53 protein-coding genes, 1 pseudogene and 1 riboswitch (1 of these 55 running past the window's edge) are annotated in these 56,222 nt (G+C 72.6%); of the genes and pseudogenes, 22 read left to right on the forward strand and 32 right to left on the reverse strand.

Translation table 11 applies throughout. From position 1 onward, the window contains the following. The 3 genes in view from cobJ to cobM are tightly spaced (each overlapping or abutting the next) and all read right to left on the reverse strand, a layout consistent with a single transcriptional unit that may run on beyond the window. On the reverse strand, positions 1 to 561 hold the beginning of the coding sequence (gene cobJ / locus ACQF4J_RS34800) for a precorrin-3B C(17)-methyltransferase (RefSeq protein WP_427167605.1). The gene continues 1,122 nt to the left of window position 1, outside the view; only the first 561 of its 1,683 coding nucleotides appear in the window; it begins with the start codon at positions 559 to 561; its stop codon lies off the left edge, out of view. Beyond that, positions 558 to 1,799 carry a precorrin-6y C5,15-methyltransferase (decarboxylating) subunit CbiE gene (cbiE, locus tag ACQF4J_RS34805; RefSeq protein WP_351798425.1) on the reverse strand — a complete coding sequence of 414 codons (1,242 nt, stop codon included), beginning with the start codon at positions 1,797 to 1,799 and terminating at the stop codon, positions 558 to 560. Before cbiE ends, cobJ begins: the two co-directional genes overlap by 4 nt. Continuing rightward, positions 1,796 to 2,614 carry a precorrin-4 C(11)-methyltransferase gene (cobM, locus tag ACQF4J_RS34810; protein ID WP_351569636.1) on the reverse strand — a complete coding sequence of 273 codons (819 nt, stop codon included), beginning with the start codon at positions 2,612 to 2,614 and terminating at the stop codon, positions 1,796 to 1,798. The genes cbiE and cobM overlap by 4 nt, the downstream gene beginning before the upstream one ends. Before the next feature lie 105 nt (positions 2,615 to 2,719). Between cobM and ACQF4J_RS34815 the strand changes: the two genes are divergently transcribed. Further along, entirely contained in the window at positions 2,720 to 3,451 is a 732-nt protein-coding gene (locus ACQF4J_RS34815; protein WP_351569639.1) for a ZIP family metal transporter, read from the forward strand. Between the two features lie 20 nt (positions 3,452 to 3,471). Here ACQF4J_RS34815 and cobI read toward each other — a convergent pair whose 3' ends face one another. The 10 genes from cobI to ACQF4J_RS34865 form a co-directional block, all read right to left on the reverse strand. Beyond that, the gene (gene cobI, locus ACQF4J_RS34820) at positions 3,472 to 4,203 is read right to left on the reverse strand and encodes a precorrin-2 C(20)-methyltransferase (protein WP_427167606.1); all 732 of its coding nucleotides are present in this window, start codon (positions 4,201 to 4,203) and stop codon (positions 3,472 to 3,474) included. Then, positions 4,200 to 5,615 carry a cobyrinate a,c-diamide synthase gene (locus tag ACQF4J_RS34825; protein WP_427167607.1) on the reverse strand — a complete coding sequence of 472 codons (1,416 nt, stop codon included), beginning with the start codon at positions 5,613 to 5,615 and terminating at the stop codon, positions 4,200 to 4,202. Before ACQF4J_RS34825 ends, cobI begins: the two co-directional genes overlap by 4 nt. Continuing rightward, positions 5,612 to 6,211, reverse strand: coding sequence for a cob(I)yrinic acid a,c-diamide adenosyltransferase (cobO, locus tag ACQF4J_RS34830; protein ID WP_351569654.1), 600 nt, complete (start codon positions 6,209 to 6,211; stop codon positions 5,612 to 5,614). The genes ACQF4J_RS34825 and cobO overlap by 4 nt, the downstream gene beginning before the upstream one ends. Continuing rightward, positions 6,211 to 8,199, reverse strand: a complete 1,989-nt coding sequence (locus tag ACQF4J_RS34835; protein ID WP_427167608.1) for a putative cobaltochelatase — start codon at positions 8,197 to 8,199, stop codon at positions 6,211 to 6,213. Before ACQF4J_RS34835 ends, cobO begins: the two co-directional genes overlap by 1 nt. Beyond that, positions 8,196 to 11,849, reverse strand: coding sequence for a cobaltochelatase subunit CobN (cobN, locus tag ACQF4J_RS34840; protein ID WP_427167609.1), 3,654 nt, complete (start codon positions 11,847 to 11,849; stop codon positions 8,196 to 8,198). The genes ACQF4J_RS34835 and cobN overlap by 4 nt, the downstream gene beginning before the upstream one ends. Further along, positions 11,846 to 13,357, reverse strand: a complete 1,512-nt coding sequence (locus ACQF4J_RS34845) for a cobyric acid synthase (protein ID WP_351569661.1) — start codon at positions 13,355 to 13,357, stop codon at positions 11,846 to 11,848. Before ACQF4J_RS34845 ends, cobN begins: the two co-directional genes overlap by 4 nt. After that, entirely contained in the window at positions 13,354 to 14,295 is a 942-nt protein-coding gene (locus tag ACQF4J_RS34850) for a cobalamin biosynthesis protein (protein ID WP_427167610.1), read from the reverse strand. The genes ACQF4J_RS34845 and ACQF4J_RS34850 overlap by 4 nt, the downstream gene beginning before the upstream one ends. Before the next feature lie 101 nt (positions 14,296 to 14,396). Then, positions 14,397 to 14,536: riboswitch (cobalamin riboswitch) on the reverse strand. 127 nt (positions 14,537 to 14,663) lie between these two features. Next, positions 14,664 to 14,891: a hypothetical protein gene (locus tag ACQF4J_RS34855; RefSeq protein WP_351569666.1), complete on the reverse strand. Its 228-nt coding sequence runs from the start codon at positions 14,889 to 14,891 to the stop codon at positions 14,664 to 14,666. A 34-nt stretch (positions 14,892 to 14,925) separates the two neighbouring features. After that, positions 14,926 to 16,176 carry an inorganic phosphate transporter gene (locus tag ACQF4J_RS34860; protein WP_351569669.1) on the reverse strand — a complete coding sequence of 417 codons (1,251 nt, stop codon included), beginning with the start codon at positions 16,174 to 16,176 and terminating at the stop codon, positions 14,926 to 14,928. 80 nt (positions 16,177 to 16,256) lie between these two features. Then, positions 16,257 to 17,024, reverse strand: a complete 768-nt coding sequence (locus ACQF4J_RS34865) for a lysozyme (RefSeq protein ID WP_427167611.1) — start codon at positions 17,022 to 17,024, stop codon at positions 16,257 to 16,259. 195 nt (positions 17,025 to 17,219) lie between these two features. Here ACQF4J_RS34865 and ACQF4J_RS34870 point away from each other — a divergent pair, with 195 nt between their 5' ends. From ACQF4J_RS34870 to ACQF4J_RS34895, 6 genes are all read left to right on the forward strand, one after another. Further along, complete coding sequence (locus ACQF4J_RS34870; RefSeq protein WP_351569675.1) at positions 17,220 to 17,948, forward strand: class II aldolase/adducin family protein; 729 nt, start codon at positions 17,220 to 17,222, stop codon at positions 17,946 to 17,948. 116 nt (positions 17,949 to 18,064) lie between these two features. Beyond that, positions 18,065 to 19,183 (forward strand): alpha/beta hydrolase, encoded by a 1,119-nt coding sequence (locus ACQF4J_RS34875; protein WP_351569677.1) that lies wholly within the window; start codon positions 18,065 to 18,067, stop codon positions 19,181 to 19,183. Between the two features lie 169 nt (positions 19,184 to 19,352). Further along, entirely contained in the window at positions 19,353 to 20,750 is a 1,398-nt protein-coding gene (locus ACQF4J_RS34880) for a hypothetical protein (RefSeq protein ID WP_351569680.1), read from the forward strand. Positions 20,751 to 20,899: 149 nt separating this feature from the next. Then, on the forward strand, positions 20,900 to 22,498 hold the full coding sequence (locus tag ACQF4J_RS34885; RefSeq protein WP_351569683.1) for an ABC-F family ATP-binding cassette domain-containing protein: 1,599 nt from the start codon (positions 20,900 to 20,902) through the stop codon (positions 22,496 to 22,498). Positions 22,499 to 22,850: 352 nt separating this feature from the next. Then, positions 22,851 to 23,072 (forward strand): helix-turn-helix domain-containing protein, encoded by a 222-nt coding sequence (locus ACQF4J_RS34890; protein ID WP_004002281.1) that lies wholly within the window; start codon positions 22,851 to 22,853, stop codon positions 23,070 to 23,072. A gap of 123 nt (positions 23,073 to 23,195) precedes the next feature. Further along, on the forward strand, positions 23,196 to 23,999 hold the full coding sequence (locus ACQF4J_RS34895) for an enoyl-CoA hydratase/isomerase family protein (protein ID WP_351569686.1): 804 nt from the start codon (positions 23,196 to 23,198) through the stop codon (positions 23,997 to 23,999). A gap of 4 nt (positions 24,000 to 24,003) precedes the next feature. Here the strand turns inward: ACQF4J_RS34895 and ACQF4J_RS34900 are convergent, their stop codons facing one another. Beyond that, positions 24,004 to 24,714 carry a nucleopolyhedrovirus P10 family protein gene (locus ACQF4J_RS34900; protein ID WP_427167612.1) on the reverse strand — a complete coding sequence of 237 codons (711 nt, stop codon included), beginning with the start codon at positions 24,712 to 24,714 and terminating at the stop codon, positions 24,004 to 24,006. 88 nt (positions 24,715 to 24,802) lie between these two features. On the opposite strand from ACQF4J_RS34900, the gene ACQF4J_RS34905 reads away from it, so the two are divergent. The 5 genes from ACQF4J_RS34905 to amaP are packed head-to-tail and all read left to right on the forward strand — an operon-like array spanning position 24,803 to position 27,140. Further along, the gene (locus ACQF4J_RS34905; protein WP_351569692.1) at positions 24,803 to 25,300 is read left to right on the forward strand and encodes an Asp23/Gls24 family envelope stress response protein; all 498 of its coding nucleotides are present in this window, start codon (positions 24,803 to 24,805) and stop codon (positions 25,298 to 25,300) included. Between the two features lie 37 nt (positions 25,301 to 25,337). Next, positions 25,338 to 25,523: a hypothetical protein gene (locus ACQF4J_RS34910; RefSeq protein WP_351569695.1), complete on the forward strand. Its 186-nt coding sequence runs from the start codon at positions 25,338 to 25,340 to the stop codon at positions 25,521 to 25,523. A 2-nt stretch (positions 25,524 to 25,525) separates the two neighbouring features. After that, the gene (locus ACQF4J_RS34915) at positions 25,526 to 25,909 is read left to right on the forward strand and encodes an Asp23/Gls24 family envelope stress response protein (protein ID WP_351569851.1); all 384 of its coding nucleotides are present in this window, start codon (positions 25,526 to 25,528) and stop codon (positions 25,907 to 25,909) included. Continuing rightward, on the forward strand, positions 25,906 to 26,556 hold the full coding sequence (locus ACQF4J_RS34920; protein WP_351569698.1) for a DUF6286 domain-containing protein: 651 nt from the start codon (positions 25,906 to 25,908) through the stop codon (positions 26,554 to 26,556). Before ACQF4J_RS34915 ends, ACQF4J_RS34920 begins: the two co-directional genes overlap by 4 nt. A 5-nt stretch (positions 26,557 to 26,561) precedes the next feature. Then, positions 26,562 to 27,140, forward strand: a complete 579-nt coding sequence (gene amaP, locus ACQF4J_RS34925) for an alkaline shock response membrane anchor protein AmaP (RefSeq protein ID WP_351798408.1) — start codon at positions 26,562 to 26,564, stop codon at positions 27,138 to 27,140. Between the two features lie 15 nt (positions 27,141 to 27,155). On the opposite strand, the gene ACQF4J_RS34930 is transcribed toward amaP, so the two are convergent. From ACQF4J_RS34930 to ACQF4J_RS34950, 5 genes are read right to left on the reverse strand one after another with little or no spacing between them, the layout of a single operon-like run. After that, a complete protein-coding gene (locus ACQF4J_RS34930; protein WP_351569702.1) occupies positions 27,156 to 27,911 on the reverse strand; it encodes an SDR family oxidoreductase in 756 nt (251 codons plus the stop codon). A 5-nt stretch (positions 27,912 to 27,916) separates the two neighbouring features. Further along, entirely contained in the window at positions 27,917 to 29,704 is a 1,788-nt protein-coding gene (locus ACQF4J_RS34935; RefSeq protein ID WP_351798405.1) for a glycoside hydrolase family 15 protein, read from the reverse strand. 34 nt (positions 29,705 to 29,738) lie between these two features. Continuing rightward, a complete protein-coding gene (locus ACQF4J_RS34940; RefSeq protein WP_351569708.1) occupies positions 29,739 to 30,038 on the reverse strand; it encodes a hypothetical protein in 300 nt (99 codons plus the stop codon). Further along, entirely contained in the window at positions 30,035 to 30,601 is a 567-nt protein-coding gene (locus ACQF4J_RS34945) for a SigE family RNA polymerase sigma factor (RefSeq protein WP_351569711.1), read from the reverse strand. Before ACQF4J_RS34945 ends, ACQF4J_RS34940 begins: the two co-directional genes overlap by 4 nt. Further along, positions 30,598 to 32,139: a sodium:solute symporter family protein gene (locus ACQF4J_RS34950; RefSeq protein WP_351569716.1), complete on the reverse strand. Its 1,542-nt coding sequence runs from the start codon at positions 32,137 to 32,139 to the stop codon at positions 30,598 to 30,600. The genes ACQF4J_RS34945 and ACQF4J_RS34950 overlap by 4 nt, the downstream gene beginning before the upstream one ends. Before the next feature lie 168 nt (positions 32,140 to 32,307). On the opposite strand from ACQF4J_RS34950, the gene ACQF4J_RS34955 reads away from it, so the two are divergent. Further along, a complete protein-coding gene (locus ACQF4J_RS34955) occupies positions 32,308 to 32,430 on the forward strand; it encodes a hypothetical protein (RefSeq protein ID WP_351569719.1) in 123 nt (40 codons plus the stop codon). 72 nt (positions 32,431 to 32,502) lie between these two features. Further along, a complete protein-coding gene (locus ACQF4J_RS34960; RefSeq protein ID WP_351569721.1) occupies positions 32,503 to 34,644 on the forward strand; it encodes a carbon starvation CstA family protein in 2,142 nt (713 codons plus the stop codon). Between the two features lie 100 nt (positions 34,645 to 34,744). Here the strand turns inward: ACQF4J_RS34960 and ACQF4J_RS34965 are convergent, their stop codons facing one another. From ACQF4J_RS34965 to ACQF4J_RS34975, 3 genes are all read right to left on the reverse strand, one after another. Continuing rightward, positions 34,745 to 35,536 carry an SURF1 family cytochrome oxidase biogenesis protein gene (locus tag ACQF4J_RS34965; RefSeq protein ID WP_351798400.1) on the reverse strand — a complete coding sequence of 264 codons (792 nt, stop codon included), beginning with the start codon at positions 35,534 to 35,536 and terminating at the stop codon, positions 34,745 to 34,747. A gap of 49 nt (positions 35,537 to 35,585) precedes the next feature. Beyond that, a complete protein-coding gene (locus ACQF4J_RS34970) occupies positions 35,586 to 35,819 on the reverse strand; it encodes a hypothetical protein (RefSeq protein ID WP_063824492.1) in 234 nt (77 codons plus the stop codon). A 142-nt stretch (positions 35,820 to 35,961) separates the two neighbouring features. Beyond that, complete coding sequence (locus tag ACQF4J_RS34975; RefSeq protein ID WP_427167614.1) at positions 35,962 to 36,942, reverse strand: DEDDh family exonuclease; 981 nt, start codon at positions 36,940 to 36,942, stop codon at positions 35,962 to 35,964. A gap of 240 nt (positions 36,943 to 37,182) precedes the next feature. On the opposite strand from ACQF4J_RS34975, the gene ACQF4J_RS34980 reads away from it, so the two are divergent. The 4 genes from ACQF4J_RS34980 (at position 37,183) to ACQF4J_RS34995 (ending at position 40,750) form a co-directional block, all read left to right on the forward strand. Next, positions 37,183 to 37,896 carry a VIT1/CCC1 transporter family protein gene (locus tag ACQF4J_RS34980; protein ID WP_351569730.1) on the forward strand — a complete coding sequence of 238 codons (714 nt, stop codon included), beginning with the start codon at positions 37,183 to 37,185 and terminating at the stop codon, positions 37,894 to 37,896. Between the two features lie 123 nt (positions 37,897 to 38,019). Further along, entirely contained in the window at positions 38,020 to 38,910 is an 891-nt protein-coding gene (locus tag ACQF4J_RS34985; protein ID WP_427167616.1) for a sterol desaturase family protein, read from the forward strand. Positions 38,911 to 38,984: 74 nt separating this feature from the next. Further along, entirely contained in the window at positions 38,985 to 39,665 is a 681-nt protein-coding gene (locus tag ACQF4J_RS34990; RefSeq protein ID WP_427168658.1) for a lysoplasmalogenase, read from the forward strand. A gap of 38 nt (positions 39,666 to 39,703) precedes the next feature. Then, entirely contained in the window at positions 39,704 to 40,750 is a 1,047-nt protein-coding gene (locus ACQF4J_RS34995) for a zinc-dependent alcohol dehydrogenase family protein (protein ID WP_351569736.1), read from the forward strand. A gap of 14 nt (positions 40,751 to 40,764) precedes the next feature. Here the strand turns inward: ACQF4J_RS34995 and ACQF4J_RS35000 are convergent, their stop codons facing one another. The 4 genes from ACQF4J_RS35000 to ACQF4J_RS35015 form a co-directional block, all read right to left on the reverse strand. After that, entirely contained in the window at positions 40,765 to 41,775 is a 1,011-nt protein-coding gene (locus tag ACQF4J_RS35000; protein ID WP_351569739.1) for a CopD family protein, read from the reverse strand. Between the two features lie 100 nt (positions 41,776 to 41,875). After that, positions 41,876 to 43,240 carry a CoA transferase gene (locus ACQF4J_RS35005; protein ID WP_427167617.1) on the reverse strand — a complete coding sequence of 455 codons (1,365 nt, stop codon included), beginning with the start codon at positions 43,238 to 43,240 and terminating at the stop codon, positions 41,876 to 41,878. A 34-nt stretch (positions 43,241 to 43,274) separates the two neighbouring features. Next, a complete protein-coding gene (locus ACQF4J_RS35010; RefSeq protein WP_351569754.1) occupies positions 43,275 to 44,801 on the reverse strand; it encodes a S8 family peptidase in 1,527 nt (508 codons plus the stop codon). 101 nt (positions 44,802 to 44,902) lie between these two features. Further along, on the reverse strand, positions 44,903 to 46,432 hold the full coding sequence (locus ACQF4J_RS35015) for a S8 family serine peptidase (protein WP_427167618.1): 1,530 nt from the start codon (positions 46,430 to 46,432) through the stop codon (positions 44,903 to 44,905). 253 nt (positions 46,433 to 46,685) lie between these two features. Between ACQF4J_RS35015 and ACQF4J_RS35020 the strand changes: the two genes are divergently transcribed. From ACQF4J_RS35020 to moaA, 3 genes are all read left to right on the forward strand, one after another. Then, complete coding sequence (locus ACQF4J_RS35020; protein ID WP_351569759.1) at positions 46,686 to 47,042, forward strand: DUF485 domain-containing protein; 357 nt, start codon at positions 46,686 to 46,688, stop codon at positions 47,040 to 47,042. Then, complete coding sequence (locus ACQF4J_RS35025) at positions 47,039 to 48,664, forward strand: solute symporter family protein (protein ID WP_351569761.1); 1,626 nt, start codon at positions 47,039 to 47,041, stop codon at positions 48,662 to 48,664. The genes ACQF4J_RS35020 and ACQF4J_RS35025 overlap by 4 nt, the downstream gene beginning before the upstream one ends. A 163-nt stretch (positions 48,665 to 48,827) precedes the next feature. Continuing rightward, positions 48,828 to 49,817: a GTP 3',8-cyclase MoaA gene (gene moaA / locus ACQF4J_RS35030; RefSeq protein WP_351569764.1), complete on the forward strand. Its 990-nt coding sequence runs from the start codon at positions 48,828 to 48,830 to the stop codon at positions 49,815 to 49,817. Between the two features lie 341 nt (positions 49,818 to 50,158). Here the strand turns inward: moaA and ACQF4J_RS35035 are convergent. The 3 genes and pseudogenes from ACQF4J_RS35035 to ACQF4J_RS35045 form a co-directional block, all read right to left on the reverse strand. After that, positions 50,159 to 50,278: pseudogene (locus ACQF4J_RS35035) on the reverse strand (carbohydrate ABC transporter permease); the annotation flags it as partial. 168 nt (positions 50,279 to 50,446) lie between these two features. Then, positions 50,447 to 50,689: a hypothetical protein gene (locus tag ACQF4J_RS35040; protein WP_351798391.1), complete on the reverse strand. Its 243-nt coding sequence runs from the start codon at positions 50,687 to 50,689 to the stop codon at positions 50,447 to 50,449. 213 nt (positions 50,690 to 50,902) lie between these two features. After that, complete coding sequence (locus ACQF4J_RS35045; protein ID WP_351569770.1) at positions 50,903 to 51,304, reverse strand: DUF3099 domain-containing protein; 402 nt, start codon at positions 51,302 to 51,304, stop codon at positions 50,903 to 50,905. Between the two features lie 240 nt (positions 51,305 to 51,544). Here ACQF4J_RS35045 and ACQF4J_RS35050 point away from each other — a divergent pair, with 240 nt between their 5' ends. Next, entirely contained in the window at positions 51,545 to 51,823 is a 279-nt protein-coding gene (locus ACQF4J_RS35050) for a GlsB/YeaQ/YmgE family stress response membrane protein (protein WP_351569773.1), read from the forward strand. Positions 51,824 to 51,895: 72 nt separating this feature from the next. On the opposite strand, the gene tyrS is transcribed toward ACQF4J_RS35050, so the two are convergent. The 3 genes from tyrS to ACQF4J_RS35065 are packed head-to-tail and all read right to left on the reverse strand — an operon-like array spanning position 51,896 to position 56,136. Then, positions 51,896 to 53,164, reverse strand: a complete 1,269-nt coding sequence (gene tyrS / locus ACQF4J_RS35055; protein ID WP_351569775.1) for a tyrosine--tRNA ligase — start codon at positions 53,162 to 53,164, stop codon at positions 51,896 to 51,898. A gap of 57 nt (positions 53,165 to 53,221) precedes the next feature. After that, entirely contained in the window at positions 53,222 to 54,616 is a 1,395-nt protein-coding gene (locus ACQF4J_RS35060; RefSeq protein WP_427167619.1) for a metallopeptidase TldD-related protein, read from the reverse strand. Further along, positions 54,613 to 56,136, reverse strand: coding sequence for a TldD/PmbA family protein (locus ACQF4J_RS35065; protein ID WP_351569781.1), 1,524 nt, complete (start codon positions 56,134 to 56,136; stop codon positions 54,613 to 54,615). The genes ACQF4J_RS35060 and ACQF4J_RS35065 overlap by 4 nt, the downstream gene beginning before the upstream one ends. Positions 56,137 to 56,222 lie beyond the last annotated feature (86 nt).

Here is a 56,222-nt window from a genome sequence, read left to right on the forward strand (position 1 = left end):
CCGCAGTACGACCTCGCGCTCGCCGGGCTCGACGGCCCGGTCGGTCACCCGGATCGTGTACGCACCCTGCGCGGCGACCGGCAGCGCGGGCAGCGGCCAGTTCGACTCCGCTTCCAGGGCGACCGGTTCGCCGTCGAGCAGCGCCCGCGACACGGCCGCGACGGCCCCTTCCACCGGCAGCCCGAGCGTGTCCAGACCGGCCAGTCCGACCGCGTCCGTGGCCGTGGTCACCACGGGCTCGGCCCCCAGCAACTCCGCTACCTCGCGGGCGAGTTCATTGGCGCCGCCGCCGTGGCCGCCGACCAGCGACACGGCGAACCGCCCGCCCTCGTCGACGCACACCACACCGGGGTCGGTCGTCTTGTCGCCCAGCAGCGGTGCGATCAGCCGTACGACCGCCCCCGTGGCCAGGAAGCACACCAGCTGTTCGCACTCCGCGAACGCGGCCCGTACGGCGTCCCCGACGGGACCCTCGTACACGCGCGTGCGGTCCGGCCGGGCAGCGGCCAGCCGGTCGCGTGCCGCCGCCCCCGCCGCGGTGGCGGAAATGAGGCCGATCACTGGGCAACTCCTTCGTCAGACACGGGGGTTCTGGCCCCCCACAGCAGAAACACGGGGTTGGTCGCCGCGAGCCGGGTGACGTCCCCCGGCAGCGGCGCGAGCCGCGACGACTGCAGCAGCACGCCGTCGCAGTCGAACCCGGCACCGGTCAGCGCCTCGCGCGCGGCCGGTACGCGGTCCAGCGCGGCCACGGCGACCACGACCGTCCGCCGGGCGCGCCGGGCGCACGCGGCGACGACAGCGGGCAGAGCGGCTCCGCCGCCGCCGACGAACACGGCGTCCGGGTCGTCGAGTCCGGACAGCGCGTCCGGCGCAGTGCCGTGCACGACCTCCACGTCCACGCCATGGGCGGCGGCGTTGGCCCGGATCCGTTCGACGCCGTCCGGGCTCTTCTCGACGGCGGTGACGGCGGCACCGAACCGGGCGCACTCGACGGCCACCGAGCCGGAGCCCGCGCCGACGTCCCACACCAGGTCGCCGAGGCGCGGCCCGAGCCGGGCGAGCGCGAGGGCCCGTACCTCGAACTTGGTGATCATCGAGTCCCGGTGCGTGAACGCGCCCTCGTCCAGAGCCCACAGCTCCGGCCCGGCCGGCGCGCCGGCGACGGTCCGCACCCCACCCGTCGCGCGCGTCTCGTCGAGGCACAGCACCACGCTGACGTCCGGCCCCCAGTCCCGTCCGGCGGCCTCGGCGGGCGTCACCCGCTCCACCCGCTCGGCCCCGGAACCGAGCGCGGAGGCGACGACCAGGACCCGGGCGCTGCCGCGCAGCGCCGCCCCCAGTTCGGCCGGCCCGCTGCCCGGCCCCGTCAGCACGGCCACCTTCGGCCGCGCCCGGCACACGTTCACCGCCGTACGCAGCGCCCGGCCGTGCGCGCTGACGACGACCGCGTCGTCCCACGTCAGCCCGGCCCGGGCGAACGCGGCGGCGACGGACGACACCCCGGGGCGCACGTCCAGCCGCCCGGACCCGAACCGCTCGGCCAGCACCCGCACGATCCCGAAGAACCCGGGATCGCCGGAGGCCAGCACGACCACCCGGCCGCCCTTGTCCAGGTGCCGCTCGACGACGTCCAGGGCGGGCGCCAGCGGACCGAGGACGACCTGCTCGGCGTCCGGCGGCACCGGCGCGGCGGCCAGGTGGCGCCGCCCGCCGACGACCAGCCCCGCGCCGGCCAGCACGTCGGCGGGGACCGGTGCGCCCGTCCCCGTGCCGACGACCGTGATCGGGCCGCTCACGTACTCGCCCCGCGCTCGCGCAGGGCCCGGCGGGCCTCCGGGTCGGCCTTGCGGAAGCCGTGGAAGTGACCGGGGTGGTACAGGTGCGAGCGGGTGCCCTCGGCGTCCAGCGCCGGGCCGACCAGGAACAGGGTGTGCTTCCAGAGCTTGTGCTCCTTGACCGTCTCCTCCAGGGTGCCGATGGTGCAGCGCACCAGCAGCTCCTCCGGCCAGGTCGCCTGGTAGGCGACGACGACCGGCGTGGACGTCGGATAGCCGCCCTCCAGCAGCTCCCGCACCAGCTGCCCGCTGCGGGCGGCCGACAGGAACAGCGCCATGGTGGTGCCGTGCCGGGCGAACTCCCGCACCTCCTCGCCGGGCGGCATCGGCGTCTTGCCGCCGCCGAGCCGGGTGAGGATCACGGACTGGGCGACCTCGGGGATGGTCAGCTCGCGCTGGGCGAGCGCGGCGACGGCGGAGAACGCGGAGACACCGGGGACGACCTCGGTGGCGATGCCGATCCGGGCGCACCGGTCGAGCTGCTCCTGGGTGCCGCCCCACAGGGCCGGGTCGCCGGAGTGGATACGGGCGACGCGCAGCCCCTCGGCACGGGCCCGCTCGTAGACGGCGACGACGTCCTCCAGGGACATGGTCGCCGAGTCGAGGATCTCCGCGTCCTCGCGCGCGTGCTCGAGGACCTCCGCCTGCACCAGGCTCGCCGCCCAGATCACGACGTCGGCCTCGGCGATGGCGCGCGCGGCACGGAACGTCAGCAGGTCGGCGGCGCCGGGGCCGGCACCGACGAAGGTCACCTTGCCGGTGGAGGCATCGGCCATGAAAATCGGTCCTCTCATGAACAACTCGTACAAAACGTCTTACGCGGGGGGCCGTCGAGGCCGCAGGATGTGCGAAAACGGCCGTTGATCGGATAACAAGGCCCCATGGCGGTCTTCGTCGCGCTGTGCGCGTTCCTGATGACGCTGGTCGGTGGGTGGACGGCACAGCGGGTCACCGACCGTCGCCATCTCGTCCTGGGACTGGCCGGCGGACTGATGCTGGGCGTGGTCGGCCTGGACCTGCTGCCGGAGGCACTGCGGGCGGCGGGCGACGAGGTCTTCGGCGTACCGGCGGCCCTGCTGCTGTTCGTGGCCGGCTTCCTGCTGGCCCATCTTGTGGAGCGCACCCTCGCCGGCCGCCAGGCGTCCCACGGCGGCGACGAGGCGCACGACCACCGGGCGCCCGAGGTGGGCCTGACGGCGGCGGCCGCCATGGTCGGCCACAGCGCGATGGACGGTGTGGCCATCGGCGCGGCCTTCCAGGTGGGCGGCGGCATGGGCGCGGCGGTCGCGCTCGCCGTCATCGCCCACGACTTCGCGGACGGCTTCAACACGTACACGATCACCAGCCTGTACGGGAACGCCCGCCGCAGGGCCCTGGGCATGCTGTTCGCGGACGCGGCGGCCCCGGTGGTCGGCGCGGCCTCCACGGCCTTCGTGACCATCCCGGAGGGCCTGCTCGGCGGCTATCTGGGCCTGTTCGGCGGCGTACTGCTCTACCTCGCCGCCGCCGAGATCCTGCCCGAGGCGCACCACGAACACCCCGCCCGCTCGACCCTGCTGTGCACGGTCGCGGGCGCGCTGTTCATCTGGCTCGTGGTCGGGCTCGCCGGCTGAGCCGGGCACCTCGCGCGGTCTCACAGCTTGCCGCCCCGCCCGCCCTCGCGCCGGGCGGGCGCGATGAGTGTCGACAGGTACGGCAGCGGCGCCCCGTCGAGGTCGGCTGCCGCCCGGATCGACTCGCTCTCCAGCCCGAGCGCCGCCCCCCACACCGCGCCCTCGAGCCGCCCGGTCTCCCGCAGCGCCTCGGCGACCTCGGCCGCGTGCCGGCCGAACTTGTAGGCGACGACGGTGCCGGGCCCGTTCAGGGCGTCCTTGAGGACGGCCGCCCCCGCGGTGACGGGGACCAGTGTCAGCGGCTCGGTGCCCTCGGTCAGCACGGCCCCCGACCGCGCCGCGAGGTCCTGCATGGCGGTGATGCCGGGCACGGTCTCCACCACCGTCCCCGCGACCAGCGCGGCGACGGTCTGCGCGAGGTAGGTGAAGGTGGAGTACACGTTGGGGTCGCCGATGGTGGCGAAGGCGACGCTCCCGTGCTCCCGCAGCAGCCCGGCGACCCGCTCCCCGGCCGCGTCCCAGGCGGCCTCCCGCCGTCCCCGGTCACTGCGCTCGTTGAGCGCGAACACGACCCGTACGACCTTCTCCTCGGGCACGTAGTGCAGCACGGTCGCCTCGGCGCGTCCGCGCTCCCCGGTGTCCATGACGGGCACGACGACCACACCGGCGGCCCGCAGCGCGTTGACGCCCTTGACGGTCACCAGCTCGGGGTCGCCGGGCCCCACTCCCACTCCGGTCAGCCTGCTGCTCATGACGTCCGGCACCTCTCCACGAACCGACGGGCGACACCGGGCAGCGACGCCCAGTGCGTGTGCAGATAGCTCGCGTGCACACCTTGTTGTACGAAACCTTCGACGCGCCGCTCGGGGCCGCGCACCCCCCACGCCGGAGCCGTCCCCGCGCCCGGGTCCACGACGGTCCGGTGGAACTCGTGCCCCCGCATCCGCGTCCCGGCGACGGCCAGCGCGCTGTCGCCGACGGCGACGGCGTCGCGGTACCCGAGAGTCAGCCGCTCGCTCATCCGCGCGGTCGCGTCCAGCACCCCGCACATGGGCAGCCCGTCCAGCTCCCGGCACAGATACAGCAGCCCGGCACACTCGGCGGCGACGGGCGCCCCGCTCCCGGCGAGGTCGGCGACGGCCTTCCGCAACGGTTCGTTGGCGGACAGCTCGGCGGCGTACACCTCGGGAAACCCGCCACCGATCACCAACCCTGCCGTCCCGACCGGCAGTTGCTCGTCGCGCAGAGGATCGAAGACGACGACCTCGGCACCGGCCGCGGTGAGCAGCTCGGTGTGCTCGGCGTAGGAGAACGTGAACGCGCTGCCGCCGGCCACGGCAACCCTCAGCCCGTCCGGCGTTTGAGGACGAGGCCCTTCGGACCGAAGGGGTTCTGGGGGCCGAAGGGCTTCTGGGCGCGCAGCCCCCACAACCTCAGCCGCGTCCCACGCCGCACACGACAACGCCCCCGCACTCCGCGCCAGCGCCAACAGCGCCTCCAGGTCACAGCCTCGCTCGACCTGCGCCCGCATCGCCTCCACGGCCTCCACCGCGGCAGCGCCCCGCTCCGCGACCGGCACCAGCCCCAGGTGCCGTGACGGCGTTTCCACCGGCGCGGCCCGCCGCAGCACCCCCAGCACCGGCACCCCGGCCGCGTCCAGCGCCTCCCGCAGCAGCGCCTGGTGCCGGTCGGAGGCCACCTTGTTGAGGATCACGCCCCCGACCCGGACCTCCGGGTCCCACGACGCGAACCCGTGCACCAGCGCCGCCACCGACCGCGACTGCGACGACGCGTCGACCACCAGCACCACAGGCGCCCGCAGCAGCTTGGCGACATGCGCCGTGGACGCCAGCTCGCCCTCGCCCGCAGCCCCGTCGTACATCCCCATGACACCCTCGACGACCGCGAGGTCGCACCCGCGGGCGCCGTGCGCGAACAGCGGCCCGACCAGCTCCGGCCCGCACAGGTACGCGTCGAGGTTCCGTCCCACCCGCCCGGTCGCGAGCGCGTGGTACCCGGGGTCGATGTAGTCCGGCCCGACCTTGTGCGGGGACACGGCGAGCCCCCGCGCGGCGAACGCGGCCATCAACCCCGTGGCGACGGTGGTCTTGCCGCTGCCCGAGGAAGGCGCCGCGACGACCAGCCGTGGAACGGAACCTGTCACCACTCGATGCCCCTCTGGCCCTTCTGGCCCGCGTCCATCGGGTGCTTGACCTTCGACATGTCCGTCACCAGGTCGGCGAGGTCGACGAGCTTCTCCGGCGCGTTCCGTCCGGTGATCACGACATGCTGGGTCCCGGGCCGCTCCCGCAGCACCTCGATCACCTCGTCGGTGTCGACCCACCCCCAGTGCATGGGGTAGGCGAACTCGTCCAGCACGTACAGCCGGTACGTCTCGGCGGCCAGGTCCCGCTTGACCTGCTCCCAGCCCTCGCGGGCCTTCTCCTCGTTGTCCATCTGGGCGTCCCGCTGGACCCAGGACCAGCCCTCGCCCATCTTGTGCCAGTCGACGGACCCGCCCTCACCGCTGGCGCCGAGCACCCGCAGCGCGTTCTCCTCGCCGACCTTCCACTTGGCCGACTTCACGAACTGGAACACCCCGATCGGCCACCCCTGGTTCCAGGCGCGCAGCGCGAGCCCGAACGCGGCGGTCGACTTGCCCTTGCCGATCCCCGTGTGCACGACGACCAGCGGCCGGTTACGGCGCTGACGCGTCGTCAGCCCGTCGTCCGGCACCACACTCGGCTGTCCCTGCGGCATTACGCGGCCCTCCTCTGTACGTCCTTCACCAGCCCGGCGATGCTGTCCGCCCGCAGTTCGTCGAGCGTCACCGCCGTCCCGCCCAGCTCACCGGCGAGCTGCCCGGCCAGCCCCAGCCGCACCGGCCCGGACTCGCAGTCGACGACCACGCAGGCCACCCCGTCGGCGGCGAAGAGCCGCGCGGCGCGCCCGGCGAGGGCGACCGGCTCGGGGCCGCCCGTGGCGCGCCCGTCCGTGACCACGACCACCAGCGGCCGCCGCGCGGGATCCCGCAGCCGCTCCACCCGCAGCACGTCATGGGCCTTGAGCAGCCCGGCGGCGAGCGGGGTCCGCCCGCCCGTCGGCAGCGACTCCAGCCGGGCCGCCGCCGCGTCCACGGACGAGGTCGGCGGCAGCGCCACCTCCGCGGCCGACCCGCGGAACGTCACCAGCCCCACCTTGTCCCGCCGCTGGTAGGCGTCCAGCAGCAGCGACAGCACGGCGCCCTTCACGGCGCTCATGCGCTGCCGCGCCGCCATCGACCCGGAGGCGTCGACCACGAACAGCACCAGGTTGCCCTCGCGCCCCTCCCGCGTCGCCTGCCGCAGATCGTCCCGCCGGACCACGAGCCCGGGCCCCGACCGCCCTCGCGCCCGCTGATGAGGTGCCGCGGCCTGCACGGTCGCCGCCAGGTGCAGCTTGGTGAGCGTCCCCCGGGGCCGCCGGGCCCCGGTCGTGCGCCCGTGCTCGGTCCGCGCCCGCGACCGCCGTCCCGCGGCACCCTCACCGATCCCGGGCACGCTCAGCACCTTGGTGCGGAAGGGTTCGGCGGCCCGTACCGCGGACTGCTCGCCGCCGCCGGAGGCCTGCGGTGCGCCCTCGGCCTCTCCGGCCTCGGGGCGCGCGCCGGTCTCGCCGTCCTGCGGTCCGTCGTCCGGTGACGGCTGCCCGCCGCCCCCGCCCGGTCCGCCGCCGTCCGGGTCGGGATCGTCGTCGCCCTCGCCGAACTCCTCCAGCGTCTGGTCGAGCTTGTCCTCGTCCAGGCCGGGCGCGTCGAAGGGGTTGCGCCGCCTGCGGTGCGGCAGCGCCAGCAGCGCCGCCTGCCGGACGTCCTCGGCGAGCACGTCCGTCCGCCCGGCCCACGCGGCCAGCGCGGTCGCGGTGCGCGCCATCACGATGTCGGCCCGCATGCCGTCCACCTCGAAGGCTGCACAGGTCGCCGCGATCTGCCTGAGCGCCCCGTCGCCCAGCCGCACCGACGGCAGCAACTCCCGTGCCGCAACGATCCGTTGACGTACGGAGGTCTCCTCGTCCGCCCAACGCGCCGCGAAACCGGCCGGGTCGTCGTCGTAGGCGAGCCTGCGCCGGACGACCTCCACCCGCTGGTCCGGCTCCCGCGAGGCCGCGACCTCGACGGTCAGCCCGAAGCGGTCGAGCAACTGCGGCCGCAGTTCGCCCTCTTCGGGGTTCATGGTGCCCACGAGGAGGAAGCGGGCGGCGTGCCGCACGGACACACCCTCGCGCTCCACGTACGACGCGCCCATCGCGGCCGCGTCCAGCAGCAGGTCGACGAGGTGGTCGTGGAGCAGGTTGACCTCGTCGACGTAGAGGATCCCGCGGTGGGCTTCGGCGAGGAGGCCGGGCTCGAAGGCCTTCACGCCCTCCGCGAGCGCCCGTTCGATGTCGAGGGCGCCGACGAGACGGTCCTCGGAGGCGCCGACCGGCAGCTCCACCATGCGGGCCGGGCGCCGGGCCCCCGGTCCGGGCTCGTGCGGTCCGTCCGGGCAGGACGGGTCCGGTGCCGCCGGGTCGCAGGAGAAACGGCAGCCGGGCACGACGGCCACCTCCGGCAGCAGCGCCGAAAGGGCCCGCACGGCCGTCGACTTGGCGGTGCCCTTCTCGCCGCGCACCAGCACACCGCCGACCGCCGGGGAGACGGCGTTCAGCAGCAGCGCCAGGCGCAGGTCGTCCTGGCCGACGACCGCGGTAAAGGGGAAGGGGGTGGTCACTGGTCGCCCTCCAAGTCGCCTTCCAGCTCCAGATAGGTCGCGCGCAGCCGCTCCAGCGTCTCGGCGTCCGGCTCGGCCCACAGGCCGCGCTCGGCCGCCTCCAGCAGCCGTTCGGTGATGCCGCGCAGCGCCCACGGGTTGGACTGCTTCATGAACTCCCGGTTCTCCGGGGCGAAGACGTACTCGGCGCTGAGCTTCTCGTACATCCAGTCGTCCACGACCCCGGCCGTGGCGTCGTACCCGAACAGGTAGTCCACGGTCGCCGCCATCTCGAAGGCGCCCTTGTAGCCGTGCCGGCGCATGGCCGCCATCCAGCGCGGGTTGACCACGCGGGCACGGAAGACCCGGTGGGTCTCCTCGCCGAGCGTGCGCGTCTTGATCTGGTCGGGGGTGGCGGAGTCGCCGACGTACGCCTCGGGGCTCTCGCCGGTCAGATGCCGCACCATGGCGACCATGCCGCCGTGGTACTGGAAGTAGTCGTCGGCGTCGACGAGGTCGTGCTCGCGGGTGTCGACGTTCTTGGCGGCGACGTTGATCCGCCGGAACGCCGTCTCCATGTCCCCGCGCGCCGCCCGCCCGTCGAGCCCGCGCCCGTAGGCGTAACCGCCCCACACCGCGTACACCTCGGCGAGGTCGGCGTCGGAACGCCAGTTGCGGGCGTCGATCAGCGGCAGCAGACCGGCGCCGTACGCGCCCGGCTTGGAACCGAAGATACGGGCGGTGGCCCGGCGCCGGTCGCCGTGTCCGGCGGTGTCCTCGTCGGCGTGCGCCTTCACGAAGTTGCGCTCGGCGGGCTCGTCCAGCTCCGCGACCGTGCGCACGGCGTCGTCGATCAGCCCGACCACGTGCGGGAAGGCGTCCCGGAAGAACCCGGAGATGCGGACCGTGACGTCGACGCGCGGCCTGCCGAGTTCGGCGAGGGGCACCACCTCGAAGCCCGTCACCCGGCGCGAGGCGTCGTCCCACACCGGCCGGCAGCCCAGCAGCGCCAGGATCTCGGCGATGTCGTCGCCCTGGGTGCGCATCGCGGACGTGCCCCACACCGTCAGCCCGACGGACTTCGGGTACTCACCGGTGTCCTGCAGATAGCGCTGGACGAGCGAGTCGGCGAGCGACTGCCCGACCTCCCAACTGAGCCGCGACGGAATGGCCTTGGGGTCGACGGAGTAGAAGTTGCGGCCGGTCGGCAGCACGTTGACGAGACCGCGGGTCGGCGAGCCGGAGGGGCCCGCCGGGACGTAACCGCCGTCGAGCGCCTTGAGGATGTGACCGATCTCGTCGGTGGTGCGGGCGAGCCGCGGGACCACCTCGGTGCAGGCGAACTCCAACACGGCCACCGCCTCCGGGAGTTCCTCACCGAGGACGTCACGCACCAGGGCACCGCTCTCGGCGGCGGCCCACCCCCGCTCCTCCATCCCCTCCGCGATCCGCCGGCACAGCTGCTCCAGCAGGTCGATCGCGTCGGCGGCCGTACGGGAGGGCCCCTCCACGAGATCCGTCAGCTCCACCGGCACCTTCACCGGCGCACCGGGCTCGGCCAGCAACTCCTTCTCCACCAGCCCGAAACGAGCGGCGAGACAGGCCCTGAGCCCCGGCAGCGCGTTGGCCTGCCCGCCCCACACCTGCGAGGCGCGCAGCACGGCGAGCACGAGATTGACCCGCGGTTCACCGACCGGACCGCCGCCGAGGATGTGCAGACCGTCTCTGATCTGCACGTCCTTGATCTCGCACAGATAGCCGTCGATGTGCATGACGAACTCGTCGAACGCCTCGTCGTCCGGCTGCTCGTCCACGTGCAGGTCGTGGTGGAGCTCGGCAGCCTTGACCAGGGTCCAGATCTGCGCGCGGACCGCGGGCGCCTTGGTCGGGTCGAGGTCGGAGACGAGCGCGTACTCGTCGAGCAGCTGCTCCAGCTTCGCCAGGTCGCCGTAGGTGTCCGCGCGGGCCATCGGCGGCACGAGGTGGTCGACGACCGTGGCGTGCCCGCGCCGCTTGGCCTGGGTGCCCTCGCCGGGGTCGTTGACGATGAAGGGGTAGATCAGCGGGAGTTCACCGAGGACGGCGTCCGGAGCGCAACCGCCGCTCAGGCCGAGTCCCTTGCCCGGCAGCCACTCCATCGTGCCGTGCTTGCCCATGTGGACGACGGCGTCGGCGCCGAAGGAGTTCTCCAGCCACCGGTAGGCGGCCATGTAGTGGTGCGACGGCGGCATGTCGGGGTCGTGGTAGATCGCGATCGGGTTCTCGCCGAAGCCGCGCGGCGGCTGGATCATCACGACGACGTTCCCGAACTGCAGGGAGGCGAGGACGATGTCGTCCCCGTCGACGTACAGGTTGCCCGGCGGCTCGCCCCACGCCTCCAGCATCCCGTCCCGCAGCTCCGGGTCGAGCTTGTCGAACCACGCCCGGTAGTCGGCGAGCGGCACGCGCGCGGGCGCGGACGCCAGCTGGTCCTCGGTCAGCCACTCGACGTCGTGCCCGCCGGCCTCGATCAGCCGGTGGATCAACTCGTCGCCGCCGGAAGGGTATTCGGTGAGCGAGTACCCGGCCTCCCGCAGTGCGTCCAGCACCCGCACCGCCGACGCCGGCGTGTCCAGTCCCACCGCGTTGCCGACTCGGGAGTGCTTCGTCGGATACGCCGTGAAGACCAGCGCCAGCTTCTTGTCGGCGTTCGGCTTGTGCTTCAGCCGGGCGTGCCGCACGGCGATCCCGGCCACCCGCGCGGCCCGCTCGGGGTCGGCGACGTACACCGGGACGTCGTCGGGACCCTGCTCCTTGAAGGAGAAGGGCACCGTGATCAGCCGCCCGTCGAACTCCGGGATCGCGACCTGCATCGCCGCGTCCATGGGGGAGAGGGCGGCGTCGGACTCGTCCCAGGCCGCCCTGGACGACGTGAGGCAGAGTCCCTGCAGCACCGGCACGTCGAGGTCGGCGAGCGCCCCGATGTCCCAGGCCTCCTCGTCGCCGCCCGCCGAGGCCTGCGAGGCGTGCGTGCCGCCGGCGGCGAGGACGGTGGCCACGAGCGCGTCGGCCCCGCCGAGGATCTCGTACAGCCCGGGCTCCGCGTCGCGCAGCGAACCGCAGTACACGGGAAGGGCGTTGGCGCCGCGCGCCTCGATCGCCTGGCACAGGGTGTCCACGAAGGCGGTGTTGCCGCTGAGTTCATGGGCCCGGTAGAACAGCACGCCCACGGTCGGGCGGCCGTCAGCCCTTTCGTACGAGCCGTGGACCCCGTACCCCGGCATCTTCTGCGGCTCGACGAAGCCCTCGCCCGTCAGCAGCACGGTGTCGGACAGGAACCGCGCCAGCTCGGTCAGGTTGGCGGGGCCGCCCTCGACGAGGTACTTCAGCGCCTCGGCGACCACACCCGCAGGCACGGACGACTCGGCCATCAGCTCCGCGTCCGGCACGGCCTCTCCGCCGAGCAGCACGGTCGGAACGCCGGACGCCTTCAGCGCGGCCAGCCCGTCCTCCCACGCCCGTTTGCCGCCGAGCAGCCGTACGACGGCGAGGTCGGCGCCGTCGAGGAGTGCGGGCAGTTCCTCCGGCACGTCCACCCGCATCGGGTTGCCGATCCGGTAGTCGGCGCCGGTCGCGGCCCGCGCCGCCAACAGGTCCGTGTCGGCGGTCGACAACAACAACACAGTGCTCATGCGGGCGCTCCCGGTGGAATGAAAGGCAGTCCTTGCGGCGCGCCCGACTCGATGAGCCGCCACAGCGCGTCCGTGTCCGCGTGCTGTTCGATCAGGTCGCCGAGCCGGTCGAGCTGCTCCTCGCGCAGCGCGGCGAACGAGGTGTCGCCCGCCGGCACGAAACGGCGGCCCGCGGCGGCCGCCACCTCGCGCAGAAAGGCGCGCCGGAAACCGTCCGACTCCAGCGAACCGTGCCAGTGCGTGCCCCAGGTCTGGCCGACCCGGCAGCCGTCCAGGAAGGTCTCCCCGCCTTCGACGGAGGCGACCCCGTGATGGATCTCGTACCCCTCGACCCGCTCGCCGAGGGCCTCGCCCACCGGCCGGGTGAGGGTCTTCTCGCGGGCGAACCGCACCCGCACGGGCAGGACACCGAGGCCCTCCACGTGCCCGCGCCGGCTCTCCACCTCGTCCTCGATGTGCTCGCCGAGGATCTGGAAGCCGCCGCAGACACCGAGGATCGGGCGCTGTTCGGCGGCCCTGCGGCGCAGCGCGTCGGCGAGTCCCCGCTCGCGCAGCCACTCCAGGGCCCGTACGGTCCCGCGGGTCCCCGGGATCACGACCAGGTCCGCGTCCGCCAGCTCCTCGGGCCGGTCCACGAACCGCACGACGACCCCCGGTTCGGCGGCCAGCGCGTCGACGTCCGTGAAGTTGGACATCAGCGGGACCGCGCAGACCGCGACCCGCAGGACGTCCTCGCCCACCGGCGGGGCGGTGTTCGACTCCCGCACGGTTCCGCGCAGGGAGACCCGGAGCCCGTCCTCCTCGTCGATGCCGAGGCCGTGTCGGAAGGGCAGGACGCCGTACGTGCGCCGCCCGGTGAGCCCGTGCAGCATGTCCAGTCCCGGCTCCAGCAGGCCGACGTCCCCGCGGAACTTGTTGACCAGGAACCCGGCGACGAGCGCCTGGTCCTCGGGGGAGAGGAGCGCGACGGTCCCGAAGAAGGAGGCGAAGACGCCCCCGCGGTCGATGTCCCCGACCACGAGCACGGGCAGCCCGGCGTTGCGGGCGATGCCCATGTTCACGATGTCCGTGCGCCTGAGGTTGATCTCGGCCGGACTGCCCGCCCCCTCGCAGATCACCGCGTCATACGTGCCCCGCAGTTCGGCGAGACAGTCGAGAACGGTCCCCAGCAGCTTCTGCTGCCGGCCGCCGTGATAGCCCCGCGCGCTCAACTCGCCCACCGGCCGGCCCAACAGCACGACCTGACTGCTCTGCTCGCCTCCCGGCTTCAGCAGCACGGGGTTCATCTGCGCGGTCGGCTCGATCCGGCACGCCTGGGCCTGCATGGCCTGCGCCCGCCCGATCTCGGCGCCCTCGCGCGTCACGAACGAGTTGAGGGACATGTTCTGCGCCTTGAACGGCGCGACCTTGACGCCCTGTCGCACCAGCCAGCGGCAGATCCCCGCGGTGACGACGCTCTTGCCCGCGTCGGAGGTGGTCCCGGCGACGAGCAGTCCTCCGCCGCTCATGACGAACGCCCCTTCAGCAGGGCGCGCGCGCCGGCGCTCACGCCCAGCGCGAGCAACCCCACGCGCCGTGACAGCCGCACCGCCCGCTCGATGTCCCCGACCCGCACAGGCCGCCCCTCCCTGTTCAGCACGGGCCGGTGCTCGACCCGCCCTCCGTACGACAAGGTCCCGCCCAGGCGCACCCCGAGCGCGCCCGCGAACGAGGCCTCCACGGGCCCGGCGTTGGGGCTCGGGTGCCGGCCGGCGTCGGCGCGCCAGGCCCGTACCGCCCCCGCCGGATCGCCCCCGGCGACCGTCGCGAGCCCGGCCGTCAGCCTGGCCCCCGGCCAGCCGGCCACGTCGTCCAGCCGCGCCGAGGCCCACCCGTAGCGCCGGTACCGGGCCGACCTGTGCCCGACCATGGCGTCCAGCGTGTTGACGGCCCGGAAGCCGAGCAGCCCCGGCACCCCGCCGACGGCCCCCCACACCAGCGCCCCGACCACCGCGTCGGAGGTGTTCTCGGCGACCGACTCCACCACGGCCCGCGCGATCCCGTCGGCGTCCAGCGCCTGCGGATCCCGCCCGCACAGATGCGGCAGCCGCGCCCGGGCGGCCTCGACGTCCCCCGCCTCCAGCGCCCGCCCGACGGTGCGGGCCTCCCGTGCGAGCGAAGTACCGCCGACCACGGCCCAGGTGGCGGCGGCCGTCAGTGCGACGGAGGCGGCACGGGAGGGACGGACGAGCGACTGTGCCGCGGCACCGAGGGCCACGGCACCGCCCACGCACACGGCGGTGTGCAGCGCGCCCCACCCGCGGTGGTCGCGCCACAGAACTCTCTCGACGGCGCCGGCGGCACGCCCGAACACGGCGACCGGATGCCCGCGGCGGGGATCACCGAGGAGCTGGTCACCGAGGAGTCCGGCGGCGGCGCCGTACGCGAAGACGCGATCGGCCCGCACCGGCTCAGCCCGCCGAGGGGTCGGGCAGGGCCGGGGTGGTGAACCTCAACAGGCAGCCGCGCATGGCGATATGTCCTCACTCAGGGTGTCCGCGCCCTGGTTCGACGAGACCGGCGGTGGGAGTTCCTGGCTCCCGGGGCTACCTACCCCGGTGACAGTGGCGGGACCGCGCCGGAATCACACCGGCTTCCTCCCTTGCCGCCGTACATGGCCCCGGCAGTCCACCACGCCCCCGAACGGCAGTCAACTTGCCGTTGACCTGCGGCGCGGGAGTGTGCTGAGGCCCACACGCAGGGGGTCGCCGGGGTCACCGGAACGCGTGATGCCGGGACGGATCTCCGTCCCGGCATCACAGGTGCGTTCGAGGCTCAGGCCTTGTTCATGATCAGTGAGATTCCGTACGCGACCGCCGCCGCGCAGCCCGCGAAGGCCACGTAGGCTCCGGTCGCCGCGAGCGTCGCCGAGTTGCCCTCGGCCACGGCCCGTTCGCGGCGGGACAGGCCCATCACGCCGAGGGTGAACAGGGCGACGAGACCCACGGTGACCGCGAGGCTGACGCCGAAGACGGAGCCCAGAGCTGCCCAGTCGATCTTCATGCTGCTGATTCCTTCGTTACCGGATGCTCGGGACTCAGACGGCGGCCGGCGGGGCCGCCGGCTCCGCGGTCGTGGTGGTGGTCGTGGCCGGCGCCGAGATGGTGGCCGTCAGCTCCTCGCTCACGGTGCCCGCGGGCGGCGGGGTCACGGCGGCGATGGCGGTGGTCACCACGCCGGGCGGTTCCTCGGTCTCGTTGACGTTGGACGCGTCGACGACCTCGCGGCGCGAGAGCTTCCAGATCGCGGCGCTCGCGGCGACCAGGAAGACGGCGACGACGGCGGTGCCCCAGTCCCCGAGGTCCGTCACGGACTCGGCGCCCGCGCCGACGAGCGCGGCGGCGGGGAGGGTGAGGACCCAGGCGACCAGCATGCGGGTCGCGGTCGACCAGCGCACCACACCGCCCTTGCGGCCCAGGCCCGCGCCCATCACCGAGCCGGAGACGACGTGCGTGGTGGACAGGGAGAAGCCGAGGTGCGAGGAGGCCAGGATCGCCGTGGCCGCGCTGGTCTGGGCGGCGAAGCCCTGCTGCGGCTGCAGCTCGGTCAGGCCCTTGCCCATCGTGCGGATGATGCGCCAGCCGCCGATGTAGGTGCCGAGCGCGATGGCGAGACCGGCGGAGAGGATGACCCAGGTGGGCGGGTCGGAGTCGGGGGCGACGACGCCGCCGGCGACCAGGGCGAGGGTGATGATGCCCATCGTCTTCTGCGCGTCGTTCGTGCCGTGCGCCAGGGAGACCAGGCCGGCCGAGGCGACCTGCCCGGCGCGGTAGCCCTTGGCGGCGGCCTTGCCCTCGGCCTTCTTGTCCAGGGTGTAGGAGAAGCGCGCCGCGAGGAACGCCGCGAGACCGGCGACGATCGGGGCGGCGAGCGCCGGCAGGAGAACCTTGGTCGCGAGCACGTCGCCGTGGACGGCACCGAAGCCGGCCGAGGCGACGGTGGCGCCGATCAGACCGCCCATGAGGGCGTGCGAGGAACTGGAGGGCAGGCCCACCAGCCACGTCAGCAGGTTCCAGAGGATCGCGCCGACCAGGGCGGCGAAGATGACCTCGGGACGGATGCCGGTCTCGTCGACGAGACCCTTGGAGATCGTGTTGGCGACCTCCACCGAGAGGAAAGCGCCCACAAGGTTCAGCACGGCGGACATGGCCACCGCGACCTTGGGCTTGAGTGCACCGGTCGAGATGGTGGTGGCCATCGCGTTGGCGGTGTCGTGGAAACCGTTCGTGAAATCGAACGCGAGTGCGGTTACCACCACAATCGCGAGGATCAGCGAGAAGTTTTCCATTTACCCAGGCAATCGTTCGAAGTCATCGGACGGTTGACCGTAAATAACCTGGGTGAACGGAAGATGAACTGAGATGGGCATCAGGGTGTCGGGAACTGGCTCCCCGAGGTGAACTTCCTCAGCTGGGCCCGCGACCCGTTGAACAGGTTCTGGTCACCCGGCAGGGCACCCGCGTTGTCGTACTGCCAGAAGGTCCAGGACGACCACCCGGCGGGCAGCGCCCCCGCGTCCGCCGAGCCGTGCCGGGCGACCCACAGTGCGTGGTTCGAGGCGAAGGCGCGGCTGCGGCCGGTGCACGTGTTCCACCAGTGGGCGGTCGTGTAGATCACCGGGCGGCGGCCGGTGAGCCGCCTGACCTCGTCGCTGAACGAGCGGATCCAGCCGGTCATGCCGGCCTTGCTCAGCCCGTAGCACCGGTGCCTGGCGCTGTAGGGGTTGTATTCGATGTCGAGCGCGGGCGGCAGGGTCCAGCCGTCCGGCCGCCAGGCGCCGCCGTGGCGCACGAGGTACGCCGCCTGCGTCCTGCCCGAGGACCTGTCCGGCAGCGCGAAGTGGTACGCCCCCCGGACGATGCCGGCGGCGCGCGCGCCGTCGTACTGCCGGGCGAAGTACGGGTTGACGTAGTTCGTGGACTCGGTCGCCTTGATGTAGACGAACCGGGCGCCCTTGGCCTTCGCGCTCGGCCAGTCGACGTTCTTCTGGTGCGAGGAGACGTCGTGCCCCCTGGGCGGACTCGCGGCGGACGCCGGTGACTGGGTGAGCGCGGTTCCTGCGACGGTGAGCGCCGCCGCGAGCAGGGCGGTCGCGCGGGTGCGGCGGCGGCCGGACGGTGTGCGATCACGGGCCATGTTTCCCCCGGAATGGCGACGTGCACGACAAAACACCGGGAGATTACTGGAAGATCCGTGAATGCCCGCTGATCTCCGGCCAAGCATGGCAACCAGCTGATATGTCGCTGTATGTCCTCTTTCGGAGGGGCGGCTTCCGCCCTAAAGTGCCCGCGTCCGGGGACGGCCCGGCGGCCTCTTTGGCAGGATCGCGGCATGGCTGATCAGCGGCGGGAACAGGGTGACGGACGGGATCTCCGGGAGAGCGCACAGGAGGTGCCGCGGGGACGGGGGAGGACCGCGCTCCCGGAGGAGGCGGGCGCCTGGGAGGCGCTCGTCGCGACGGCCCGCCGCACCGTCGCCGACGGTCTGGTCGTCGGCACCTCCGGCAACGTCTCGGTGCGGGTCGGCGACACCGTCCTGGTCACCCCCTCCGGAGTCCCGTACGACCGCCTCACGCCGGACGACATCACCGGCGTCGCACTCGACGGCCGCCAGGTCCTCGGCACCCTCGTCCCGACCAGCGAACTGCCCATGCACCTCGCGATCCACCGCTCCACCGACGCCCGCGCCGTCGTCCACACCCACGCCGTGCACGCGACGGCCGTCTCGACCCTCGTTTCCGAGCTCCCGACGATCCATTACATGTCCGCCGCCCTCGGCGGACCCGTCCGAGTCGCCCCCTACGCGACCTACGGCACCGACGAGTTGGCCGAGAACATGCTCCGCGCACTCGCCGACCGCACCGCCTGCCTCCTGCGGAACCACGGCACGATGGCCCACGGCGCCACCCTCGACCAGGCCTACGACCGCACGGCCCAACTGGAGTGGATGTGCCGCCTGTGGCTGACGGCGTCCTCGGTGCCCGGCCTGTCGCCGACCCTGCTGACCCGCGAACAGCTCGACGAGGTGGGGGAGAAGCTCAAGGGGTACGGGCAGCGCTGACGCGGGCGCCACGGGGTAACCGGGAGGGCGTGAGCACACCACAGCGCCACCGCAGGACATCACCCCGCCCACGCCTTCCGCTGGCCGGTCACCGCTACCGCCGGGACACTGGACAGGTGCGTACTGTCAGAGCGACGGCCGCCGCCGTCACCGTAGCCCTCGCCGCCGGCGCGGCCTCCGTGGCCGTCGGCCGCTTCGCCAGCGGCGCCGCGCTCAAGGCGGCACCCGGCAGGCCCCTGCCCACGGAGCCCCGCCTCACGGTGCACGCCACCGCGGCCGGCCAGGTCACCCTCACCCGCCACCTGGCGGCCCTGCGCCCCGGCACCTACGGTCTCGCGGGCGACGCCACTCACGCGGTCGTCGGCCCCGTCCTCGACTCCGCCGAGCACTCCGCCGACACCGTCGTGCGCCGGCTGGAGCGCGTCACGCACGGCACCCTCGAACGCCGCGACAAGGTCTGGTTCACCCCCAACCTCCACGTCGGCAACCCCCGCGACGCCCTCGGCCTGGACCACACCGACGTCGACATCCCCGGCGAACTCGGCTCCCTGCCCGCCTGGTTCGTCCCCGGCGTGCGCGACACCTGGGTCATCGCCGTGCACGGCCTCGGCACCACCCGCGAACTCCCCATGAACGTCATGGAGTTCCTGCACCGCCAGCGCTTCCCGGTCCTCGCCCCGGCCTACCGCGGCGACCGCGGCGCCCCCCGCTCCCCGGACGGCCTGAACCACCTGGGCGAGACCGAGTGGCGCGACCTGGACGCGGCCGTCCGCTACGCCATGAGCCACGGCGCCGGACGCGTCGTCCTGCACGGCTGGTCCACCGGCGCCGCCATGGCCCTGCGCGCCGCCGCGCACTCCGGTCTGCGCGGGCGGATCTCGGGGCTGATCCTGGACTCCCCGGTGCTCGACTGGCCGACGACCCTGCGTGCCCTCGCGGCGGCCCACCGCACCCCCGGCGCCCTGCTGCCGCTCGCCGTGCGCGCCGCACAGGGCCGCACCGGACTCGATCGCGACCGCACCGCCGAGACCGCCCGGCTCACCGTTCCGACCCTGCTCTTCCACGGCCCCGACGACACCCTGGCCCCCTGGGAGCACTCCCGCCGCCTCGCCGACGCCCACCCGAACCTGGTCGCTCTCCACACCGTTCGCGGCGCCCCGCACTCGGCCATGTGGAACGCCGACCCGAAGGCCTACGAAGAGGCGCTGCGCCGCTTCCTGACGCCGCTGATGTGACTCTCCGGGGGCCGAGGGCCCGAACCGTTGGCCCCGGTTCCGTTTAACCTCGAACCGCTGGCCTGATCTCGGTCCCGGGCCCCCCTCCGGGGCCCGCCCTTGGCCAGTCCCGTCGCCGCCCGTGACCTTCCGTTTGGGTTTTCGGACCGTCAACCGGAAGACTGCACCCGTGACGTCCCGTATCCCGCGCGACTCCAGGCTTCGACTCGTCCGCCCGCGACCCCTGGCCGCCGCCCCCACAGCTGTGAACCAGCGGCGCCCGCGCCGCCCCGCGCCCCGCCCCCCGGAGGGCACACCGGCCCCCGCGGAACTGGCCAGAATGGCTCGCTCCCAACTGGCCGCCGCGGCCCGCGTCGCCCGCTGGGCCGACGTAGCGCTCGGCCCGGGCAGCGACGGCGCGGGAGACGGCAAGGCCACCCTCGCCGACGCGACCGCCGAACGCGCGGCGAAGGACCTCGGCCTGACCGCCGCTCAGGTCCGCGCCGACTGGGACACCGCCCGCCTCGCCGGTCTCGTCGAGGTGCACGGCGACAGCGCCCGTCCCGGCTGGCGGCTGCGCGCCTGGAACCGCGACGACAGCGCCGTGCTGCGCGGCTGGGTCGCCCTCTTCGACGCCTGGTCGCTCGCCTACCCGGAGCCCGCGGACCACGAGCCCGCCGCCGTCGCCGAGGTCGTCTCGGCCATGCCCCAGGTGCTCTCCTTCCTCCAGCTCTCCGCCGGGCCCGTCCCCGTCGAGCAGCTCCTGGACCTGCTGGAGCAGCGCGTCACCGAACTGCGCACCGAACGCTGCGAGATCCCCTACGGGCCGCAGCCGGAGCCCGTGGAGCCCCCGCGGTCCGAGGACACGCCCCTCGCCCCGCTCCTCGAGTGGGCCCTGCACGCCCTCGCCTCCGTCGGTGCCCTCACCTACGGCGACGGGCACGCCACGCTCACCCCGCTCGGCAGCTGGGCGGTGTGGGTCAAGCTGGAGCAGATCTGCGTGGCCGCGCAGAGCCCCGCCGGGAACATCGAGGCCGTCGCCGAGGAGATGCTGCGCGGCTGCGCCCAGCTCCGCCCGAACGCGGCCCGCGCCGAGTACCGCGCCTGGCTCGCCGCCCGCCCGGTCGGCAGCGCCGTCACCGAGCTCATCGCCGCCGCCCGCGGCGACGACGCCCTGCTGCGCGGCCTCGCCTTCGAGGCGCTGCGCGTGGTCGGCGCCCCCGCCGAGCCCGACGTCCACGCCGTCGTCGAGGAGCCCACCCTGCGGCCGTACGCCCTGCTGTGGCTCGCCGAGCACGACGGCGCCGACGCCGAGGACGCCCACGAGGTGCTCACCCGGGAGGAGGCCACCTGGCTGTGGGTGGACACCGCGGCCGCCGTCGCCGACCACGGCGAGGCCCCGATGCTCGTGCGGCACCTGGAGTCCGCCGTGCAGCCCACCGTGCCGATGCTCCTCGACGAGGTGCGCGCCGTCGGCCACCCCCGCACCGTCCAGGTCCTGGTCGCCCTCGCCGCCGCCCATCCCGACCCGGCCCTCGCCAAGGCCGTGCGCCGGGCCGCCTTCCAGGTGCACACCGGGGGGAACTGAGGAGTGCCGTAACGAACACCCGGACGCCGGAAAAGTGCTTGCACGGCCCCGTTAGACTTCTCCCATGGCCATTCTCCTCGCGCATTAGACGGCGGGAACGTCCTCAGCCGCCCACCCGTCAAATCCCATATCCGCCCTGGAGTCTGTCCGTGATCTCCGCCTCCGGTATCGAGCTGCGCGCCGGCGCCCGAGTCCTCATCGAGTCCGCCACCTTCCGGGTCGCCAAGGGCGACCGCATCGGTCTGGTCGGCCGCAACGGCGCCGGCAAGACCACCCTCACCAAGTGCCTGGCCGGCGAGGGCATCCCCGCCGCCGGCCAGATCACCCGCTCCGGCGAGGTCGGCTACCTCCCGCAGGACCCCCGCACCGGCGACCTCGACGTCCTCGCCCGCGACCGCGTCCTGTCCGCCCGCGGCCTGGACGTCCTGCTGCGCAAGATGCGCGAGAACGAACAGCGCATCGCCAACGGCCAGGGCGCCACCCGCGAGAAGGCCATGAAGCAGTACGAGCGCCAGGAGACCGAGTTCCTGACGAAGGGCGGCTACGCGGCCGAGGCCGAGGCCGCCACGATCGCCGCTGCGCTCAACCTGCCCGACCGGGTCCTCGGCCAGCCGCTGCACACGCTCTCCGGCGGTCAGCGCCGCCGTATCGAGCTGGCGCGCATCCTGTTCTCCGACGCGGACACCCTGCTGCTCGACGAGCCCACCAACCACCTCGACGCGGACTCGATCATCTGGCTGCGGGACTACCTCAAGACCTACCGCGGCGGCTTCATCGTGATCTCCCACGACGTCGACCTCGTCGAGACGGTCGTCAACAAGGTGTTCTATCTGGACGCCAACCGCGCCCAGATCGACATCTACAACATGGGCTGGAAGCTCTACCAGCAGCAGCGCGAGGCCGACGAGAAGCGCCGCAAGCGCGAGCGGCAGAACGCCGAGAAGAAGGCGGCCGCCCTCCATTCGCAGGCCGACAAGATGCGTGCCAAGGCGACCAAGACGGTCGCCGCGCAGAACATGGCCAAGCGTGCCGACAAGCTCCTCGCGGGCCTCGAGGCGGTGCGGATGCAGGACAAGGTCGCCAAGCTTCGCTTCCCCGAGCCCGCGCCCTGCGGAAAGACCCCGCTGACCGCCGAGGGCCTGTCGAAGTCGTACGGCTCCCTGGAGATCTTCACCGACGTCGACCTGGCCATCGACAAGGGTTCCCGGGTGGTCATCCTCGGCCTCAACGGCGCCGGCAAGACCACCCTGCTCAGGCTCCTCGCGGGCGTCGAGCAGCCCGACACCGGCGCGGTCGTCCCCGGCCACGGCCTCAAGCTCGGCTACTACGCCCAGGAGCACGAGACCCTCGACGCCGACCGCAGCGTCCTGGAGAACATGCGCTCGGCGGCCCCCGACATGGACCTCGTGGAGGTCCGCAAGGTGCTCGGCTCCTTCCTGTTCTCCGGCGACGACGTCGACAAGCCCGCAGGTGTCCTCTCCGGCGGCGAGAAGACCCGCCTCGCCCTGGCCACGCTCGTCGTGTCCTCCGCGAACGTCCTGCTGCTCGACGAGCCGACCAACAACCTCGACCCCGCCAGCCGCGAGGAGATCCTCGGCGCCCTGCGCACCTACAAGGGCGCGGTCGTCCTCGTCACCCACGACGAGGGCGCCGTCGAGGCGCTGCAGCCGGAGCGCATCATCCTGCTGCCGGACGGCGTCGAGGACCTGTGGGGCGCCGACTACGCGGACCTCGTGGCCCTGGCCTGAGGGTCATCACCGCTTGATCGAATGCGTGATCAACGGCGTATGGATCATTCGGCCGACCGGTGATCCACCATCTGAGTGAGATCTCCTCGTACCGTCGTGTGTCCTACATCCATTTCGCGGCCGAGTCCTTCATCGACAAGGGCTCGGCCGTCGTACGTCTCTGACCTGGCGGTTCCCGAAAGAACCCGTTCGGCGGTACGAACGCCTCGTCGTGGAATTTCGCATTCCGCTTGTGGGGATGCGCTCCTGTCGTCAAAACCCTGTCTCACGGACCTTGCCGAATGGGTGGCCATCGCGCCCCGGAGGGGTGATCATGAGGAGACCAGAGCGCACTTCCCATGAGGAGGCACGGGTGGCCGAGACTCTGAAGAAGGGCAGCCGGGTAACCGGCGCCGCGCGCGACAAGCTCGCGGCAGACCTGAAGAAGAAGTACGACTCCGGTGCGAGCATTCGGGCACTGGCCGAGGAAACCGGCCGCTCGTATGGCTTCGTGCACCGGATGCTCAGCGAGTCGGGCGTCACGCTCCGTGGGCGTGGCGGCGCGACACGGGGCAAGAAGGCCGCCTCGTCCTGACTCGGGCGGCCCACCGGCTTCGATGGTGGCCACCCGGTCGGTCGGCTGACCGGCCGGGTGGTTACTGTGCAGTCACTTAGCTTGTACGTCTGCTCTGCTGACCGCACTCATCGGAGGCGCCCCATGGCCACGCCCGCCAAGGACCTCGGTCCCGTACTCGACAAGGACGGCGTACGGCTCACCGTCGACGACGCGATCGCCACGGTGACCCTGACCAACCCGGCCAAGCGCAACGCGCAGAGCCCCGCCATGTGGCGCGCGCTCGCCGAGGCCGGGCGGGTCCTGCCGGGGTCCGTCCGCGTCGTCGTGCTGCGGGCCGAGGGGCAGTCCTTCTCCGCCGGGCTCGACCGGCAGATGTTCACGCCCGAGGGCATCGAGGGCGAGCCGACGTTCATCGACCTCGCGCGCAGCAGCGACGGTGAACTCGACGCGAGCATCGCCGGCTTCCAGGACGGTTTCACCTGGTGGCGGCGTAGCGACCTCATCTCCATCGCCGCCGTACAGGGGCATGCCATCGGAGCGGGCTTCCAGCTCGCCCTCGCCTGTGACCTGCGCGTCGTCGCCGACGACGTGCAGTTCGCCATGCGCGAGACCAGCCTCGGACTGGTGCCTGACCTCACGGGCACGCACCCGCTCGTCGGGCTCGTCGGCTACGCCCGCGCCCTGGAGATCTGCGTCACCGGCCGCTCCGTACAGGCCGAGGAGGCGGTGAACAGCGGCCTCGCCAACCTCGCCGTCCCCGCCGACCAGCTCGACGCCGCCGTACAGGACCTCGCGTCGGCGATCCTGGCCGCGCCCCGGGACGCTGTGATCGAGACCAAGGCCCTGATCCGCGGCGCGCAGGGACGTTCCTACGACGACCAGCGGGCCGCGGAGCGGGCCGCGCAGGCCAGGCGGCTGCGGGACCTCGCCGGCCTCGGCGAGTGACCCGTCAGACGATCGCCGTGACCAGCACCGCCACCGTCGGGTGATCCGCTAGCGCCTCGGCGACCACCGCCCGGACCTCCCGGGCCACCTCCACGGCCCGGTGGTCCGCCCGCACCGCGATCTCCACACGCGCGTGACGGCCCGGCAGGGTGCCCTCCCGCTGCCGTTCCTCGATGTGCACCGCGCGGCCGAGTCCGGCGGTGAGACGGGCGACGCCGGGGACCGACAGCGCGGCGGAGGCCACGCGGGTCTCCTCCCCGGCGGCGGGCTCGCCGCCGGGCGGCGGCTCGGGCGACGCCACCGGGACCGGCTGCGGTTCCTCGTCCAGCAGGGACGTCACCTGCAGGTCCACCTCCGTCACCGTCAGACCGATCAGCTCCGTCGCCGCGTCCGCCAGCGTCGTACGCAGGCGCGCGGCGGTCGCCGGCAGCGGCTCGGCCGCCGACGCCGCGAAGTCCACCGTCACCCGCAGCGGGCCGGGCGGCAGGGCGCTCGGCGGCGGGGGTACGACGGGCTCGTCCGTGTCCCGCGGGTCGGCGAGGGCGATCCGGAGCGCGTCCAGCCGTACGCCGCGCAGTTCTCCGGTCGCCCGGCGGAGCGCCGCCCCGGCGGCCTCCTCCGAGATCCACGCACCGTCGCGCCGCCCGCCCAGGGGCAGCAACCTGCCCAGCCTCAGCCGGTGCCGCACCACCCGCGTCCATTCGTCCGCTGTCATTCCTCCAGCCTGCCGCATCCCCGGCGCGTGGTGGCGCAACCGCACTTACGGTGGTCACAGGACGACGAACCGAAAGGGGCGTACGGCGATGACTGACATCACGGAACCGAACCGGACGGGGGCGCCGGGAGTCGAGAAGGACGTGCCCGACACCCTCGGCACACGCAAGGCGCAGGTGACCCGGCGCGGCGGCGGAGACCCCGGCGCTCGGGGCCGGACGACGATCGCCGACGGCGTCGTGGAGAAGATCGCCGGGCTGGCCGCCCGGGACGTGCTCGGAGTACACGCCCTGGGCAGCGGGCTCAGCCGCACCTTCGGAGCCGTCCGCGACCGGGTGCCCGGCGGCTCCAAGTCCGTGACGCGCGGGGTGAAGGTCGAGGTCGGCGAGGTGCAGACGGCGCTCGACCTGGAGCTCGTCGTCGACTACGGCGTGTCGATCTCCGACGTCGCCCGTGCCGTGCGCGAGAACGTCATCGCGGCCGTGGAGCGGATGACCGGCCTGGAAGTGGTCGAGGTCAACATCGCGGTGAGTGATGTGAAGCTGCCGGAGGAAGAGGACGAGGAGCCGGAGCCCCGGCTCCAGTGACCGGCGGGCGAGCGGACAACCGTGAGGGGAGCGCACGATGAGCAAGGCCGTGGTCGGCATGATCGCCGGAATGGCACTGGGCTTCGCCGGCTACTTCGGCGGCTTCGGAGCCTTCCTGCTGGTGGCCGCCCTGGGCGCCATCGGCTTCGTGGCGGGCCGGTTCCTGGAGGGCGACCTGGAACTGGGCGACTTCTTCCGTACGCGTGACGACCGGCGGCGGTGACGGTGACCACGGTGGACGACGGCGTCGCCGCGCGGGGCGGACCGCACGGCGCCGTCCCGCCGGGTGAGCGCGGGGCCACCCGGATCACCGACCGGGTCGTGGCGAAGATCGCCGCGCAGGCGGCCCGCGAACGCCTCGGCGACCAGTCGAAGCGGACCGCGTCCCCGCACGCCACGGTCGCCGTCCACCACGGCACCGTCCGCGTCCGGCTCCATCTCGAACTCGACTATCCCTGCGACATCGGGGCCCGGTGCGCGGATGTGCGTCGACATGTCGCTTCCCGGGTACGCGCGTTGGTGGGCATGGAGGTGCCGGAGGTCGCCGTTCACGTGGAACGGCTGCACCTGACCCCGGCGCACGGCGCGGTAAAGGGGAGGACGCGATGAGCGAGCCCCAGGGCTCCGAGGGCACCACACAGCGGCTGCCGGTCATCGAACGGGCACCGGACGACGAGCTCGACCACGCGCCGCCGTCGCCACCGCCGACCGGCAGGGAGGGCCGCTTCTGGTCCGCACGCCGCGTCCCCGCGGCCGTCGTGGCGCTGCTCCTCCTGGCCGTCGCGGGCACCTTCCTCTACGACATCGCGGCCGTCCGGGCCCACCGGCCCGCGATGGCCTGGCGCCGCGAACTCGCCCGGCAGCTCGCCCGACGGCCCCTCGACGACACCTGGGTGCTGGTCGGCGCCGGGGTCGCCGCGGCCCTCGGCCTCTGGCTGATCGTGCTGGCCTGCACCCCCGGCCTGCGCGGCGTCCTGCCGATGCGGCGCATCGAGTCCGACGTCCACGCCGGCCTGTACCGCGAGGCCGCCGCCCTCGTCCTGCGCGACCGCGCCATGGAGGTGGCAGGCGTCCAGTCGGTACGCATCCGCGTGGGCCGCGCCCGCGCCGACGTCCGTGCCGTCTCCCACTTCCGTGACCTGGGCGACGTACGAGCCGACCTGAACGCGGCACTCGAGGACGCGATCGAGGGCCTCGGCCTCGCCCGGCCGCCCGCGCTGTCGGTCCATGTACGGCGACCCGGGCGAAAGGGGTGAGCGGGATGCTCCGCACCGTCAACCGCGTACTGATCGGGGTCGTGGGACTCGTGCTGGTCGTCCTCGGCGGCTCGGTGCTCGCCGTCGGGCTGGGGGCCCGGCCGCCCTCCTGGTGGATCCACGACGGGCGGCACGACGTCCTGCTCAGTGACGCCGAGCGGACGAAGTGGCAGGGCCACGGCTGGTGGTGGCCGGCGGTCCTGGCCGCCCTCGCGGTCCTCGTCCTGCTCGCCCTGTGGTGGCTGACGGCCGTGCTGCGCCGCCGCCGTCTCACCGAGGTCCTGGTGGACACCGGCGACGGCGAGGGCGCGCTGCTGAGGGGCCGGGCCCTGGAGACGGTCCTGGCGGGCGACGCGGCCGAACTCGACGGCGTGGCACACGCGCAGGCCCATCTGACCGGCCGCCGCACCGCCCCCGAGACCCGCGTGCGGCTCCAGCTGGAACCCCACGTGGACCCGGCGACCGCCCTGCACCACCTCACGACACGGTCCCTGATGCACGCCCGCAACTCGGCGGGCCTCGCCGCGCTGCCGTCCGAGGTCCGCATGAAAGCGGTCAAGCACCGCGCGGAAAGGGTCAGTTGAGCATCCGGCCCCGGTTCAGAAACCGTGCCGCATACCGCCGTCGACAGGCACCATGATTCCCGTCAGGTAAGAGGCGGCCGGCGACAGCAGGAACGCCGCCGTCCGCCCGAACTCCTCCGGCCTGCCGTAACGCCTCAGCGGGATACGGGACTCATGGGCCGTACGCGTGGCCTCCGGGTCCGCGGACATTCCGTCGAGCTCGCGCACCCGGTCCGTGTCGATACGGGCCGGCAGCAGCCCGACGACCCGGATGCCGCGCGGCCCCAGTTCGTCGGCGATCGACTTCGCGAACCCGGCGAGCCCCGGCCGCAGCCCGTTCGAGATCGTCAGCCCCGGAATCGGCTCGTGCACCGAGCCCGACAGCACGAACCCGATGACACCCCCCGCCTCCAACTCCTCCGCCGCCGCCCGGGCCAGCCGCACCGCGCCGAGGAACACCGACTCGAAGGCGGCTCCCCACTGCTCGTCGGTGTTGTCGGCGACGAACCCCGGCGCGGGCCCGCCCACGCTCACGAGGATGCCGTCGAACCCGCCGAACCTCTCCTTTGCGGCGGCGATCAGCCGGGCCGGCGCCTGCGGGTCCGCGTTGTCGACGGCCACCCCGAAGGCGTTCGGCCCCAACTCGCCCGCCGCGTCGGCCACCCGCTCCTCGTCCCGGCCGGTCACGACGACCTTCGCGCCGTCGGCCACCAGCTCCCGTGCCGCCGCGTTGCCGAGGCCGCGCGTGGCCCCGGTGACGACGTACACCCGGTCCTTCAGTCCAAGATCCATGGCCCCTATCCTGCCTCCCCGTCCCCGAACAGGGCGAGGGCGGTGTTCACCAGGCCGACGTGACTGAAGGCCTGCGGGAAGTTGCCCAGCTGACGTCCGCTCACGGGGTCGTACTCCTCGGACAGCAGTCCCACGTCGTTGCAGAGGCCCACCAGCCGTTCGAACAGCTCCCGCGCCTCCTTGCGGCGGCCCGTCATGTGCAGGGCGTCCGCGAGCCAGAACGAGCACACGACGAAGGTGCCCTCGTCGCCGGGCAGCCCGTCGACGGTGGTGCCGTCCGTGCTGTAGCGGCGCAGGAGACCGTGGTGGCCCAGCTCGCCGCGGATCGCCTCTACGGTGCCGGTGACCCGCGGATCGTCCGGCGGCAGGAAGCCCAGGCGCGGGATGAGCAGCAGCGCGGCGTCGAGTTCTCGGGAGCCGTAGAACTGCGTGAAGGTGTTCCGTTCGGCGTCGTAGCCCTTCTCGCACACCTCCCGGTGCACCTCGTCGCGCAGCGCGCGCCAGCGGTCGAGGTCCCCGCCGAGCTCCGGTTCCTCTTCCAGTGTCCGCACCGCACGGTCGGCGGCCACCCACACCATGATCTTGGAGTGGACGAAGTGCCGCCTGCCGCCACGCACCTCCCACAGCCCCTCGTCGGGCTGCCGCCACTCCTCGCACAGCCAGTCCATCAGCGCCCGCTGGATCGACCACATGTGCGGCCGCGGGGGCAGGCCCGAACTGCGGGCGAGCGCCAGCGAGTCCATGACCTCGCCGTACACGTCGAGCTGGAGCTGGTTGACGGCGTCGTTGCCGATCCGCACGGGTGCCGACCCCGCGAAACCCGACAGCCACGCCAGCTCGGTCTCCGGCAGCCGCCGCTCGCCCGCGAGGCCGTACATGATCTGCAGGTCGGCGGGGTCGCCGGCGACCGCGCGCAGCAGCCAGTTGCGCCAGGCCTCCGCCTCCTTGCGGTAGCCCGCGGCCAGGCCCGCGTTCAGCGTGAGGGTGGAGTCGCGCAGCCAGCAGTAGCGGTAGTCCCAGTTGCGGACGCCGCCCGGCTCCTCGGGCAGCGAGGTGGTGGCGGCCGCGACGATGCCGCCGGTCGGTCGGTAGGTCAGGGCCTTGAGGGTGATCAGGGAGCGCACGACGGCGTCGCGGTACGGGCCGGTGTAGCGGCAGCGCCGCACCCACTTGCGCCAGTCCTTGACGCTGGCGCGCACCGCCTTGTGCGGGTCGACGAGCGGCGGACGCGGCTCGTGCGAGGGATGCCAGGTCAGCACGAACGCCACCTTCTCCCCCTCCGCCACGGTGAACTCCGAGTGGGTGGCGAGGTCCTCGCCCCAGGTGCGCACGGACGGCTCGCTGCGCAGCCACACCGAGTCCGGCCCGGCGATCGCCACGCGGTGCCCGTCGGACTTGCGCATCCACGGCACGATCGAGCCGTAGTCGAAGCGCAGGCGCAGGGTGCTGCGTACGGTCACCCGGCCGCGGAGACCCTCGACGACGCGCACCAGGTCGGGGGCGCGGTCGCGCTGCGGCATCAGATCGGTGACGCGGATCGCGCCCTCGTCGGTCTCCCACTCCGTGTCCAGTACGAGGGTGTCCGGGCGGTAGGCACGGCGGGTGCAGGGCCCGTCGACGCCCTTGGGGGCGATGCGCCAGTGGCCGTTCTCCTCGTCGCCGAGCAGCCGGGCGAAACAGGCCGCCGAGTCGAAGCGGGGCAGGCACAGCCAGTCGACGGAACCGTCGCGGCCGACCAGGGCCGCGGTCTGCTCGTCGCCGATGAGGGCGTAGTCCTCGATACGGGGATGCACGACGTTGCGGGTTCCCGCCCGGCCGAGGTGGCAATCAGGGGGTGGGCCGGGGGAGTGAGTGCGCCAGGCCCGAGAAGACGACGCCCTGATGGGAGGGCGTCTGGTTGAGCACCCACAGCCCGATCAGGGTGGCGAGGGCGAAGACCACGGCGATCAGTACGGCGAGCACCAGCCGTCGCCTGCGTTCCCGCCGCAGCCACTCGCCGCGCGCCGTGCGGTACGCGTCGGGGGCGGCCCGCACCCCTTCGGCCAGCGCGGCCAGCGCCTCGCTCAATTCCCGCTCCGTGCGGTCCGGTCCGGTGCCACGCGACTCGGTCGCGTCTCGGTGCGTCATCGCCGGGCCTCCATCGCCTGGGTCAGTGCGGCGAGGCCGCGGGACGTGTGGGTCTTCACCGAGCCGCCGGAGATGCCCATCGCGGCGGCGATCTCACCCTCCTTCAGCCCGAGCCAGTGCCGCAGCACCAGCGCCTCGCGCTGCCGGGCGGGCAGTTGCTGGAGCGCGTCGATCAGGACGCGCTGGTCGTCGCGGAGCAGCGCGGCGCTCTCGGCGGAGACGACGGTCTCCTCGGGCGGGTTCTCCACGTGCCTGCGGGCGACCTGGAGATGGCGTATCCGCATCCGGGTCAGATTGCACACCGTGGAGCGCAGATAGGCCTCCGCCGCCTCGACGTCCCTCAGGCGCCGCCACTTGCGGTAGATCTGGTAGTAGGCCTCGGCCACCACGTTCTCCGGGTCGTCCGCGCCGAGCAGCACGGCCAGGCGCAACATCGAGGAGTAGTGCAGCTCGAAGAGGCGCGCGAGCCCGGCCTCACGCTCCAGGTCGGCCGGGTCGGCCGGCGGGGGCGCGAGCGGCTCGACGCGCGGCTCGGGCACGGGTGTCGGGTACTTGGGTCTCACGGCTGGTTCGCTCCCGTCTCCGGGCGTCGCCTGACGGTCAGGCGCGACGGCAGGTCGGTCAGGTCGGCGCCGCGCGGGACGCCGAGTCGTTCGAGGAGGGCGGTGCCGGCCGCCGCGACGGCCAGGTTCAGCACCAGGGCGGCGAGTCCGGCGTAGATCCGGAGCGGTCCGAAGCCGAGGGACACGATGGACGAGAACCCCTCGCGCACGACCAGGAAGGTCCCGGCGAGCATGCCCGCGCCCCAGCCGGCGAGCAGGGCCCGCGGATGCAGCCGCCCGGTGAACAGGCCGACGGCCACGGCCGGGAAGATCTGCAGGATCCAGACCCCGCCGAGCAGTTGGAGGTTGACCGCGTCCTGGTCGCGCAGCCCGAACACGAACGCCACCGCCCCCACCTTCGCGGTGAGCGAGACGGCCTTGGCGATACGGACCTGCCGCTTGGGCGTGGCCGTGGGATGCACGTACTCGACGTACACGTTGCGTACGAAGGCGGTGGCTGCCGCGATGGACATCACGGCCGCCGGGACCAGCGCCCCCACGGTGATCGCGCCGAACACCAGCCCGGCCAGCGGCCCCGGCATCAGCCGGTCCACCAGCATCGGCACGGCCGCCTCGGCGCCGCCCTTCGGCGCCCGCACGCCCGCGGCCAGCGCCGCGATGCCGAGGAAGCCGAACAGGGCGAGCAGCCCCGTCCAGGCGGGCAGTGCCACGGAGACCTTGCGCAGGGTGCGCGGCCCGTCGGCGGCGAACCCGGCGGTCAGCACGTGCGGGTACATCAGCAGGGCGAGCGCCGAGCCCAGGGCGAGGGTCGCGTACGCGGGTTGCTGCTGGGGGGTCAGGACCAGCGCCGGGCTGCCCAGCCGCCGCGCCGCGCCGTCGAAGACCCTGCCCGGGCCGCCGAGCCGCTCGAGGACCAGCCAGGTCACCGCGGTCAGCGACACGAACACGGCGACCGCCTTCAGTGCCGAGATGACCGTGGGTGCCCGCAGCCCGTGCCGGTAGGTGGCCACCGCGAGCCCCGCGAACAGCGCCACCATCGCCAGGTCCCCGGCCGCACCCCGCGGATACACGCCGCCGGCCGTGAGCACCGCCCGTATGCCCAGCAGTTGCAGCGCCAGGTAGGGCATGGTCGCGAGGATCCCGGTGAGCGCGACGACCAGGGCCAGTGACGGCGACCCGTACCGTCCGCGCACGAAGTCCGCGGCGGTGACGTAGCCGTGCGCGCGGGCGACGGCCCACAGCCGGCTGAGCAGTACGAAGGCGAGGGGGCAGACGATGACCGTGTACGGCACCGCGAAGAAGGCGGCCGCGCCGTTGCCGTACGCCAGTCCGGGTACGGCGGTGAAGGTGTACGCGGTGAAGATCGTGCCGCCCAGCAGGAACCACGTCCAGACCGGGCCCAGGCTGCGGTCGGCCAGCGCCCAGCCCTCCAGGGACGGCAGGCGGTCGCTGGGACGCAGCCGCCGCGCGGTCACGGCGAGCAGCGACGCTCCGCCGATCACGGCGAGGAACGTCGCGGTCATGGCGCCGTCGGCCATGGGTCACCGTCCTTGGTGTGCCTGAACCCTCGTGCGGGAGTTGCGCGAGCGGCCGGTACGGAGGACAGGGAACCGGCGGGAAATCTTCTGGACATCCGCTGTCAACCGCTCCCGGGGGGCGGGCAACTCTTGCACAGACCGACAGCGAGCGGGAGAGGAGCGCAGGTCATGGCACCCACGGGTCATCACCGGCTACGGCGCGTCGCGATCGCCGTACTGCTCCTCGCGCCCGCCGCAGGCCTGCTTGGTCCGCTCGTCGCATACGCGCTGACGGACCGGCATCGCCGCTGAGTTCCCTTTCCGACCCGCACGTCGTCACACCTTCCCGCACGTCGTCACACCGTTCTCCGGTGAGGAGCCGCCATGCCCGCGACAGCCCTGCCCGAAGCCGACCCCAAGGCGCCCGAAAAGTCACGTATGTCGCTGCGGTCGGTCCTGCTCTGGACCACCGTCTCCCTGCTCGGCGCCGTCGCCTGGGGTGTTGTCGCCCTGGCCCGCGGCGAGAAGATCTCCGCGGTCTGGCTGGTCGTCGCCGCCCTCGGCTCGTACGCCGTCGCCTACCGCTTCTACTCCCGCTTCATCGCCCGCCGCGTCCTGCGGCCCGACGACCGCCGGGCCACGCCCGCCGAGCGGCTGGAGGACGGTGTCGACTTCCACCCCACCGACCGGCGGGTGCTCCTCGGTCACCACTTCGCCGCGATCGCCGGGGCCGGACCGCTCGTGGGCCCGGTCCTCGCGGCCCAGATGGGATACCTGCCGGGCACCCTCTGGATCGTCGCCGGAGTGATCTTCGCGGGGGCGGTGCAGGACATGGTCGTCCTGTTCCTCTCGATGCGCCGGGACGGCACGTCGCTGGGTCAGATGGCACGGGACGAGATCGGCCGGGCGGGCGGGGCGGCGGCACTCATCGCCGTCTTCGCCATCATGATCATCCTCCTGGGCGTGCTGGCCCTGGTCGTCGTCAACGCCCTCGCGCACTCGCCGTGGGGCACCTTCTCCGTCGCGATGACCGTCCCCATCGCCCTGTTCATGGGCTTCTGGCTGCACCGCGTCCGCCCCGGCCGGGTCGTGGAGACCAGCCTCATCGGCGTGGCCCTGCTGCTCCTGGCGATCGCCGGCGGCAGCTGGGTGCAGAACTCCTCGCTCGCGTCGGCCTTCACGCTCAGTCCGACCACCCTGGTCTTCTGCCTGATCGGCTACGGCTTCGTCGCCTCCGTGCTGCCGGTCTGGATGCTCCTGGCCCCGCGCGACTACCTCTCCACCTTCATGAAGATCGGCACCATCGCGCTGCTCGCGGTCGGGGTCGTGATCGCCGCGCCGGTGCTGCACGCGGACGCGGTCAGCAAGTTCGCGGCCTCGGGGGCGGGCCCGGTCTTCGCCGGCTCCCTCTTCCCCTTCCTGTTCATCACGATCGCCTGCGGCGCCCTGTCCGGATTCCACGCCCTGGTCTCCTCCGGCACGACTCCGAAGCTGATCGAGAAGGAGTCCCAGGTCCGGCTGATCGGCTACGGCGCGATGCTGATGGAGTCGTTCGTCGCGATCATGGCGCTGATCGCGGCGGCGACCCTGGAGCCGGGCCTCTACTACGCGATGAACGCCCCCGCCGGCCTGCTCGGCGCGACGGCCCAGTCCGCCTCCCACGCGGTCGCCGGCCTCGGCTTCACCATCACCCCCGACCAGCTGACCCACGCGGCCAGGGCGGTCGAGGAACAGACCCTGATCGCCCGCTCCGGCGGCGCCCCGACCCTCGCCGTCGGCATGTCGGAGATCTTCTCCGGCATCCTCGGCGGCAGCGCGCTGAAGGCCTTCTGGTACCACTTCGCGATCATGTTCGAGGCGCTGTTCATCCTGACCACGGTCGACGCGGGCACCCGGGTCGGGCGCTTCATGCTCCAGGACATGCTCGGCAACGTGTTCAAACCGGTCGGCCGGGTCAACTGGAAGCCCGGCATCTGGCTGTGCAGCGGGCTGGTCGTGGCGGCCTGGGGCTACTTCCTCTACACCGGGGCCACCGACCCGCTCGGCGGGATCAACCAGCTCTTCCCGCTGTTCGGCATCGCCAACCAGCTGCTCGCGGCGGTGGCCCTGACCGTGTGCACCACGGTCCTGGTGAAGTCCGGCCGCCTGCGCTGGGCCTGGGTCACCGGGGTCCCGCTCGTCTGGGTCACCGCGGTCACCTTCACCGCGGGCTGGCAGAAGATCTTCTCCGACGACCCCAGGGTCGGCTTCTTCGCCCAGCGCGCGAAGTACGCCGACGCCCTCGGCGCCGGCCAGGTCCTGCCGCCCGCCAAGTCCCTCGACGACATGCACACCGTGGTCGCCAACTCCACCGTCGACGGCGTCCTGATCGCCCTGTTCCTGCTGCTGGTCGCGGTCGTGATCGGCAATGCGGCGGTGGTGTGCGTGCGGGCCGTGCGGTGGCCGGGCGTGCTGCCCACGGCCGAGGCACCGTACGTGGAGTCCCGCATCGGTACGGCGCCGGAACCGGTGGAGGTGGGAGCGTGAGGGGCTGGGCGCGGGCGGTGCGCTGGTACGTGCGGGAACTGCTGCACACACTGGACCGGGGCGGCGAGCACCCGCGGGGCCGGTGCTGCTGACCGAGGGGTCACACCGAGGCGGGGGCCGCCTCCGCCTCGGTCTCCTGCGCCGCCGCCGCCCGGTCGCGCCGCTCCCGGCGCACCAGGACCCACCAGCCGTACGGCACGCCCGCCGCGAACAGCCACCACTGGATCATGTACGCGTAGTTCAGCGGGGCGTCTTCCTTGCCGGGGTCGGAGATCTGCTCCGGGCTGTCGCCCTTCGGCTCCGGTGCCGTCTGCTGCATGTAGCCGCCGAGGACCTCGGCGTGCAGGCGACGGGCCTGCTCCTCGCTGTTGATCAGCATGATCTGCCGGGCCGGCAGTCCCCTGAGGTCCTTGATGCCGCTCGCCGAGGTCGTCTCGTCGGGCATCAGCCGGCCCTGGACGGTGACCTGGCCGCTCGGCGGCGCGGGAACCTTGGGGAAGGAGGTCTGGCTCGGGCCGTCGGAGGCGATCCAGCCCCGGTTGACCAGCAGCACCCTGCCGTCCGACAGCACGAAGGGGGTCAGGACGTGGTAGCCGACCTCGTCGTCGGAGTTGGTGCGGCGGCGGACGACGACCTCGTGCGCGGTGTCGAAGTGCCCCTTCGCGGTGACCGTGCGGTACCGGTCGTGGGTGGTGACGGTGTGCCCGGGCGAGGTCAGCTCCTCCACCGGTACGGGCTTGGCGTGCAGCGCGTCGGACACCAGCTGGTTGCGCGCGGAGCGCGTCTCGTAGCGGTGCATCTGCCAGATGCCCAGCCTGATCATCGTGGGGATGAGCAGCAGGGCGACCAGCGTGAGGATCACCCACTGCCGGGTCAACAGGAAGCGGTACACCCCACGACCGTACCTCTCGGGTCGTGGGGTGCTTTCGCCAGGGGGCTTCTCAGACGCGGTCGACGATGCCGGCCTTCCCGGCCGCGCGGGCGCAGTGGGCACCGCAGTACCACTGGCCGTCGGCCTCGACGCCCTGACCGATGATCTGCACCCGGCAGTGCTCGCAGATGGGTGCCATGCGATGGATCGCACAGGAGAAGCAGTCGAAGACGTGCACCGCGCCCTGCGCGTGCACCTCAAAGCTCATTCCGTAGTCATTGCCGCAAACTTCGCATCTCGCCATGGGCCACAGGGTGGGCCGTCGGCGCCGCGCGGGCGAGCGGGCGCCGGGCGAGTCGCGCGGCAATCACCCGTCCGCACGGGTCACTCGTCGGCAATCACCCGTCCGCACGGGTCACTCGTCGGCAATCACCCGTCCGTACGGGTCACTCGTCCGCCGGTTCGACGTCCCTGAGCAGCTGTCCGAACGCCGCCTCGTCCACCACCGGCGTCCCGAACTGCCGGGCCTTGACCACTTTCGACGTGCCCGAGTCGGGGTCGTTGGTGACCAGCAGGCTGGTCAGCCGGGACAGGCTGGTGGCGACGTGCAGGCCGGCCTCGGCCGCGCGGTCCTCCAGCAGTTCCCGCTCGACGGAGGTGTCCCCGGAGAAGGCGACCCGCATGCCCTGCTTGAGCGGTTTGCCGTCCTCGTAGCGGCCCGGGTTGGGATGGGGGCATGCGGGCCTTTTGCGGGAGGGGCGCCAACTCGTCGGCCGGTAGCCGCCGTAGCCGCCCGCCTGGCGGGGCACGGGGCGGTCGCTGAACTCCGTCAGCGGCCGGCACTCCAGCAGGGGCAGCCGTACGCCGCCCGCCGCCGCGGCCCTCAGGCTCGGCCGGAACGCCTCCGCGAGCACGCGCGCGTCGTCCAGCGCGTGGTGCGCGCGCCGCTGCACGACGCCGAAGTGGGCGGCAAGCGACTCCAGCTTGTGGTTGGGCAACGGCAGCGCCAGCTCCTTGGAGAGCGCGATGGTGCACAGCCGCTGCCGCACCGGCGCCTCGCGCCGGGCGCGCGCGTACTCCCGCGCGATCATCTGCCAGTCGAAGACGGCGTTGTGCGCGACGAGCACCCGGCCCTCCAGCCGGGTCGCGAACTCCTCGGCGATGTCCGTGAAAAGAGGCGCGCCCTCCAGCACCTCGCTCGTCAGACCGTGGATCCACACCGGGCCCGGGTCCCGCTCCGGATTGACCAGCGTGTACCAGTGGTCCTCGACCTCACCACGCGCGTCCAGCCGGTAGACGGCCGCGGAGATTATCCGGTCGTCCCGGGCCAGGCCGGTCGTCTCCACGTCAACGACCGCGTATCCAGAGGGATACGCGGCCGGCCACCCGGTGGGGAAGGACGCTGCGGTCGTGGGGTCTTCGAGCATGGTCCCTGAGGATACGGGCCACGACTGACAGTCCCCTCCAACAGGGGCTCCGCGTACGGAATGTCCGGTTCATCTGGGCAACCGGGCGGGCGTGGCCCGGGGTTGGGGGAGCGCGCTGCGGGGCGGGAAGACGCCTGCCGCCGCCGGCGGGCGCGGTCCGGGCCGGCGAACACCGAACAGGGCTGCGGCCTCGCCCTGTCGGTGCGCGTGCGAGCGGCGTCCGGGTGGCATCCTCCCGGTGTGACCGAACCAACGCACAGCGGCGAAGCCCACGGGGGCGCACTGGGCCAGCGACTGAACTGGCTGCGCGCGGCGGTGCTCGGCGCGAACGACGGCATCGTCTCCACCGCCGGTCTCGTCGTCGGCGTGGCCGGCGCCACCGACAGCCGCTCCGCGCTGCTCACCGCCGGCCTCGCGGGGCTGCTCGCCGGGTCGATGTCGATGGCCGCGGGCGAGTACGTCTCCGTCTCCACCCAGCGCGACTCGGAGATGGCGGCCCTCGCGATGGAGAAGCGGGAGTTGCGCGAACAGCCGGAGGCCGAGCTGGCGGAGCTGACCCAGCTGCTCCAGGAACGCGGCCTGTCCCACGACGTCGCCCGGGAGGCGGCCGAGCAGCTGACGGAACGTGACGCGCTCAGGGCGCACGCGCGCGTGGAGCTCGGTATCGACCCCGACGAGCTGACCAACCCCTGGCACGCGGCGTGGGCGAGCTTCCTGGCGTTCACGGTCGGCGCGCTGCTGCCGCTGCTCGCGATCGTGCTGCCGCCCGCGGGCTGGCGGCTCTGGGTCACCGTGGTGTCGGTGCTCGCGGCCCTCGTGCTGACCGGGTGGAGCAGCGCGCGCCTGGGCGCGGCCGAACCGGGCCGCGCGGTGCTGCGGAACGCGGTGGGCGGGGCACTGGCCATGGGGGTCACGTACGCGGCGGGGGTGCTGCTGGGAGCGGTCGGCGTGTAGCCGTACCACGCGGCGTCCGCGGGGCGATTGGCGGAGATCGCCAAGAAGCAAGCGCGTACCCCGGACAATACTTGTGGGTAACAACGTCTAGCCCTCACCGACCAGCGGTTCTACGGTGCCCACATGCCGAACCTGCCCGATGTCGTGGTGTGGTCGATACCCGCCTTCGTGCTGCTCACCGTGGTCGAGATGATCAGCGTCCGTCTCCACCCCGACGAGGACAACGCGGGATACGAGGTGAAGGACGCCGCGACGAGCGTCGGCATGGGGCTCGGCAGCCTCGTCTTCGACTTCCTGTGGAAGATCCCGATCGTCGCCGTCTACTCGGCGGTCTACGAACTCACGCCCCTGCGCGTGCCGGTGCTGTGGTGGACCGTCCCGCTGATGCTCCTCGGGCAGGACTTCTTCTACTACTGGTCGCACCGCGGCCACCACGTCATCCGCATCCTGTGGGCCTGCCACGTCGTCCACCACTCCAGCAGGAAGTTCAACCTCACCACCGCGCTGCGCCAGCCCTGGACGTCGTGGACGGTCTGGCCGTTCTACGTCCCCCTCGTGGCCGCCGGCGTGCACCCGGCCGCCGTCGCCTTCTGCTCCTCGGCCAGCCTCGTCTACCAGTTCTGGATCCACACCGAGCGCATCGACAAGATGCCCCGCTGCTTCGAGTTCCTCCTCAACACCCCGTCCCACCACCGCGTGCACCACGCCTCCCAGGGCGGCTATCTGGACCGCAACTTCGGGGGCATCCTGATCGTCTGGGACCGGCTGTTCGGCTCGTTCGTGCCCGAGGTCGAGCGACCGGTCTACGGGTTGACCAAGAACATCAACACGTACAACCCGATCAAGGTGGCGACCCATGAGTACGCCGCGATCATCAGGGACGTGAAGGCGGCGGAGAGCTGGGGCGAGCGCGCCGGACGGGTGTTCCGGGGCCCGGGCTGGCGGCCGGCCCGGCTCGCCCGGCCGACCCCGGCGGCCGAACCGGCCCCGGCCGAGGGAACCGCGGCCGCGTGAGCCCGGACGACGAGACATCGGGCGCCGGGACATCGGCCGCCACGGCTTCAGGCGTCCGCGCGCCGGGCATCGGCGTGCCGCGGGCCGAGGGCCCCTGGCCGGCTCGGCTGCTCGGCCTCTTCGCCGTGGCCACCCTCGCCGACCTCGTGTCCCTCGCCGTGGGCTTCGAGCCCGGCCACACCGTCGCCAAACCGCTTCTCATGCCGCTCCTCGCCGCCTACGCCGGCGCGCGCGGCGCCCCCCGACTCCTGCTCGCCGCTCTCCTGTTCGGCTGGGGCGGCGACGTCCTGCTCCTGTCCGACGCCGACCCGGCGTTCCTCGCCGGGATGGCCTCCTTCGCGGCCGGGCACGTCTGCTACATCGCGCTGTTCCTGCGCCACGGCGCTCCACACGCGCGTGGCCGTCTCCTCGCCCCGGCCTACGCCGTCGCCCTCGCCGCCACGGTCGCCCTGCTGTGGCCGGACCTCCCGGCGGACCTGCGCGTCCCCGTCGCCTGCTACAGCACCCTGCTCACGGCCATGGCCTACGGCGCCGCCACCCGGCTCGGCCCCCGGGCCGCCGTCGGCGGCGCGCTCTTCATGCTCTCCGACACCCTGATCGCGACCGGCGTGGCCCACTGGCCGCAGCCGCCGCGGCCCAACCTGTGGATCATGCTCACCTACGCCGCAGCCCAGTTCCTGCTGGTCCGGGGCGCCCTCGACGAGCGGCCCGCGCCGGCGACGGCGTACCGTGAAGTGCGCTCGACCACCCCCTGAGCGCGCCCACACGACACCGCACGAGAAGGATCCTCGACATGCGCGCCACCACCATCCACGCCCCGTACGACATGCGCGTGGAGGACGTTCCCGAGCCCGTGGTGCAGCTGCCCACCGACGCCGTCGTGCGGGTGCTGCGCGCCTGCATCTGCGGCAGCGACCTGTGGGCGTACCGCGGCGAGGCCGCCCGGCAGCCGGGGCAGCGGATCGGGCACGAGTTCCTCGGTGTCGTCGAGGAGACGGGCAGCGAGGTCTCGGGCTTCAGGCGCGGAGACCTCGTGGTCGCCCCGTTCATGTGGTCCGACGGTGTCTGCGACTACTGCCGGGAGGGCCTGACCACCTCCTGCGAGCACGGCGGCTTCTGGGGCTCCGTCGGCCACGACGGCGGCCAGGGCGAGGCGGTGCGCGTGCCCTTCGCCGACGGCACCCTCGTGCAACTGCCCAAGGAGGCCGCGTCCGACGAGCACCTGCTGTCCGCCCTGCTGACCCTCTCCGACGTCCTGGGCACCGGCCACCACGCGGCCCTCGGCGCGGGCGCCCGCCCGGGCGCCACGGTCGCCGTCGTCGGTGACGGAGCCGTCGGCCTGTGCGCGGTCCTCGCCGCCAAGCGGCTCGGCGCCGAACGGATCATCGCCCTCGGCCGCCACCAGGCCCGCACGGACATCGCCCGCCGCTTCGGCGCCACCGACGTCGTCGCCGAGCGCGGGGAAGCGGCCGTCGAGGCCGTGCGCGAACTCACCCGCGGGCAGGGCGCGCACGCCGTCGTCGAGGCCGTCGGCACCGAGCAGTCCATGCGCACGGCGGTCGAGATCACCCGCGACGGCGGCGCCATCGGCTTCGTCGGCGTGCCGCACGGCAGCGGCACCGGTCTCGACCTGGGCGTCATGTTCGACCGGAACATCGCGCTGCGCGGCGGTGTCGCGCCCGTGCGCGCGTACATCCCGCAGCTGCTGCCCGACGTCCTCGACGGCACCGTGGACCCCTCGCCCGTCTTCGACATGACCGTCGACATCGAGGGCGTGCCCGACGGCTACAAGGCGATGGACGAGCGCACCGCCCTCAAGGTGCTCGTCACCAACGGTTGATCAACGGATCAACGTCACGACCAGCGGATCGGCAGCGGCAGCGCCGTCAGCAGACCCGACACCACGACCACCACGCCCAGGGCGACGACCTCCGCGCGGGCGGGAGCGCACGCCGTCAGCGGGTCGGCGGCGCGGCGCAGCCGGAGCCGCGCCCACACGGCGAGCAGGGCGACGGCGGCCACCAGGATCACCTTGGCCAGCAGGGTGCGTCCGTAGGCCGTCGTCGTCAGCTGGTCCAGGACCGTGGCCGACGGCATACGACGCAGCGAACTCCACACGCCCGTCGCGGTGATGACGGCGAGCAGCACGGCCGCCGCGCGCGCGTAGAGCCCCAGAAGGGCGGGGCCGGCCTCGGTGCGGCCCCAGTGACGCAGTGTCCGCAGGGCGTGCAGCAGACCGCCCGCCCACAGCGACGCGCACGTCAGATGCACCAGCGTCAGCCCGGAGCCGAGGAGCGGGTCGTGCTCGGCGGTGGGGTGCGCCCGCAGGGCCTCCGCCACGATCACCGCGGCCACCGGCCAGAGCCGGGCGGCCGGGTGGCGCGCGCGGGCGCACAGGGCGGCCGCGAGGAGGGCGTTGACCTCGAGCAGGGCGAGCCTGCCGTCCCGGGAGTCGTACAGGCCGCCGACGTCGATCTGGTCCAGGCTGTGCGGCACCAGGTTGCCCGTCGACACGACCGACGCCAGCCCCAGGGCGGCCACGAGACCGGCGAGCGCCGTGTACGGGGCCCAACTGCGGGGCGCGTCCCCGGGGCTGCCGGGCAGCGAGCGCGCCAGACGGTTCACGAACGCCTCGCCGACCGGGACGCACAGCGCGGCGAACAGCACCGCGCGCAGCAGCGCGATGCCACCGACGCCGGGAGCGGCGGCCTCCCCGGTGCCGTGCAGGGCGGCGGACGGGCCCAACAGGGGTATCACCGCGGCCAGCGCCACCAGGACGAGGACGGCGATAGCCCGGCCGGCACCGGGGCGCCGAACCGGCCCGCTCGCGTCCGCCACCCCGGCGGAGGGTCGTATCAACGTCACCTCGAGAACTTCACCAGCCGTCGCAGAACAGGGCAACTGCAGTAAAACAACTGGCGGTACGCGATTTCGCCCGTAGGGACGTTTTTGGCCGTCCCTTGGCTCAGACCCAACGCGCGGGGCCGGACCCCCACGGCACCGGCGGACGCGCCCAGTCGGCCGGTCCACCGTCGAAGGACACCGGCGGCAGGGCGTGCCGCAGTCGTCCCAGGGCGCTGTCCGTCTCGGTGAGCCAGGGGTACGGCCCCTCGTACGGGGCGTCGCCGGGGCCGTCCGCCTCGACGTCGTTCACGAGCCACCCGGCCGTCCGGGCCAGCGCCAGCCGCACGGACCGGCCGCCGCCCTCGTACGACTGCTCGGTCAGCGCCCGCAGCACCGCGGCCGCCAGGAGATACCCCGTCCCGTGGTCCAGGGCCTGCGCCGGCAGCGCGCCCGGCTGCCCCGCCGAGCCCTCCAGGGCGGCGATGCCGGTCGCGACCTGCACCAGGCTGTCGAAGCCCCGCCGCCCGCGCCACGGCCCGTACGCGCCCCACGCCGACACCTGCGCCACGACCAGTCCCGGCCGCCGCTCGGCCAGCGCCTCGGGCGACAGCCCGAACCGGTCCAGGGCGCCCGGCCGGTAGCCCGTGACGACGACGTCCGCGCGCGCGAGCAGTTCCTCGAAGACGCGCCGGTCGGCCGTGAGGTCCAGCAGCGCCGACCGCTTCCCGAAGCCCGTGTCCGCGTGCTGGTCGGGCAGTTCGGGCAAGTGCGGGGTGTCGAGGCGCAGGACGTCCGCGCCGAGCAGGGCCAGCGTGCGCGTGGCGACCGGTCCAGCGAGGACCCGGGTCAGGTCCAGGACGCGCAGCCCGGCGGCGGGCAGCGGCGCGGGTCCGTCGAGAGGCGGGAGCACGCGCGCGTGGGCGGAGTCCAGCCGCCCTCGCTCGACGAGCGGGCGTCGGCCCACCTCGGCGGCCTGCTCGTGGGCGGCCCATTCCTTCGGAGTCCGCAGCGCCACCGCGAGACCGCCGGCCGCGTACACGGCCTCCTCGACCTCCAGTGAGGACCGCCGCGCCAGCGCCGCCTCGACGGCGGCCACATCCTCGGACACCCCCAGCACGTCCAGCAGCCGGGCCCGGTGGTGGGGATAGTTGGCGTGTGTGCGCACCCACCCGTCCGCGGTCCGCCAGAACCGCGACAGCGGCGCGAAGACGACCGGTGCCCGCCCGTCGACCTGCAGATGCCGCTCACTGTGGAACGCGGTGGCGACCGCCCCGTCGTCGACCCGCACCCGGGGCACCCGCGCGAGCCCGGCCCGCCGCGCCCCCAGCTCGGCGGCGGCCAGCGCGCACGCGCCGACACAGGCCCGCGCCAGCTCCCGTACGGGAAGGCGCCCTTGAAGAGCGCCCTCCCGCGCGGTGGTCGACACCCTGGAGAGCAGGGCGGGATCGCCTCCCAGCTCCGACCATGCGAACTTGAGTGCAGTCATGACTGCACTATGCAGTATTGACTGAATCAATATGTCATTTGGTCACCGCGGCCAGCGCGTCCACAGTGCCCCAGCCGTAGAAACCGTTGTGGTTCTTGGTCCCCTCGCACACCGCGTCGACCTTGCCGTCGCCGTCGATGTCGTAGGGGTCCGTGCACGGCGTGGCGTCGGCCTCCGCGTAGAGCAGCGCCTTCACCAGGGCCGGCGAGGCGTGCGGATGCGTTGACTTGATCAATGCGGCGACCGCCGCGACATGCGGCGAGGCCATCGACGTACCGGCCATGTAGCCCCACTTGCCGCCGGGCAGCGTGCCCAGGATCAGACCGCTGGTGGCCGGCGGGGCCGGGGCCTGGTAGCGGGTCGAGTCGCCGCCCGGCGCGGCGACGTCGATGACGCCCAGGCCGTAGTTGGAGAAGGACGACTTCAGACCCTTGGCGCCCGTGGCCGCGACCGTCACCACACCCGGCAACTGGGTCGGTATGTCGAAGCACTTGGTCGGGTCGATCACCCGGTCCGAGGGCGTGCCGTCGTTCGGCGACACCGGGTCCGTGATCGTGTCGGCGGCGAGGTCGTAGTTCTCGTTGCCGGCCGCCGCGACATTGACGGTGCCCCGCCTCTCCGCGTACCGCGAGGCCCGGGTGACGGCGTCCACCAACGCCTTCTGGTCCGGGTCGTCGGTGCAGTTGAAGTACCACGGGTCGGTGTAATAGCTGTTGTTCGTCACGTCGACGCCGTGCTCGGCCGCCCACACGAAGCCGCAGACCACGGCCTCCGTGTAGAAGTAGCCGTCGGGGTTGGCCACCTTGATGCCGGCGACCTTCACCCCGGGCGCCACGCCCGTCATTCCGATGCCGTTCTTCGCGGCCGCGATCTCACCCGCCACGTGGGTGCCGTGCGGGCTCTCCGAGGCGCTCGGCCGCCAGGCGCCGTCCGCCGTGTCCGGCTTGCCCGACACGCAGTTGACCGAGGCCTTGCGGTCGAAGTTGGGCGCGATGTCCGGGTGCGTGTCGTCGACGCCGGTGTCGATGACGGCGACCGTCACCCTGGGGCTGCCCAGCGACACCTCGTGCGCCTTGTCCGCCTTGATGGCGGCCAGGTCCCACTGCTGGGGCTCGAGCGGGTCCTGCCCGTCGGCGGCCCGCGCGGCGGCGACCTCCCGCGCGGAGAGCACCTTCGGCGTGCCCATGTCGTCCGTCGACTGCGCGGGCAGCGGCGCGTTGCGGGTGTTGCCCGCCGACTCCACGCCGGGCACCGCCCGCAGGGTCCTGGCGAAGTCGGCGTTCGACGAGTGGACGACGATCACGCCGATCCGGTCGTACGACGTCACGATCGTGCCGCCGGCCTCGGCGATCGCCTTCTGCACGCGCGCCGAAGGGCCGTGCCCGGGGCGGACGTTGACGACGTAGCTGAGCGAGGTGGCGTCACCGGCCGTGGCCGTGGCCGTCGGCGCGGCCTCCGCCGCCGAGGCCGTGATGTTCGGCAGGAACGCCAGGGCCGTAGCCATCGCCATTCCCAGCGGAAGGGCGAGCACGCGGCGCGAGCGCGGGTGAGGCGCTGTCATGTGTCGGGGTCTCCAGTTCGTTCGCGGTACGAGGGGGCCGTGCGGGAGCCCCGGGGGGCGGTGGCGCCCCCCGGAGCGAGTGGGTGGTGGGTCGGCCGCGGTCACTTCACCGCGCGCAGCGCGTCGACGACGCCGAAGCCGTAGAAGCCGTTGACCCGCTTGCCGCCCACGCAGGTCGCGTCCACCACGCCGTCGCCGTCCCCGTCGTAGGGGTCGCTCGGACAGCCCGGGTTGACGGCCTCCGCCTTCAGCAGCGCCTGCAACTGGGCCGGGGTCGCCCACGGGTGCGTCGACTTCAGCAGCGCGGCGACGCCGGCCACGTGCGGCGTGGCCATCGACGTGCCCTGCAGGAAGCCGTACTGGTCGTTGGGCATCGTGGAGAGGATGCGGCCGTTCTTGGACGGCGTGTCCGGGATCTGGTACTTGTCGCCGCCGGGCGCGGCGACGTCGACGACCCCGTAGCCGTAGCTGGAGTAGTACGACTTGGTGCCCTTGACGCCCACCGCGCCGACCGTGACGACGCCCGGCAGCTGGGTCGGCACGTCGAAGCACTTGTGGGGGTCGACCGTCCGCGTCACCGGGGTCGAGTCGTCGGGGCTGGAGTCGTCGACCAGGGCGTCCGAGTCGAGGTCGTCGTTGGAGTTGCCCGCGGCGGCGACGTTGAGCGTGCCCTTGCTCTGTGCGTACAGCTGGGCCCTGTTGACCGAGTCGACGATGGCCCGCTGATCGGGGTCGTCCATGCAGTTGTACTGCCACGGGTCGACGTAGTAGCTGTTGTTGGTGACCTCGACGCCGTGGTCGGCGGCGAACACGAACGCGCACACGACGCTCTCGGGGAAGAACAGCTGGTTCTCGTCCGGCTGGGCCACCGTGATGCCGGCGACCCGCACGCCGGGCGCGACGCCCGCGACGCCGATGCCGTTGCGGGCCGCGGCGATCTCGCCCGCCACGTGCGTGCCGTGGTAGTGATCGGCGTCCACCGGCCGCCAGGAGCCGTACGTCGTGTCCGCCTTGCCGCTGACGCAGTTCGCGGACTGCGAGGGGGAGAAGTTCGGGGCGAGGTCGGGGTGGGTGTCGTCGACGCCCACGTCGATCACGGCGACCGTCACCTTCCTGCTGCCCGGGTCGATCGCGGCGGCCTTGTCGGCGCCTATCGCCCTGAGGTCCCACTGGTCGGCCTCCAGCGGCTCCTCACCGGCCGCCGAGCCCTTCTCGACCTTCGCCGCCTCGCCCTTGGACAGGTACTGAACCGCGCCCTCGTCCGTGGTTCCCGCGGCCTGCACCGGCGAGGTCCGCGAGGCACCCGCGGACTGCACGCCGCGTACCCCGCGTATCTTCTTCGCGAAGTCGAGGTCCGTGGAGTGGACCACGATCACACCGATCTTGTCGTACGACACCACGATCGAACCGCCGGCCGCCTTGATCGCCGCCTTGACCGACTTGATCGTGTAGGGGTCCGTCTTCGTGTTGACGAGGTATGCATACGTGTCCGCGCCGACGGCCGCCCGAGTGGCGGACTCCGTGCGCGGAGCGGCCTGAGCCGCCGCCGGCAGGAAGCCGAGCGTGGCGGTCAGTGACAGCACGACCGGCACCGCGAGCGCGAGCCGACGTCTGGAACGCAGATGAACCATGGGGTCTCCACATCATCCGGAAACGAAACCGCCCGAGACACAGGTGGTGCTCGGGCAGGTACATGACGGGCGGTCCAGGGCGAAAACTATCTCCCGAAGTCGCTGGCCAGCAATGAGTTGCCCAAGGCAAGTTCGGAAAACGGTCAAGTGAGTTGAACCGGTCCCCGCGCGGCGCCGTGACCTTGGGCAGGGAGCGGCAGGACACGCGCCCCCGATCCCCGAGACGACCGCATCCGCAACGCGAGGAGACTACGTGGCCACCGAGACACCGCCCCCCTCGAAGACCCCCACCCAACTCCCGCCCACCGAGGCGTTCGTCGCGGAGGCGGAGAGCGCGGAATTCGGTGAACTGCGCCGCTCGTACCGCTCGTTCGCCTTTCCGCTGACCGTCGGCTTCATCGCCTGGTACCTGCTGTACGTCCTGCTCTCGAACTACGCGGGCGACTTCATGGGCACCAAGCTGTTCGGCAACATCAACGTGGCCCTCGTCCTCGGCCTCGCCCAGTTCCTGACCACGTTCCTCATCGCCTGGTGGTACTCGCGGCACGCCGCCGCCAAGCTCGACCCCAAGGCCGAGGCGATCAAGTCCCGGATGGAGGGCGGCGCATGAGCCCCGCACAGCACACCCTGATCGCGGCCGGCGAGGCGAGCCAGCACCGGCCGCTGATCATCACGCTGTTCGCGGTGTTCGTCGCCGCGACCCTCGTGATCACCGTCTGGGCGGGCCGCCAGACCAAGGACGCGGCCGACTTCTACGCGGGCGGCCGCCAGTTCACCGGCTTCCAGAACGGCCTCGCCGTCTCCGGCGACTACATGTCCGCCGCGTCCTTCCTCGGCATCGCGGGTGCCATCGCCCTCTTCGGCTACGACGGCTTCCTGTACTCCATCGGCTTCCTGGTCGCCTGGCTGGTCGCCCTGCTCCTTGTGGCCGAGCCGCTGCGCAACTCCGGCCGCTACACCATGGGCGACGTCCTCGCCTACCGGATGCGCCAGCGCCCCGTCCGCACGGCGGCCGGCACCTCCACCATCGTCGTGTCGATCTTCTACCTGCTGGCCCAGATGGCGGGCGCCGGCGTCCTGGTCTCCCTGCTGCTCGGCATCACCAGCGACGGCGGCAAGATCGGCATCGTCGCCCTGGTCGGCGTCCTGATGATCGTCTACGTCACGATCGGCGGCATGAAGGGCACCACCTGGGTGCAGATGGTCAAGGCCGTCCTGCTGATCGCCGGCGCCCTGCTGCTGACCTTCCTGGTGCTGCTGAAGTTCCACTTCAACATCTCCGACCTGCTCGGCTCGGCCGCAGACAACAGCGCCAAGGGCTCGGCCTTCCTGGAGCCCGGCCTGAAGTACGGCGCCACGGGCACCACCAAGCTGGACTTCATCTCCCTCGGTATCGCCCTGGTCCTGGGCACCGCCGGCCTGCCGCACATCCTGATCCGCTTCTACACGGTGCCCACCGCCAAGGCCGCCCGTAAGTCCGTGATCTGGGCGATCGGCCTGATCGGCGCCTTCTACCTGATGACCCTCGCCCTCGGCTTCGGCGCCGCCGCGCTGATCAAGCCGGACGAGATCATCGCCTCCAACAAGGCGGGCAACACCGCCGCGCCACTCCTCGCCCTCCACCTCGGCGGCGTCGACTCCAACTGGGGCGCGATCCTGCTCGCCACGATCTCGGCGGTCGCCTTCGCCACGATCCTCGCCGTCGTCGCGGGCCTCACCCTGGCCTCCTCCTCGTCCTTCGCGCACGACATCTACGCCAACGTCATCAAGAAGGGCTCGGCCACCGAGAAGCAGGAGCTCGGCGCGGCCCGCTGGGCCACGGTCGGCATCGGCGCCGTCTCCATCGTCCTGGGCGCGCTCGCCCGCGACCTGAACGTCGCCGGCCTGGTCGCCCTCGCCTTCGCGGTCGCCGCCTCCGCCAACCTCCCGACCATCATCTACAGCCTCTTCTGGAAGCGGTTCACCACCTCCGGCGCCCTGTGGTCGATCTACGGCGGCCTGGCCAGCGCGGTCGGCCTGGTGCTGTTCTCGCCGGTCGTCTCGGGCAAGCCGACGTCGATGTTCCCGGACGTCGACTTCCACTGGTTCCCGCTGGAGAACCCGGGCATCATCTCGATCCCGGTCGGCTTCCTGCTCGGCGTCCTCGGCACCTACCTCTCCAAGGAGGAGCCGGACGCCGGCAAGTACGCCGAGCTGGAGGTCCGCTCGCTGACCGGCACCGGCGCCCACTGACCCCCCGGTACGCCCCCAAGCGGCCGCGTCGTAGATCCCTACGACGCGGCCGCGCCGTACCTCGTGGGATCCGGGCCGCTGTCGTTGTCAGTGACGTCACGTAGGCTCGCAAGTGACGGAAATGACGACCCGCACCTGATCCGCTACGAGGGAGGGGGCCCACGTGCTCATCGACACCTACGGCCGGGTGGCCACCGACCTGAGGGTCTCGCTGACCGACCGGTGCAACCTCCGCTGCACGTACTGCATGCCCGAGGAGGGCCTGCAGTGGCTGGCCAAGCCCGATCTGCTCACGGACGACGAGATCGTCCGCCTGATCGACATCGCCGTCACCACCCTGGGCATCGAGGAGATCCGCTTCACCGGCGGAGAACCCCTGCTGCGTCCCGGCCTGGTCGGCATCGTCGAGCGGGTCGCGCGGCTGGACCCCCGCCCCCAGATGTCCCTGACCACCAACGGCATCGGCCTGGGGCGCACGGCCAGGGCCCTGAAGGACGCGGGCCTGGACCGGGTCAACGTCTCCCTGGACACCCTGCGCCCGGACGTCTTCAAGAGACTCACCCGCCGGGACCGCCACAAGGACGTCCTCGAAGGCCTGCGGGCCGCCCGTGACGCGGGTCTGACCCCGGTGAAGGTCAACACGGTCCTGATGCCGGACCTGAACGCCGACGAGGCCCCCGACCTGCTGGCCTGGGCCGTCGAGCACGACTACGAACTGCGGTTCATCGAGCAGATGCCCCTGGACGCCCAGCACGGCTGGAAGCGCGAGGGCATGGTCACGGCCGGCGACATCCTGGCCTCCCTGCGCACCCGCTTCGACCTCACCCCCGAGGGGGCCGCCGCGCGCGGCTCGGCCCCGGCGGAGCGCTGGCTGGTCGACGGCGGCCCCCACCGGGTGGGCGTCATCGCCTCGGTGACCCGTCCCTTCTGCGCCGCCTGCGACCGCACCCGCCTCACGGCCGACGGCCAGATACGCACCTGCCTGTTCGCCCAGGAGGAGACGGACCTGCGCGCCGCCCTGCGCGACGGCTCCCCGGACGAGGAGATCGCCCGCATCTGGCGGCTGGCCATGTGGGGCAAGAAGGCGGGCGCGGGGCTGGACGACCCGTCGTTCGTCCAGCCGGACCGGCCGATGTCGGCCATCGGCGGCTGACGCGCCACCCGCCTCCCGAAGGGTGCGGCCGGCGCGCCACCCGCCTCCCGAAGGGTGCGGCCGGCGCGCCACCCCTCTCCCGGCGGGCGACGCGTACACGCCGGGACCCGCACGGCCTCCACCGGGTCACGCCATCATCCGCCGCCTGACGACGCCCGAAACAGACGCCGTCCCGCCCCTGGAGCCAGACGCCGTCCCGCTCCCGGAACCGCGGGGGCGGCCCGGGGGCGAACGGTCACGCGTCGCCACCGTCCCGCGTGGGAACCGCCCCGGTGCGGGCCACCTCGGCGTACCCCCGTGCGCTCGCCTTCGGGATGCGCCGGCCGGTGGGGTAGTCCACTGATGCCGCCGACGATCTGGCGGCCGAAGACGACGAACAGGGCGAGCAGCGGCAGGGTGCCCAGCAGGGCGCCGGCCATGATCAGCGACTGGTCGCGCACATAGCCGGCGCTGAGCTGGGTACCGGCACACTCCAGCCGCGCCCACGCACCTGGGTCAGCGGTCGTGAACCCGGGTCAGCAGTCGTGCGCTCGGGTCTGCGCCCACGCACCCGGGTCAGCAGTCGTGCGCTCGGTCGGCGTACCTGCACCGGGACGCGAGGCGCGCCGACGGACCGGTCGTGGTCGCCGTCAGCCCGGCGTGCCCGGACCGGGAGCGTCGGCGGGCTTCGTGGACTCCCACTCCCGCAGTGTCACGACGTCCTTCAAGAACCCCCGTACCCCGAGGAACTGCGACAGATGCTCCCGGTGCACGTCGCAGGCGAGCCACGTCTTGCGCCGCTCCGGCGTATGGATCTTCGGGTTGTTCCACGCCAGCACCCAGACGGCGTCGACACGGCAGCCCTTGGCGGAGCAGATGGGGGTGTCACTCACAGGTATGTCTCACAACCGCTGTAAACAAGGCGACGCCGAGCAGCCACGGGGGGAGCTGCCCGGCGTCGGTCCGTCGCTCCGACGGGGGATGCGGAGCGCCTACGAAGTATGTCACGGGTCACCCGCCGCCCGGCACCTGAACAACATGATTGATCTGAGCTTTTCTTGAGCTTGGCGCGAAGACGCCTTCCGTTTGTCGCGCCCGGATGCGGGTCACGCCGGGTCGCGCGGCTCGCTTCGTACGCCCGCCGCGGGCTCCGCCGCGACATCTTCCGGGGCCGGTTCGGCGAAACCGTCGTTCGTCCGCGACGGCGTGATCATCGGGCGCATCGGCACCGATACGAACGTCGACGGCAGACTCGGCGCGTTCTCCCGCCCGGCGTTCGCGACCACCACCGCGATGTACGGCAGGACCGCTCCGAGTACCAACGCCACGATCGCGACGGGCCGTTCGACGTTCCACAGCGAGGCAGCGAGGATGACCGAGACCGTACGGATCGACATGGAGATGACGTACCGGCGCTGCCGGCCGCGCACGTCCTCCTGCAGGCCCGTCCGGGCGCCGGTGATCCGGAACACCTGGCCGTTGCCGCCGCCGTGCTGCTTCCGATTCACAATCCACCATCCGCCCGCATCGGCCCTGCCTCTCCCCGTGCCCGGTCCACCCCGGCCGGGGTGGGGGTCCGGACTGTTTCCACGTTACGCCGCGCCTGCGCCGCCTACGAGACCGGGTCACCTCCACGCTGGGCGAACGCCCTCGGCCCGAGCACGTATGGCCCTACCCGACATGCGCCGTACGGCGTACGGGCCGACGCTTGACGTAATGCTCGCGTCGGGCCGTACAAGGAGGCAGCCATGGGCTGGTTGTGGGCGATCATCGTGGGATTCGTGCTCGGTCTGATCGCCAAGGCGATCATCCCGGGCAAGCAGCACAGCCCCCTCTGGCTGACCACCATCTGCGGCATGCTCGGCGCCATCGTCGGCAACGCGATCGCGAGGGCGGTCGGAGTGGAGTCGACCCCGGGCATCGACTGGAGCCGGCACGCCTTCCAGCTCGTGGCCGCGATCGTCATCGTCTTCGTGGTCGACATGCTGTACATGGCGACTCTGGGCAAGCGGAAACAGACCGCCTGAGAGCGGACAGGGACGCGAAGAAGGGGCGGGCTCGCCATGGAGCCCGCCCCTTCGCGATGCAGTGACCCGGCCCTAGGCGGACGCGACCTCGACCGCCGCCAGGTTCTTCTTGCCCCGGCGCAGCACCAGCCACCGGCCGTGGATCAGGTCCTCCTTGGCGGGGACGGCGTCCTCGGAGGCGACCTTCACGTTGTTCACGTAGGCCCCGCCCTCCTTCACCGTCCGCCGGGCGGCCGACTTGCTGGCCACCAGGCCGACCTCGGCGAACAGGTCCACGACCGGGCCGAGCTCGGCGACCTGGACGTGCGGCAGCTCGGCGAGGGACGCGGCGAGCGTCTTCTCGTCCAGCTCCGCCAGCTCGCCCTGACCGAACAGCGCCTTCGACGCGGCGACGACGGCGGCCGTCTGGTCGGCGCCGTGCACCAGCGTCGTCAGCTCCTCGGCGAGGGCACGCTGGGCGGCACGGGCCTGCGGGCGCTCCTCGGTCTGCTGCTCCAGCTCCTCGATCTCCTCGTGGGACCGGAAGCTGAAGATCCGCAGGAACTTGGAGACATCCCGGTCGTCCGCGTTCAGCCAGAACTGGTAGAAGGCGTACGGCGTGGTCATCTCGGGGTCGAGCCAGACCGTGCCGGACTCCGTCTTGCCGAACTTGGTGCCGTCCGCCTTGGTGATCAGCGGTGTGCCCAGCGCGTGCACCACGGCCCCGGGCTCGACCTTGTGGATCAGGTCGGTGCCCGAGGTCAGGTTGCCCCACTGGTCGCTGCCGCCGGTCTGCAGCGTGCACCCGTGGCGCCGGTACAGCTCCAGGAAGTCCATGCCCTGCAGGATCTGGTAGCTGAACTCGGTGTAGCTGATGCCCTCCTGGGACTCCAGCCGACGGGCGACGGCCTCCTTGCCGATCATCTTGTTCACGCGGAAGTGCTTGCCTACGTCCCGCAGGAACTCGATGGCCGACATCCCCTGGGTCCAGTCCAGGTTGTTGACCATGACCGCCGCGTTCGGGCCCTCGAAGTCCAGCAGCGGCGCGATCTGCGCGCGCAGCCGCTCGACCCACTGGGCGACGACCTCGGGCGCGTTCAGCGTGCGCTCCGCGTTCGGCTTCGGGTCGCCGATCAGGCCCGTGGCGCCCCCGACCAGGCCCAGCGGTCGGTTGCCCGCCTGCTGGATCCGGCGCATCGTCAGGATCTGCACGAGGTTGCCGAGGTGCAGGCTGGGCGCGGTCGGGTCGAAGCCGCAATAGAACGTGACGGGACCGTCCGCGAACGCCTTGCGCAATGCGTCCTCGTCAGTGGAGAGGGCGATCAGCCCACGCCACTTCAGTTCGTCGACGATGTCCGTCACGGTTCTCGTATCTCCTTGGATGATCCTCGGGCAGTCGGGTGACAGCCGCCTACGAGGTTATACGCCCTGACTGACAGAGCTCATGTTGAAGTCGGGCACCCGCAGGGCGGGCATCGCGGTCCTAGTGAACCAGTCGCTCCACTCCCTGGGCAGCGTCTTTTCCGTGCGCCCGGCCTCGGTGGCCCGGCCCAGCAGGTCCACCGGCGACTCGTTGAACCGGAAGTTGTTCACCTCGCCGGTCACCTCGCCGTTCTCCACGAGGTAGACGCCGTCCCTGGTCAGGCCAGTCAGCAGCAGCGTGGCCGGGTCGACCTCGCGGATGTACCACAGGCAGGTCAGCAGCAGCCCGCGCCCGGTGCCGGCGACCATCTCCTCCAGGGAGCGGTCCTCGCCGCCGGTCAGGATCAGGTTGTCGATCGCCGGAGCCACCGGAAGCCCGGTCAGACCGGCGCTGTGCCGGGTGGTGGCGAGGTTCCGCAGCACGCCCTCGCGCACCCACTCGGTGGCCGTGAGCGGCAGGCCGTTGTCGAACACCGACTGGTCGCCCCCGGAGGAGTGGGCGATCACGAAGGGCGCCGACTCCAGTCCGGGTTCGTTCGGGTCGCTGCGCAGCGTCAGCGGCAGCTCGGTGAGCCGGTCGCCCACGCGCGTGCCGCCGCCGGGCTTCGAGAACACCGTGCGCCCCTCGACCGCGTCCCGGCCCGACGCCGACCACAGCTGGTAGATCAGCAGGTCGGCCACCGCGGTCGGCGGCAGCAGCGTCTCGTACCGCCCGGCGGGCAGTTCGATCCGCCGCACGGCCCAGCCGAGGCGTACGGCGAGCTCGGCGTCCAGCGCCGCCGGGTCGACGTCCTTGAAGTCCCGCGTGGAGCGTCCGGCCCACGCCGAGCGCCTGCGGTCGGGCGACTTGGCGTTGATCTCCAGCGTGCCGTTGGGCTGGTCGTGGCGCAGGCGCAGCCCGGTCGACGTCCCCACGTAGCTCGACACGAGTTCGTGGTTGGCGAAGCCGTACAGTTCGCGGCCGCCGGCACGCGCGCGTGCGAAGGCCTCGCCGAGCGCCGGCGCGAAGTCGGCGAACACGGCGGAGCCGGTCTCCGCGGGCGCGTCCGTGAAGTCGGGGGAGGCCGGTACGTCCGCGACCAGCGGCTGCGCGTCCTCGGCGGGCCCGGCGGCCCGCGCGGCGGCCTCCGCGGCGCGTACCAGGGGCTCCAGCTCCGCCACGGTGACGGCCGAGCGCGAGACGACGCCGGAGGCCGTGCCCTCCTTGCCGTCGACGGTCGAGATCACCGTGAGCGTACGGCCCCTCGTCACACCGTTCGTGGTGAGCGCGTTGCCAGCCCAGCGCAGGTTGGCGGTGGACTGCTCGTCGGCGATGACGACACACCCGTCGGCGGCGGACAGCTCCAGCGCCCGCTCGACGATCTCGTGCGGCTTGCTGCTGCGGGCGCTCATCGACCGGCCTCCTGCGTGGTGTTGAGGATGTTGACGCCCCGGAAGAGTGCCGAGGGGCAGCCGTGCGACACGGCGGCGACCTGGCCCGGCTGGGCCTTGCCGCAGTTGAAGGCGCCGCCCAGGACGTAGGTCTGCGGACCGCCCACCGCGGCCATCGAGCCCCAGAAGTCGGTGGTCGTCGCCTGGTAGGCGACGTCCCGCAGCTGTCCGGTGATCCGCCCATTCTCGATCCGGAAGAACCGCTGGCCGGTGAACTGGAAGTTGTAGCGCTGCATGTCGATGGACCACGACCGGTCGCCGACGACGTAGATCCCGCGGTCGACCCCGCCGATCAGGTCCTCCGTCGACATCCCGGCCGGGTCCGGCCGCAGCGAGACGTTGGCCATGCGCTGCACGGGCACGTGCCCGGGGGAGTCGGCGAAGGCGCAGCCGTTGGAGCGCTCGAAGCCGGTCAGCTTCGCGATGCGGCGGTCGAGCTGGTATCCGACGAGCGTGCCGTCCTTGACCAGGTCCCAGGACTGGCCCTCGACGCCCTCGTCGTCGTAGCCGACGGTGGCGAGTCCGTGCTCGGCGGTGCGGTCGCCGGTGACGTTCATCAGCTCGGAGCCGTAGCGGAGCTTGCCGAGCTGGTCGAAGGTGGCGAAGGAGGTGCCGGCGTACGCGGCCTCGTAGCCGAGCGCGCGGTCCAGCTCGGTGGCGTGGCCGATGGACTCGTGGATGGTCAGCCACAGGTTGGACGGGTCGACGACCAGGTCGTACAGGCCCGCCTCGACGCTCGGCGCCCGCATCTTCTCGGCGAGCAGCTCCGGGATCTGCTCCAGCTCGCCCTCCCAGTCCCAGCCGGTGCCGGTCAGGTACTCCCAGCCCCGTCCGACCGGCGGTGCGACGGTCCGCATCGAGTCGAACTCGCCGCTGGACTCGTCGACCGACACGGCGGTCAGGGACGGGTGCAGCCGGACGCGCTGCTGCGTCGTCACGGTCCCGGCGGTGTCGGCGTAGAACTTGTTCTCGTGGACGGTGAGCAGGGAGGCGTCGACGTGGTTGACGCCGTTCGCCGCGAGCAGCCGCGCGCTCCAGTCGGCCAGCAGCGCCGACTTCTCCTCGTCGGGTACGCCGAACGGGTCGATCTCGTACGACGACACCCACGTCCGGTCGGCGTGCACGGGCTCGTCGGCGAGCTCCACCCGCTCGTCCGAACCGGCGGCCTTGATCACCTGGGCGGAGAGCTTCGCCATCGCCACCGCCTGCGAGGCGACCTTGGCCGCGGCGTCCAGGGTCAGGTCGACGCCCGAGGCGAAGCCCCACGTACCGCCGTGCACGACGCGCACCGCGTACCCGAGGTCGGTGGTGTCCGACGACCCGGCGAGCTTGGCGTCCCGCAGGCGCCAGGAAGCGCTGCGCACCCGTTCGAGGCGGAAGTCCGCGTGCTCGGCGCCCAGCGCACGCGCGCGTGCGAGCGCGGCGTCCGCGAGGGCGCGTAGCGGGAGTGCCGTGAAGGCTTCGTCGATGGTATGAGGCACCTGCGTCTCTTCCTGTTGACATGACAGTGACCGGCGGTTGCCCCGATCATGTCGCGGCGACCGGGTGGCGGACCACACGTTTGCGG

The organism is Streptomyces sp. C1-1, from assembly GCF_050214755.1.
Lineage (GTDB): Bacteria > Actinomycetota > Actinomycetes > Streptomycetales > Streptomycetaceae > Streptomyces.

What these genes read in the sequence shown, in the direction of transcription:
- ACQF4J_RS35005 (WP_427167617.1), bottom strand. Translation starts at nt 43,240, where the DNA reads ATGACTGCACTCAAGTTCGCATGGTCGGAGCTGGGAGGCGATCCCGCC.
- ACQF4J_RS35060 (WP_427167619.1), bottom strand. Translation starts at nt 54,616, where the DNA reads ATGAGCGCCCGCAGCAGCAAGCCGCACGAGATCGTCGAGCGGGCGCTG.
- ACQF4J_RS34900 (WP_427167612.1), bottom strand. Translation starts at nt 24,714, where the DNA reads ATGACAGCGGACGAATGGACGCGGGTGGTGCGGCACCGGCTGAGGCTG.
- cobO (WP_351569654.1), bottom strand. Translation starts at nt 6,211, where the DNA reads ATGCCGCAGGGACAGCCGAGTGTGGTGCCGGACGACGGGCTGACGACG.
- ACQF4J_RS34940 (WP_351569708.1), bottom strand. Translation starts at nt 30,038, where the DNA reads ATGACGCACCGAGACGCGACCGAGTCGCGTGGCACCGGACCGGACCGC.
- ACQF4J_RS35015 (WP_427167618.1), bottom strand. Translation starts at nt 46,432, where the DNA reads ATGGTTCATCTGCGTTCCAGACGTCGGCTCGCGCTCGCGGTGCCGGTC.
- cobI (WP_427167606.1), bottom strand. Translation starts at nt 4,203, where the DNA reads ATGAGCAGCAGGCTGACCGGAGTGGGAGTGGGGCCCGGCGACCCCGAG.
- ACQF4J_RS34920 (WP_351569698.1), top strand. Translation starts at nt 25,906, where the DNA reads ATGAGCGAGCCCCAGGGCTCCGAGGGCACCACACAGCGGCTGCCGGTC.
- ACQF4J_RS34815 (WP_351569639.1), top strand. Translation starts at nt 2,720, where the DNA reads ATGGCGGTCTTCGTCGCGCTGTGCGCGTTCCTGATGACGCTGGTCGGT.
- ACQF4J_RS34895 (WP_351569686.1), top strand. Translation starts at nt 23,196, where the DNA reads ATGGCCACGCCCGCCAAGGACCTCGGTCCCGTACTCGACAAGGACGGC.
- ACQF4J_RS34930 (WP_351569702.1), bottom strand. Translation starts at nt 27,911, where the DNA reads ATGGATCTTGGACTGAAGGACCGGGTGTACGTCGTCACCGGGGCCACG.
- ACQF4J_RS34905 (WP_351569692.1), top strand. Translation starts at nt 24,803, where the DNA reads ATGACTGACATCACGGAACCGAACCGGACGGGGGCGCCGGGAGTCGAG.
- ACQF4J_RS35025 (WP_351569761.1), top strand. Translation starts at nt 47,039, where the DNA reads ATGAGCCCCGCACAGCACACCCTGATCGCGGCCGGCGAGGCGAGCCAG.
- ACQF4J_RS34865 (WP_427167611.1), bottom strand. Translation starts at nt 17,024, where the DNA reads ATGGCCCGTGATCGCACACCGTCCGGCCGCCGCCGCACCCGCGCGACC.
- ACQF4J_RS34985 (WP_427167616.1), top strand. Translation starts at nt 38,020, where the DNA reads ATGCCGAACCTGCCCGATGTCGTGGTGTGGTCGATACCCGCCTTCGTG.
- ACQF4J_RS35050 (WP_351569773.1), top strand. Translation starts at nt 51,545, where the DNA reads ATGGGCTGGTTGTGGGCGATCATCGTGGGATTCGTGCTCGGTCTGATC.
- ACQF4J_RS34955 (WP_351569719.1), top strand. Translation starts at nt 32,308, where the DNA reads ATGGCACCCACGGGTCATCACCGGCTACGGCGCGTCGCGATCGCCGTA.
- ACQF4J_RS34960 (WP_351569721.1), top strand. Translation starts at nt 32,503, where the DNA reads ATGCCCGCGACAGCCCTGCCCGAAGCCGACCCCAAGGCGCCCGAAAAG.
- cobM (WP_351569636.1), bottom strand. Translation starts at nt 2,614, where the DNA reads ATGGCCGATGCCTCCACCGGCAAGGTGACCTTCGTCGGTGCCGGCCCC.
- cobN (WP_427167609.1), bottom strand. Translation starts at nt 11,849, where the DNA reads ATGAGCACTGTGTTGTTGTTGTCGACCGCCGACACGGACCTGTTGGCG.
- ACQF4J_RS34910 (WP_351569695.1), top strand. Translation starts at nt 25,338, where the DNA reads ATGAGCAAGGCCGTGGTCGGCATGATCGCCGGAATGGCACTGGGCTTC.
- ACQF4J_RS35010 (WP_351569754.1), bottom strand. Translation starts at nt 44,801, where the DNA reads ATGACAGCGCCTCACCCGCGCTCGCGCCGCGTGCTCGCCCTTCCGCTG.
- ACQF4J_RS34995 (WP_351569736.1), top strand. Translation starts at nt 39,704, where the DNA reads ATGCGCGCCACCACCATCCACGCCCCGTACGACATGCGCGTGGAGGAC.
- ACQF4J_RS34860 (WP_351569669.1), bottom strand. Translation starts at nt 16,176, where the DNA reads ATGGAAAACTTCTCGCTGATCCTCGCGATTGTGGTGGTAACCGCACTC.
- ACQF4J_RS34870 (WP_351569675.1), top strand. Translation starts at nt 17,220, where the DNA reads ATGGCTGATCAGCGGCGGGAACAGGGTGACGGACGGGATCTCCGGGAG.
- ACQF4J_RS34845 (WP_351569661.1), bottom strand. Translation starts at nt 13,357, where the DNA reads ATGAGCGGCGGAGGACTGCTCGTCGCCGGGACCACCTCCGACGCGGGC.
- ACQF4J_RS34855 (WP_351569666.1), bottom strand. Translation starts at nt 14,891, where the DNA reads ATGAAGATCGACTGGGCAGCTCTGGGCTCCGTCTTCGGCGTCAGCCTC.
- ACQF4J_RS34950 (WP_351569716.1), bottom strand. Translation starts at nt 32,139, where the DNA reads ATGGCCGACGGCGCCATGACCGCGACGTTCCTCGCCGTGATCGGCGGA.
- ACQF4J_RS34970 (WP_063824492.1), bottom strand. Translation starts at nt 35,819, where the DNA reads ATGGCGAGATGCGAAGTTTGCGGCAATGACTACGGAATGAGCTTTGAG.
- amaP (WP_351798408.1), top strand. Translation starts at nt 26,562, where the DNA reads ATGCTCCGCACCGTCAACCGCGTACTGATCGGGGTCGTGGGACTCGTG.
- ACQF4J_RS34975 (WP_427167614.1), bottom strand. Translation starts at nt 36,942, where the DNA reads ATGCTCGAAGACCCCACGACCGCAGCGTCCTTCCCCACCGGGTGGCCG.